General features: G+C 53.5%; 58 protein-coding genes, 5 tRNA genes and 1 other annotated feature (1 of these 64 only partly in view). Of the genes, 18 read left to right on the plus strand and 45 right to left on the minus strand.

The features are described 5' to 3' along the window. Positions 1-164: 164 nt before the first annotated feature. The 3 genes from clpB to rluD form a co-directional block, all read right to left on the minus strand. Positions 165-2738 (minus strand): ATP-dependent chaperone ClpB, encoded by a 2574-nt coding sequence (gene clpB, locus EL29_RS13485; protein WP_022623083.1) that lies wholly within the window; start codon positions 2736-2738, stop codon positions 165-167. A gap of 125 nt (positions 2739-2863) precedes the next feature. Beyond that, positions 2864-3592 carry a purine nucleoside phosphorylase YfiH gene (gene yfiH, locus EL29_RS13490; RefSeq protein ID WP_028715714.1) on the minus strand — a complete coding sequence of 243 codons (729 nt, stop codon included), beginning with the start codon at positions 3590-3592 and terminating at the stop codon, positions 2864-2866. Next, positions 3589-4569: a 23S rRNA pseudouridine(1911/1915/1917) synthase RluD gene (gene rluD / locus EL29_RS13495; RefSeq protein WP_013026884.1), complete on the minus strand. Its 981-nt coding sequence runs from the start codon at positions 4567-4569 to the stop codon at positions 3589-3591. Before rluD ends, yfiH begins: the two co-directional genes overlap by 4 nt. Positions 4570-4698: 129 nt before the next feature. Here rluD and bamD point away from each other — a divergent pair, with 129 nt between their 5' ends. The 4 genes from bamD (at position 4699) to pheA (ending at position 7450) form a co-directional block, all read left to right on the plus strand. Then, entirely contained in the window at positions 4699-5430 is a 732-nt protein-coding gene (gene bamD, locus EL29_RS13500) for an outer membrane protein assembly factor BamD (protein ID WP_013026885.1), read from the plus strand. 277 nt (positions 5431-5707) lie between these two features. Continuing rightward, entirely contained in the window at positions 5708-6040 is a 333-nt protein-coding gene (gene raiA, locus EL29_RS13505; RefSeq protein ID WP_013026886.1) for a ribosome-associated translation inhibitor RaiA, read from the plus strand. A gap of 100 nt (positions 6041-6140) precedes the next feature. After that, positions 6141-6264 (plus strand) — a sequence feature (Phe leader region). Continuing rightward, complete coding sequence (locus EL29_RS22985) at positions 6142-6189, plus strand: hypothetical protein (RefSeq protein WP_193372328.1); 48 nt, start codon at positions 6142-6144, stop codon at positions 6187-6189. Its footprint overlaps the feature before it by 48 nt. Positions 6265-6286: 22 nt before the next feature. Further along, positions 6287-7450 (plus strand): bifunctional chorismate mutase/prephenate dehydratase, encoded by a 1164-nt coding sequence (gene pheA / locus EL29_RS13510; protein WP_014594412.1) that lies wholly within the window; start codon positions 6287-6289, stop codon positions 7448-7450. A gap of 36 nt (positions 7451-7486) precedes the next feature. On the opposite strand, the gene tyrA is transcribed toward pheA, so the two are convergent. Together tyrA and EL29_RS13520 are read right to left on the minus strand one after the other, a co-directional pair. After that, positions 7487-8608 (minus strand): bifunctional chorismate mutase/prephenate dehydrogenase, encoded by a 1122-nt coding sequence (gene tyrA / locus EL29_RS13515; protein ID WP_014594413.1) that lies wholly within the window; start codon positions 8606-8608, stop codon positions 7487-7489. Positions 8609-8614: 6 nt separating this feature from the next. Further along, on the minus strand, positions 8615-9694 hold the full coding sequence (locus EL29_RS13520) for a 3-deoxy-7-phosphoheptulonate synthase (protein ID WP_014605181.1): 1080 nt from the start codon (positions 9692-9694) through the stop codon (positions 8615-8617). A gap of 285 nt (positions 9695-9979) precedes the next feature. On the opposite strand from EL29_RS13520, the gene EL29_RS13525 reads away from it, so the two are divergent. Next, entirely contained in the window at positions 9980-10510 is a 531-nt protein-coding gene (locus EL29_RS13525; RefSeq protein WP_014594414.1) for a GNAT family N-acetyltransferase, read from the plus strand. 18 nt (positions 10511-10528) lie between these two features. On the opposite strand, the gene EL29_RS13530 is transcribed toward EL29_RS13525, so the two are convergent. The 6 genes from EL29_RS13530 to ffh form a co-directional block, all read right to left on the minus strand. Beyond that, a complete protein-coding gene (locus EL29_RS13530; RefSeq protein ID WP_019104712.1) occupies positions 10529-11083 on the minus strand; it encodes a hypothetical protein in 555 nt (184 codons plus the stop codon). 295 nt (positions 11084-11378) lie between these two features. Further along, positions 11379-11726 (minus strand): 50S ribosomal protein L19, encoded by a 348-nt coding sequence (gene rplS, locus EL29_RS13535; protein WP_013026892.1) that lies wholly within the window; start codon positions 11724-11726, stop codon positions 11379-11381. 42 nt (positions 11727-11768) lie between these two features. Beyond that, positions 11769-12530, minus strand: a complete 762-nt coding sequence (gene trmD / locus EL29_RS13540; RefSeq protein ID WP_019104713.1) for a tRNA (guanosine(37)-N1)-methyltransferase TrmD — start codon at positions 12528-12530, stop codon at positions 11769-11771. A gap of 35 nt (positions 12531-12565) precedes the next feature. After that, on the minus strand, positions 12566-13114 hold the full coding sequence (rimM, locus tag EL29_RS13545) for a ribosome maturation factor RimM (RefSeq protein WP_024471533.1): 549 nt from the start codon (positions 13112-13114) through the stop codon (positions 12566-12568). An 18-nt stretch (positions 13115-13132) separates the two neighbouring features. Further along, positions 13133-13381 carry a 30S ribosomal protein S16 gene (rpsP, locus tag EL29_RS13550; RefSeq protein WP_007893313.1) on the minus strand — a complete coding sequence of 83 codons (249 nt, stop codon included), beginning with the start codon at positions 13379-13381 and terminating at the stop codon, positions 13133-13135. A gap of 142 nt (positions 13382-13523) precedes the next feature. After that, positions 13524-14885: a signal recognition particle protein gene (ffh, locus tag EL29_RS13555; RefSeq protein ID WP_013026896.1), complete on the minus strand. Its 1362-nt coding sequence runs from the start codon at positions 14883-14885 to the stop codon at positions 13524-13526. 189 nt (positions 14886-15074) lie between these two features. Here ffh and EL29_RS13560 point away from each other — a divergent pair, with 189 nt between their 5' ends. After that, entirely contained in the window at positions 15075-15872 is a 798-nt protein-coding gene (locus EL29_RS13560; RefSeq protein WP_013026897.1) for a cytochrome C assembly family protein, read from the plus strand. Positions 15873-15889: 17 nt separating this feature from the next. Then, positions 15890-17176, plus strand: coding sequence for an HlyC/CorC family transporter (locus tag EL29_RS13565; protein ID WP_013026898.1), 1287 nt, complete (start codon positions 15890-15892; stop codon positions 17174-17176). 182 nt (positions 17177-17358) lie between these two features. Here the strand turns inward: EL29_RS13565 and luxS are convergent, their stop codons facing one another. The 17 genes from luxS to mltB all read right to left on the minus strand — a co-directional run bounded on the left by luxS (position 17359) and on the right by mltB (position 30915). Beyond that, positions 17359-17874 carry an S-ribosylhomocysteine lyase gene (gene luxS / locus EL29_RS13570; protein WP_013026899.1) on the minus strand — a complete coding sequence of 172 codons (516 nt, stop codon included), beginning with the start codon at positions 17872-17874 and terminating at the stop codon, positions 17359-17361. 151 nt (positions 17875-18025) lie between these two features. Then, on the minus strand, positions 18026-19630 hold the full coding sequence (gene gshA, locus EL29_RS13575) for a glutamate--cysteine ligase (protein ID WP_022623089.1): 1605 nt from the start codon (positions 19628-19630) through the stop codon (positions 18026-18028). Between the two features lie 31 nt (positions 19631-19661). Then, positions 19662-20090, minus strand: a complete 429-nt coding sequence (locus EL29_RS13580) for a YqaA family protein (protein WP_013026901.1) — start codon at positions 20088-20090, stop codon at positions 19662-19664. Further along, the gene (gene yqaB, locus EL29_RS13585) at positions 20087-20659 is read right to left on the minus strand and encodes a fructose-1-phosphate/6-phosphogluconate phosphatase (protein WP_028715715.1); all 573 of its coding nucleotides are present in this window, start codon (positions 20657-20659) and stop codon (positions 20087-20089) included. Before yqaB ends, EL29_RS13580 begins: the two co-directional genes overlap by 4 nt. Before the next feature lie 884 nt (positions 20660-21543). Next, a tRNA-Arg gene (locus EL29_RS13590) sits at positions 21544-21620 on the minus strand. A gap of 321 nt (positions 21621-21941) precedes the next feature. Further along, positions 21942-22018, minus strand: a tRNA-Arg gene (locus EL29_RS13595). A gap of 189 nt (positions 22019-22207) precedes the next feature. Further along, positions 22208-22284, minus strand: a tRNA-Arg gene (locus tag EL29_RS13600). 134 nt (positions 22285-22418) lie between these two features. Beyond that, a tRNA-Arg gene (locus EL29_RS13605) sits at positions 22419-22495 on the minus strand. A gap of 8 nt (positions 22496-22503) precedes the next feature. Further along, a tRNA-Ser gene (locus EL29_RS13610) sits at positions 22504-22596 on the minus strand. Between the two features lie 283 nt (positions 22597-22879). Continuing rightward, positions 22880-23065: a carbon storage regulator CsrA gene (csrA, locus tag EL29_RS13615; protein WP_006120718.1), complete on the minus strand. Its 186-nt coding sequence runs from the start codon at positions 23063-23065 to the stop codon at positions 22880-22882. A 250-nt stretch (positions 23066-23315) separates the two neighbouring features. Beyond that, positions 23316-25943: an alanine--tRNA ligase gene (gene alaS / locus EL29_RS13620; RefSeq protein ID WP_014605176.1), complete on the minus strand. Its 2628-nt coding sequence runs from the start codon at positions 25941-25943 to the stop codon at positions 23316-23318. A gap of 131 nt (positions 25944-26074) precedes the next feature. Then, on the minus strand, positions 26075-26587 hold the full coding sequence (locus EL29_RS13625; RefSeq protein ID WP_028715716.1) for a regulatory protein RecX: 513 nt from the start codon (positions 26585-26587) through the stop codon (positions 26075-26077). A 113-nt stretch (positions 26588-26700) separates the two neighbouring features. Further along, on the minus strand, positions 26701-27771 hold the full coding sequence (recA, locus tag EL29_RS13630) for a recombinase RecA (protein ID WP_014594423.1): 1071 nt from the start codon (positions 27769-27771) through the stop codon (positions 26701-26703). A 95-nt stretch (positions 27772-27866) separates the two neighbouring features. After that, positions 27867-28361 (minus strand): nicotinamide-nucleotide amidase, encoded by a 495-nt coding sequence (pncC, locus tag EL29_RS13635; RefSeq protein ID WP_013026906.1) that lies wholly within the window; start codon positions 28359-28361, stop codon positions 27867-27869. A gap of 100 nt (positions 28362-28461) precedes the next feature. Then, entirely contained in the window at positions 28462-29238 is a 777-nt protein-coding gene (gene tam, locus EL29_RS13640; RefSeq protein ID WP_014594424.1) for a trans-aconitate 2-methyltransferase, read from the minus strand. Between the two features lie 183 nt (positions 29239-29421). Beyond that, positions 29422-29757 (minus strand): zinc ribbon domain-containing protein YjdM, encoded by a 336-nt coding sequence (locus tag EL29_RS13645; protein WP_014605175.1) that lies wholly within the window; start codon positions 29755-29757, stop codon positions 29422-29424. Positions 29758-29832: 75 nt separating this feature from the next. Further along, positions 29833-30915, minus strand: a complete 1083-nt coding sequence (gene mltB, locus EL29_RS13650) for a lytic murein transglycosylase B (RefSeq protein WP_028715717.1) — start codon at positions 30913-30915, stop codon at positions 29833-29835. Between the two features lie 341 nt (positions 30916-31256). On the opposite strand from mltB, the gene mutS reads away from it, so the two are divergent. The 3 genes from mutS (at position 31257) to EL29_RS13665 (ending at position 35306) form a co-directional block, all read left to right on the plus strand. Further along, the gene (mutS, locus tag EL29_RS13655; RefSeq protein WP_028715718.1) at positions 31257-33818 is read left to right on the plus strand and encodes a DNA mismatch repair protein MutS; all 2562 of its coding nucleotides are present in this window, start codon (positions 31257-31259) and stop codon (positions 33816-33818) included. A gap of 225 nt (positions 33819-34043) precedes the next feature. Beyond that, positions 34044-34520, plus strand: coding sequence for a helix-turn-helix domain-containing protein (locus EL29_RS13660; protein WP_014594427.1), 477 nt, complete (start codon positions 34044-34046; stop codon positions 34518-34520). A 48-nt stretch (positions 34521-34568) separates the two neighbouring features. Continuing rightward, positions 34569-35306: a 2-phosphosulfolactate phosphatase gene (locus EL29_RS13665; RefSeq protein ID WP_014594428.1), complete on the plus strand. Its 738-nt coding sequence runs from the start codon at positions 34569-34571 to the stop codon at positions 35304-35306. Positions 35307-35408: 102 nt separating this feature from the next. On the opposite strand, the gene rpoS is transcribed toward EL29_RS13665, so the two are convergent. The 13 genes from rpoS to cysG all read right to left on the minus strand — a co-directional run bounded on the left by rpoS (position 35409) and on the right by cysG (position 46839). After that, positions 35409-36362 (minus strand): RNA polymerase sigma factor RpoS, encoded by a 954-nt coding sequence (rpoS, locus tag EL29_RS13670; RefSeq protein ID WP_050442554.1) that lies wholly within the window; start codon positions 36360-36362, stop codon positions 35409-35411. Positions 36363-36413: 51 nt separating this feature from the next. Further along, positions 36414-37529, minus strand: a complete 1116-nt coding sequence (gene nlpD, locus EL29_RS13675) for a murein hydrolase activator NlpD (protein ID WP_028715719.1) — start codon at positions 37527-37529, stop codon at positions 36414-36416. A gap of 165 nt (positions 37530-37694) precedes the next feature. Continuing rightward, entirely contained in the window at positions 37695-38321 is a 627-nt protein-coding gene (locus EL29_RS13680; RefSeq protein WP_014605172.1) for a protein-L-isoaspartate(D-aspartate) O-methyltransferase, read from the minus strand. After that, a complete protein-coding gene (surE, locus tag EL29_RS13685; RefSeq protein ID WP_029571462.1) occupies positions 38315-39076 on the minus strand; it encodes a 5'/3'-nucleotidase SurE in 762 nt (253 codons plus the stop codon). Before surE ends, EL29_RS13680 begins: the two co-directional genes overlap by 7 nt. A gap of 282 nt (positions 39077-39358) precedes the next feature. Then, the gene (gene truD, locus EL29_RS13690) at positions 39359-40399 is read right to left on the minus strand and encodes a tRNA pseudouridine(13) synthase TruD (RefSeq protein ID WP_013026917.1); all 1041 of its coding nucleotides are present in this window, start codon (positions 40397-40399) and stop codon (positions 39359-39361) included. Continuing rightward, entirely contained in the window at positions 40396-40878 is a 483-nt protein-coding gene (gene ispF, locus EL29_RS13695) for a 2-C-methyl-D-erythritol 2,4-cyclodiphosphate synthase (protein WP_013026918.1), read from the minus strand. Before ispF ends, truD begins: the two co-directional genes overlap by 4 nt. After that, the gene (ispD, locus tag EL29_RS13700) at positions 40878-41594 is read right to left on the minus strand and encodes a 2-C-methyl-D-erythritol 4-phosphate cytidylyltransferase (protein WP_014594431.1); all 717 of its coding nucleotides are present in this window, start codon (positions 41592-41594) and stop codon (positions 40878-40880) included. The genes ispF and ispD overlap by 1 nt, the downstream gene beginning before the upstream one ends. A gap of 3 nt (positions 41595-41597) precedes the next feature. After that, positions 41598-41915, minus strand: coding sequence for a cell division protein FtsB (gene ftsB, locus EL29_RS13705; protein ID WP_024471451.1), 318 nt, complete (start codon positions 41913-41915; stop codon positions 41598-41600). 168 nt (positions 41916-42083) lie between these two features. Further along, entirely contained in the window at positions 42084-42404 is a 321-nt protein-coding gene (locus tag EL29_RS13710; protein WP_013026921.1) for a DUF3561 family protein, read from the minus strand. Between the two features lie 55 nt (positions 42405-42459). Beyond that, positions 42460-43065 (minus strand): adenylyl-sulfate kinase, encoded by a 606-nt coding sequence (cysC, locus tag EL29_RS13715; protein WP_013026922.1) that lies wholly within the window; start codon positions 43063-43065, stop codon positions 42460-42462. Continuing rightward, the gene (gene cysN / locus EL29_RS13720; protein ID WP_028715720.1) at positions 43065-44492 is read right to left on the minus strand and encodes a sulfate adenylyltransferase subunit CysN; all 1428 of its coding nucleotides are present in this window, start codon (positions 44490-44492) and stop codon (positions 43065-43067) included. Before cysN ends, cysC begins: the two co-directional genes overlap by 1 nt. Before the next feature lie 11 nt (positions 44493-44503). Then, positions 44504-45412 carry a sulfate adenylyltransferase subunit CysD gene (gene cysD / locus EL29_RS13725; RefSeq protein WP_006120739.1) on the minus strand — a complete coding sequence of 303 codons (909 nt, stop codon included), beginning with the start codon at positions 45410-45412 and terminating at the stop codon, positions 44504-44506. 11 nt (positions 45413-45423) lie between these two features. Continuing rightward, positions 45424-46839, minus strand: a complete 1416-nt coding sequence (gene cysG / locus EL29_RS13730; protein ID WP_013026925.1) for a siroheme synthase CysG — start codon at positions 46837-46839, stop codon at positions 45424-45426. Between the two features lie 253 nt (positions 46840-47092). Here cysG and EL29_RS13735 point away from each other — a divergent pair, with 253 nt between their 5' ends. Beyond that, positions 47093-48103 carry an aminopeptidase gene (locus EL29_RS13735; protein WP_028715721.1) on the plus strand — a complete coding sequence of 337 codons (1011 nt, stop codon included), beginning with the start codon at positions 47093-47095 and terminating at the stop codon, positions 48101-48103. A gap of 9 nt (positions 48104-48112) precedes the next feature. Beyond that, entirely contained in the window at positions 48113-48397 is a 285-nt protein-coding gene (locus tag EL29_RS13740) for a YciI family protein (RefSeq protein WP_013026927.1), read from the plus strand. Between the two features lie 67 nt (positions 48398-48464). Here the strand turns inward: EL29_RS13740 and EL29_RS13745 are convergent, their stop codons facing one another. Continuing rightward, positions 48465-49217, minus strand: coding sequence for an IclR family transcriptional regulator (locus EL29_RS13745; RefSeq protein ID WP_013026928.1), 753 nt, complete (start codon positions 49215-49217; stop codon positions 48465-48467). Positions 49218-49579: 362 nt separating this feature from the next. On the opposite strand from EL29_RS13745, the gene EL29_RS13750 reads away from it, so the two are divergent. The 6 genes from EL29_RS13750 to EL29_RS13775 all read left to right on the plus strand — a co-directional run bounded on the left by EL29_RS13750 (position 49580) and on the right by EL29_RS13775 (position 54380). Continuing rightward, entirely contained in the window at positions 49580-49972 is a 393-nt protein-coding gene (locus EL29_RS13750; protein ID WP_028715722.1) for a RidA family protein, read from the plus strand. Between the two features lie 124 nt (positions 49973-50096). Beyond that, complete coding sequence (locus tag EL29_RS13755) at positions 50097-50939, plus strand: ABC transporter substrate-binding protein (RefSeq protein ID WP_014594438.1); 843 nt, start codon at positions 50097-50099, stop codon at positions 50937-50939. Positions 50940-50986: 47 nt separating this feature from the next. Beyond that, positions 50987-51724 (plus strand): amino acid ABC transporter permease, encoded by a 738-nt coding sequence (locus EL29_RS13760; protein WP_013026931.1) that lies wholly within the window; start codon positions 50987-50989, stop codon positions 51722-51724. Then, positions 51721-52365, plus strand: a complete 645-nt coding sequence (locus tag EL29_RS13765; protein WP_028715723.1) for an amino acid ABC transporter permease — start codon at positions 51721-51723, stop codon at positions 52363-52365. The genes EL29_RS13760 and EL29_RS13765 overlap by 4 nt, the downstream gene beginning before the upstream one ends. Beyond that, entirely contained in the window at positions 52362-53099 is a 738-nt protein-coding gene (locus tag EL29_RS13770) for an amino acid ABC transporter ATP-binding protein (RefSeq protein ID WP_013026933.1), read from the plus strand. Before EL29_RS13765 ends, EL29_RS13770 begins: the two co-directional genes overlap by 4 nt. 9 nt (positions 53100-53108) lie before the next feature. Beyond that, the gene (locus tag EL29_RS13775; protein ID WP_028715724.1) at positions 53109-54380 is read left to right on the plus strand and encodes an alanine racemase; all 1272 of its coding nucleotides are present in this window, start codon (positions 53109-53111) and stop codon (positions 54378-54380) included. A gap of 95 nt (positions 54381-54475) precedes the next feature. Here EL29_RS13775 and EL29_RS13780 read toward each other — a convergent pair whose 3' ends face one another. The 3 genes in view from EL29_RS13780 to cysJ are tightly spaced (each overlapping or abutting the next) and all read right to left on the minus strand, a layout consistent with a single transcriptional unit that may run on beyond the window. Next, positions 54476-55207, minus strand: a complete 732-nt coding sequence (locus EL29_RS13780; RefSeq protein WP_014594441.1) for a phosphoadenylyl-sulfate reductase — start codon at positions 55205-55207, stop codon at positions 54476-54478. After that, a complete protein-coding gene (gene cysI / locus EL29_RS13785; protein ID WP_022623099.1) occupies positions 55204-56925 on the minus strand; it encodes an assimilatory sulfite reductase (NADPH) hemoprotein subunit in 1722 nt (573 codons plus the stop codon). Before cysI ends, EL29_RS13780 begins: the two co-directional genes overlap by 4 nt. After that, positions 56925-57147 carry the final stretch of an NADPH-dependent assimilatory sulfite reductase flavoprotein subunit gene (cysJ, locus tag EL29_RS13790; RefSeq protein ID WP_028715725.1) on the minus strand. The gene runs 1580 nt beyond the window's last position, so 223 of the gene's 1803 nt are visible here — the last part of the coding sequence; its start codon lies beyond the right edge, outside the window; it ends in the stop codon at positions 56925-56927. Before cysJ ends, cysI begins: the two co-directional genes overlap by 1 nt.

Raw genomic sequence — 57147 nt, forward strand, 5'->3', positions numbered from 1 at the left:
GTCAGTGGAGGCGCATTATAGGCAAATATTTTAGACTGACAAGCGCTAATTCAAATAAATCTTTCGAGTGATTACTTTCCAGGCAATACGCTTTAAAAAAAGCCAAAACCACAGATTACGCGTACAAAAAACGGGCGTAACGCCCGTTTTTAATAAATATGCCTTTACTGGTGGGCAGTAATGACATCGTCTTTTACGTCCATCTCTATCACTTTGCCCGGGACCAGCTCACCAGAAAGAATCTGCTGTGCCAGTGGGTTTTCTATCTGCTGCTGGATAGCGCGTTTCAGTGGACGCGCACCGTAAACCGGGTCATAACCGTTTTCGCCCAACAGTTTGATCGCCGCATCAGAGATATGCAGCTGATAGCCTCGGTCTTCCAGACGTTTGTACAGCCGCTGCAGTTGAATCTGTGCAATAGACGCAATGTGTTTCTCACCCAGCGGATGGAACACCACTACCTCGTCAATACGGTTCACGAACTCTGGACGGAAATGTTGACCCACTACGCCCATCACCAGATTTTTCATCTCGGGATAATTCAGATTGCCGAAACGTTCCTGAATTAAATCTGAGCCCAGGTTAGAGGTCATGATCACGACCGTATTGCGGAAATCAACGGTGCGCCCTTGTCCGTCCGTCAACCGGCCATCATCCAGAACCTGCAGCAAAATATTGAAGACATCGGGATGCGCCTTCTCGATTTCATCTAACAGGATCACAGAATAAGGACGACGGCGAACCGCTTCAGTCAGATAGCCGCCCTCTTCATAGCCGACATAACCCGGAGGTGCGCCCACCAGCCGCGACACAGAATGTTTTTCCATAAATTCTGACATGTCGATACGAACCATCGCATCGTCACTGTCGAACAGGAAGTTAGCCAGTGATTTACACAGTTCCGTTTTACCCACACCTGTTGGGCCCAGGAACAGGAACGATCCGACAGGACGATTAGGATCGGCCAGACCTGCGCGGCTACGGCGAATGGCATTGGAAACCGCTTCAACCGCTTCATCCTGTCCGATGACTCGTGAATGCAGTTCCTGCTCCATACGCAGAAGTTTGTCGCGCTCCCCTTCCATCATGCGGGCGACCGGAATACCGGTCCAGCGCGCCAGAACATCGGCAATCTCAACGTCCGTTACGCGGTTACGCAGCAGCTTCATCGTCTTGCCTTCAGACTGTGTAGCGGAAGCCAGCTGTTTCTCCAGCGCCGGGATCTTGCCGTACTGCAGTTCAGACATCTGTGCCAGATCGCCTGAGCGACGTGCCTGCTCAAGGGTAAGGCGCGCCTGCTCCAGCTCCGCTTTGATATTCTGCGTGCCGGTCAACGAGGCCTTTTCCGCTTTCCACTCTTCTTCCAGCTCGGCATATTCACGCTCTTTCTGGTTTAGCTCGGCTTCCAGCATATCCAGACGTTTGACGCTGGCATCATCAGATTCTTTCTTTAACGCCTGCTGTTCCAGCTTCAGCTGAATAATACGGCGCTCCAGACGATCCAGCGCTTCCGGCTTGGAGTCAATCTGCATACGGATACTGGATGCCGCCTCATCAATCAGGTCAATCGCCTTATCTGGCAACTGGCGATCGGCTATGTAGCGATGAGAAAGCGTTGCTGCCGCGACGATAGCCGGGTCAGTAATCTGCACATGGTGGTGCAACTCATAACGCTCTTTCAAACCCCGCAAAATCGCGATGGTATCTTCAACGCTGGGCTCTGCCACAAACACTTTCTGGAAACGGCGCTCCAGCGCTGCGTCTTTCTCGATATACTGGCGATATTCGTCCAGCGTGGTAGCGCCGACACAGTGTAACTCGCCGCGCGCCAGCGCAGGCTTCAGCATATTGCCGGCGTCCATTGCCCCATCTGCTTTACCCGCGCCCACCATAGTATGCAGCTCATCAATAAACAGAATGACGTTGCCTTCCTGCTTAGACAGGTCGCTGAGCACGCCTTTCAGACGCTCTTCGAATTCACCACGGTATTTAGCCCCTGCCACCAGCGCGCCCATATCCAGTGCCAGCACACGGCGGCCTTTCAGCCCTTCCGGCACTTCACCATTGATAATGCGCTGCGCAAGCCCTTCGACGATGGCGGTTTTACCTACGCCGGGCTCACCAATCAACACGGGGTTGTTTTTAGTACGACGTTGCAGTACCTGGATGGTACGGCGAATCTCTTCATCACGCCCAATCACCGGATCGAGCTTGCCTTTCTCGGCGCGCTCGGTGAGATCGATCGTATATTTCTTTAAAGCCTGACGCTGATCTTCAGCACCCTGATCGTTCACGTTGTCGCCTCCACGAAGTTGTTCAATCGCTTTGGTGAGCTTTTCGTTGGTGACGCCTGCGGATTTCAATATGTCCGCCAGCGAGCCACGTGAATCCAGGGCTGCCAAAACAAATAATTCTGATGAGATAAAGTTGTCGTTGCGCTTCTGTGCCAGCTTATCGCACAGGTTAAGCACTCGGATCAGGTCGGATGATGGCTGCACATCTCCGCCGCTGCCTTCTACCTGCGGCAAACGGTCAATAGCCTGATCAATTTGCGTACGTAACGATGCTACGTCAGTACCGGCTGAGGACAACAGGGGCGCAACGGAACTCCCTTCCTGCTTGAGCAACGCGCTCATCAGGTGCAAGGGTTCAATAAACTGGTTATCGTGTCCTAAAGCCAAAGACTGCGCGTCGGACAGAGCGAGTTGAAATTTATTAGTAAGACGATCCAGACGCATAATTCCTCCCATTACAGGTCAAATGCTACTGGAGATTAAAATGAGGTCATTCCTCAAATATTCAAGGTTAATGACCTGAAAAAGGACTAAAAAACGCGCTGTCTGGATCGTCTTACGGGCTAAGACTATAACAGCCAAATTAAAGTTGCCATACGGCCGGTGATGCCATCCCGACGATAGGAGAAAAAATCGTCCTGCTCGCTAAAGGTACAACGTGAATCCGCACTCACTGATTTCACGCCTGCAGCATGGAGCCGCTGACGGGCCAGTAGCCAGATATCCGCGTAGAATTTTTCCCCCGCCGGACGAAAAGCGGCAGCTGCCTCAGGATCGTGATTCATAAACGCGCGACGCACTTCTGCACCGACTTCGAACGCATCAGGACCAATGGCCGGCCCGAGCCAGGCGTGAATATTGCCGGGCGCAGCCTGAAACTGTGCCAGGGTATTTTCCAGTACGCCGCCACACAGCCCGCGCCATCCTGCATGAGCCGCAGCAACTTCACGGCCGTCATCCGAACAAAACAGCACAGGCAGGCAGTCAGCCGTCATGATTGCACATACCACGCCCGTTTCCCGCGTAATACAAGCATCTGCCTGTCGCGGCGCGGTTCCCCCTGCGCTCAGGCAGGCAACGTCGGTTGAATGAACCTGCTCCAGCCACTGCGGCATCGCGGGCAACGCCGCAAGCGCTATCAGCCGCTCACGGTTGGCTGCCACATGATGCAGCTTGTCACCGACATGGCTGCCGAGATTAAGCGAACGCCAGTTCCCCTCGCTCACGCCGCCCTGCCGTAACGTTGAGACGGCACGCACCCGATCGGGTGCCGGCCATTGTGGAATAATCAGGCTCATAGCCAGTCCAGCTGATCCTTGAACATCTCTGTATCCGCTTTCAGCGCATCAATCAGATCAATCATGTCCTGAGGTATCGCGGCATGGAATTCCATCTCAATCCCAGAGATAGGATGGTAAAGCCGGAGCATCGTCGCATGCAGCGCCTGGCGATCAAATCCGCGCAGCGTGGTAATAAAGTCTTCCGATGCGCCTTTTGGCGGACGCGGACGGCCACCGTAAAGCGGGTCGCCCACCAGAGGGTGATTAATATGCGACATATGCACACGGATCTGGTGCGTACGGCCGGTTTCCAGGCGCAGACGCAACCGCGTATGAGCACGGAAATGCTCCATGATGCGATAGTGAGTGACAGCCGGTTTCCCCATGGGATGCACGGACATATGCGTACGTTTAGTCGAGTGACGGCTAATCGGTTCATCGACCGTGCCGCCAGCAGTCATCGTACCGATGGCGACCGCTTCATATTCACGTGTAATTTCACGGCGCTGAAGGGCGTCGACAAGGTGCGTTTGTGCCGGGACGGTTTTCGCCACGACCATCAGCCCGGTTGTATCTTTGTCCAGGCGATGAACGATGCCCGCGCGCGGCACATCGGCAATGGCGGGATAGTGATGCAGCAGCGCATTGAGTACGGTGCCATCAGGATTGCCCGCGCCCGGATGCACCACAAAGTCACGTGGTTTATTGATGACAATGATATCTTCATCTTCGTAGACGATATCCAGCGGGATATTTTGGGGTTCCCAGCGCTGCTCTTCTTCGATCTCAGCATCGATGGTCACGCGCTCGCCGCCGAGCACTTTTTCTTTCGGCTTATCAGTCACAGTGCCGTTGACACTGACGCGCTGGTTAAGGATCCACTCTTTTATGCGGGAACGTGAATAATCAGGGAACAATTCCGCCAAAGTTTGATCTAAACGTTGTCCGAGTTGTGATTCGGATACCGTTGCGGTGAGTTGAACTTGTTGTGCCATATACAGCTTCTTCGTTAACGTTGGGTTTTACGGCGATGCCGTTTAATATAATGTGCTATCGTACCTGGTCATTACCGGGAGCTATACGGACAGCTTCCGCCATAACATTTTGAGGATAATCACTTCGTCATGACGCGTATGAAATATCTGGTGGCTGCAGCCACACTGAGCCTGGCACTTGTTGGTTGTTCCGGCTCAAATGACGCGGTACCGGACAACCCGCCTTCTGAAATCTATGCTACAGCGCAACAAAAGCTGCAGGACGGTAACTTTAAAGCGGCGATTAAGCAACTGGAAGCGCTGGATAATCGTTACCCATTCGGTCCCTATTCGCAGCAGGTTCAGTTGGATTTGATCTACGCGTACTATAAAAATGCCGATCTGCCGATGGCGCAGGCTGCCATCAGCCGCTTTATGCGTTTAAATCCTACGCATCCTAATATCGATTACGTCATCTATATGAAAGGGCTGACGGATATGGCGCTGGATGATTCGGCATTGCAGGGCTTTTTCGGCATCGACCGTTCCGATCGCGATCCTACCCATGCTCGTGATGCATTCCGCGACTTTGCACAGCTGCTGCGCAGCTATCCAAACAGCCAATATGCAGCCGATGCCTATAAACGTCAGGTCTATCTGAAAGACCGTTTGTCAAAATATGAGCTTTCAGTGGCGCAATTCTATACCAAGCGTGGGGCCTATGTCGCGGTTGTTAACCGTGTTGAAGGGATGATGCGCGATTATCCGGACACGCAGGCGACGCACGATGCGTTACCGCTGATGGAAAACGCCTATCGCCAGTTGCAACTGAACGCCGAGGCGGATAAAGTCGCAAAAATTATCGCAGCAAACAACGACTGAGACGCTCGCGCGTTGAGCCACAAAAAAAGCAGCCCTGGAGGCTGCTTTTTTATGTGCATAAAACAGGCAAAATGTTGATTTACCTGTTGAGCTAACTTATCAAGAATGCCTTGATAAGGCGTTAGCTTCAAGGCTTTTCGGCCACATTCTCGCCCTTTCTCACAATTTGCTGTAGTTGACAAAAAGTGACATTTTTTTGTGATCAAAATCACACATCTACAGAGATATCGCGCTATGCTGGATCCATTCAGACGGCAATCACAGAGAGGTAAGCATAATGATCGTGAATATTACCAGTAAGCAAATGGAAATTACTCCAGCCATCCGTGAACACGTCGAAGACCGTCTCGCCAAGCTAGAAAAGTGGCAAACCGACCTGATTAACCCGCATATCGTTCTGTCGAAAGAATCCAAAGAGTTTGTGGCAGACGCCACGATTAATACGCCAAACGGTACACTGGTCGCCAGTGCCAAACATGACGATATGTACACTGCTATCAACGACCTGATAGGAAAACTCGAGCGCCAACTTAATAAAGTGCAGCACAAATCTGAAGCGCGCCGCGCGGCCACCAGCGTTAAAGACTTTACCCCCGCCGCCGAAGAGTAAGTTTTGTCCTCACCTTCCTGACGCGCCTACGGGCGCGTTTTTTGTTGACAGCTTTTCATCTGTGCGGTTACTCTCAGAACAGCTTATTTTTGGAACCTGTCATGAAAACACTGTCGTTTTTCTTCGCTTTCTTTTTTACCTTCCCCTGACTGGGAGGCCATTCGTCGTGTAAAAAGAAAGCGAAGACGAACAACAAAGCCTCCCAACCGGGAGGCTTTTTTATTGGATAGCTTACAGGTGAGCCTTATGACCCCGGACAATCCGCTTCTGGCACTGCGTGATAAAATCAGCGCCGTTGATGAAAAACTACTGACGTTACTCGCTGAACGGCGTTTGCTGGCCGTGGAGGTTGCAAAGGCGAAGCTGGCAACGCACCGCCCTGTCCGCGACGTCGAACGTGAACGCGCACTGATTGAGCACCTCATCGTACTGGGTAAAAAACATCAGTTGGATGCGCACTACATTACCCGCCTGTTTCAGTTAGTGATTGAAGATTCGGTTCTGACTCAGCAGGCCTTGCTGCAAAAAAACCTCAACCATACGCATGCTCATGCGGCCCGCATCGCCTTCTTGGGCCCGAAAGGCTCTTACTCTCATCTGGCTGCCCGTCAGTATGCCGCGCGTCATTTCAGTAACATGGTTGAATGCGGTTGCCTGAAATTTCATGACATTATCAAACAGGTGGAGAATAACGCGGCGGATTACGCCGTCTTACCGATCGAGAATACCAGCTCCGGTTCAATCAACGATGTGTACGACCTGCTGCAACAGACCAACCTCTCTATCGTAGGGGAACTGACGCTTCCGATTGAGCACTGCATGTTGGTCAGTAGCCAGAGCGACCTGGAACAGATTGAAACGGTCTACAGCCATCCGCAGCCTTTTCAGCAGACCAGCCACTTCATTAACCGCTTCCCGCACTGGAAGATTGTCTACACCGAAAGCACCGCCGCTGCCATGGAAAAAGTGGCCGCGCTCAACTCACCTAAGGTCGCGGCGATCGGTAGCGAAGCCGGTGGCGAACTGTATCAGTTACAGGTGCTGGAGCGTAATCTGGCCAACCAACAGCAGAATCACACACGCTTTATTGTCCTGGCCCGTAAGCCCATCGAAGTATCCGATCAGATTTCGGCGAAAACGACGCTGATCATGGCAACCGGCCAGCAGGCGGGTGCACTGGTTGACGCACTGTTGGTCTTGCGCCAGCACAACCTGATTATGAGCAAACTGGAATCCCGGCCTATCAACGGTAACCCGTGGGAAGAGATGTTTTATCTGGATGTGCAGGGCAATCTGCAGTCTGAAAAGATGCAGCAGGCATTAGAAGAGCTGAGGGCAATGACGCGTTCGTTAAAAGTACTTGGCTGTTACCCCAGCGAAAATATCATTCCTGTTGAACCCGACAAGTAATCAGTAAAAAGGCATCCAACTGGATGCCTTTTTAGCTTATGGCCGGCTGTCGTTCGCCGAGCGCAGCAGGCTTCGGCTCTCAACCAAAAAGCGTTTGGCGTGATCGCCAAACCACTCTTCTACCCGGTTGAAGCTGGCAATAAAGGCGTTTTTATCACCTTGTTCCAGTAGGGCAATGGCTTCACCAAAGCGCTGATAATAACGTTTGATAAGGTTCAGGTTATTTTCAGATGACATAATGATATCCGCATACAGTTGCGGATCCTGTGCAAACAGGCGCCCCACCATTGCCAGCTCAAGCCGGTAAATGGGCGAGGACAAAGCCAGGAGCTGATCAAGATTGACATTCTCTTCAGCGAGGTGAAGGCCATAAGCAAAAGTCGCGAAATGGCGCAGCGCCTGGATAAATGCCATGTTCTGGTCGTGTTCTTCTGCCCCAATGCGATGCAGGCGCGCTCCCCAGACCTGTATCTGCTCCAGAAACCACTGATAGGCTTCCGGCTGCCGCCCATCGCACCAGACCACAACCTGCTTGGCAAGACTGCCGCTGTCCGGCCCGAACATAGGATGCAGACCGAGTACCGGTCCCTGATGCGCCGCCAGCATCGCCTGTAGGGGGCGATTCTTGACGGACGCCAGATCCACCAGAATACAGTCATCCGGCAGCGCAGGGAGTTGTTGAATCACCTGCTCGGTCAGATGGATAGGCACGCTGATGATCACCATACCGGCATCGCTGAACAGCGTTTCCGCCCGATCCCAGTCATCTTTATCCAGCGTTTTTACCTGGTAGCCCGACAGCGTCAGCATTTTATTAAACAGGCGTCCCATCTGGCCATTACCGCCGACGATCACCACCGGACGTAACTCGGGACGCAGGGTTTTAAACCCTTTATCATTTTCGCTGGTATAGGATTCTCGCATGACGCGGCGCAATACGTCTTCAATCAGATCGCCAGGCACGCCCAGCGCTTCTGCCTCTTTGCGACGGGACGCCAGCATAGAAGCTTCCCGCTCCGGAACATAGATTGGCAAACCATGGCGGCTTTTAACTTCGCCGACTTCCGCTACCAGTTCCAGACGTTTTGCCAGTAGATCCAGCAGTGCTTTATCTACCGTATCAATTTGTTCGCGTAATGCCGTTAATTCAGCCACCATTGCCCACTACACCTCGTGTGAAAGACGCGCCGACAGAACCTCGTTTAGCTCATCATGCATTTCGCGCAGTAACGCCTCGGTGACGTTCCAGTTGATGCAGGCATCGGTAACAGAGACGCCGTATTTCATCTCACTGCGCGGCTGCTCGGAAGACTGATTGCCTTCACTAATGTGGCTTTCCAGCATCAGGCCAATAATCGAACGGTTGCCTTTCTTGATCTGATCGATGGCCGACTGCGCGACGCCAGGCTGACGGCGGTAGTCTTTATCAGAGTTACCGTGGCTGCAATCTATCATTAAGGCCGGGCGGAGTCCCGCTTTAAGCATGGCCGTTTCACATTGTGCCACGTCTTCCGGACTGTAGTTTGGTGCTTTGCCGCCGCGTAAAATAACGTGCCCGTCAGGATTTCCCTGTGTTTGCAACAGGCAAACCTGGCCTGACTGATTGATACCCACAAACCGATGAGGCATTGCCGCCGCGCGCATGGCATTTATCGCCGTCCCCAGGCTGCCGTCGGTACCGTTTTTAAAGCCCACCGGCATTGACAGGCCTGAAGCCATTTCACGGTGGGTTTGTGATTCCGTCGTGCGTGCGCCAATCGCCGACCAGCTAAAAAGATCGCCCAAATATTGCGGGCTGTTTGGATCCAGCGCTTCCGTCGCTAACGGCAAGCCCATATCGACAAGATTCACCAGCAACTCACGGGCAATGTGCAAACCCGCTTCCATATCAAATGAGTTATCCATGTAAGGATCGTTAATTAACCCCTTCCAGCCAACGGTCGTGCGGGGTTTCTCAAAGTAGACGCGCATAACAAGGTACAGTCGATCTTTCACCTGCTCAGAGAGGCTTTGCAGACGACGCGCATAATCCAGAGCCGCTTCTGTATCGTGAATTGAGCATGGGCCACAAACCACTAACAGGCGGGAATCACGGCCTGCAATGATATCCGCAATCGTCTGGCGCGAGGCGGCGATTTGCGCCTGCTGCGCATTGCTCAACGGGAATTTCGTTTTAAGCTCTTCGGGAGTAATCAACACCTGCTCATTGGCGATATGAACATTGTTTAACGCGTCTTTTTGCATCGTCCTGTCCTTTACACTCATTTATGCGGTCACGGGATCCTCATGGAGGAGAGATGAAACTGTATCATAATGAGTACACTCGACAATCCCTTATGTACACTTTATTTACCATCAAAAATAAATCACCTGAAAATACCAATAAAATATATTTAATATCAATGAATTAAAAAAATAAAAACACAATCAGTCAGGCTGTCATTGTGTAAACATAAATATACATAGCATCTGTTCCACCACCGAAATCCCCCTGTTAATATTGATACGTTAACTGACAAGGACGAAAACATGACCCAGACCACCGCAGCCATTCGCCTGCGTCCTTTTGATCTAAGCGATATTGAGGCCTTCACCGTAGCCGTTAATGACTCTTTGGATACGTTATTGCCCTGGATGAGTTGGGCGCATCCGGATTATCAGCCGGATGAAGCCGAAAGCTGGATTCGCTTTACACACTTACAACGCGCACTTAAAGAAGCAGAAGAATTTGCCATCGTGGATGCCCAGAACCGCCTGTTAGGTGGTGCAGGCTTTCGCTTTGCTAAAAAACCGGGAGAGTTTTGCGCTTTGGGGTACTGGGTTCGCAGTGACGCGCAATGTCAGGGTGTTGCCACGCAAGCGGTAAAGCTGTTACTGGAATTTGGCTTTGCGCGCCCGGATGTACAGACAATAGAACTGCTGGCGGTTGAGAATAACTTCGCCAGCAGACGTGTAGCGGAAAAGAGTGGCGGGCGCTTTATCGATTACCGTTATGGTTTAATTGTACTAGACAGCGGGCCGGTCAACGCGGCGATCTATCATTTCCAGCGCCCCTCATGAAAAGGCATGAGATCGTACTCAGCGGTCGTAGGCCTCAACATAAGCGACAAGCCAGCTGTTAACGTCTATGGTTTTCCCGGTATTACGCAGAATGATAATGCCGGATTCGATCCGTACCAGTTCGAATGCGCGCATCTCTCTGTGGAAATGACAATAGCCTTTGATAAACATCCCATCGCAGGACTCCACATCCACGCGCCGGTAAGCCACCTTACCCTCGTAGTCAAAATAGCTGAACCCGATCTCTTTTAGACTCAGCCAGGGCATATCAACCTCGACCAGGGGCACATGCGCCGTCACCGCCGTGGACGTTTTGTTCTTACGTGCCAGTTCCTTTTTGTGTTCGCGGCCTGCCCAAACAAGGATCACGTTAGCCGCCACAAAGATAAGGGCCGGACCATACAACCCCAGCGCAAGAAAAAGGGGAAACAACACGAATCCCATGCTTACCCAGACTGCGGTCAGGCAGCGGCAAAGCCACTTATGCTTGTTGCCTTCCAGTGCATATCGGGCTGAATAGAATGAGGCGAGCGAAAATATAAAGCCGGAAACTAAAAAAACGACGTCTTTCAAAACCTGTCCTTAGGGCAATGAGATTGAATAAGAGAATAATCGGTTGTGTCCGATGACGAGCAGATTGCGTTACGCAGCATCCCGGTGGTTGGCATGCTCAGCATCGCAAAGATACCTGTTCTGTTCCGACAGGTTTTCCTTTATGTGAGACAGCGCTTTGGTCTGGCACACTTTGCCTGCAGATGACGGCAAACATTCGGCGTAGGCATTTTGTAGGCACTGGCATAAAAAAGGGGCTGGCACATTGCCAACCCCTTGTTTGCTATTAACTTTTAGATGTCGCGTTAGCGATACCTTAGTTAAGACGCTCTTTGATACGAGCAGACTTACCAGTACGCTCACGCAGGTAGTACAGTTTGGCTTTACGCACAGCGCCACGACGTTTAACAGCGATGCTGTCAATTACCGGAGAGTGAGTCTGGAAGACACGCTCAACGCCTTCGCCGTTAGAAATTTTGCGAACAGTGAATGCAGAGTGCAGACCGCGGTTACGAATAGCGATAACCACGCCCTCGAATGCCTGCAGACGTTTTTTAGAACCTTCAACGACCCATACTTTCACTTCCACGGTATCACCCGGACGGAAGGAAGGTACGTCCTGTTTCATCTGCTCTTGTTCAATTTGCTTAATAATGTTGCTCATAATTAAATCTCTTATCCTGGGTAAACTGATAGTCAGGGAAGATCACTCTTCCGCATCATCGTTTTGTTGCTGGTGTTCCTGTTGGAACGCCTTAAGCAACCTTGCTTGCTCTTCAGTCAGAGCCAGGTTTTCCAGAAGTTCAGGTCTTCTTAGCCAGGTACGGCCTAGCGACTGTTTCAGGCGCCACTGGCGAATATCGGCATGGTTGCCCGACAGCAAAACTGGCGGAACGTCCATCCCTTCTAACACTTCAGGTCGGGTATAGTGCGGACAATCCAGCAACCCGTCAGAGAACGAATCCTCATCGGCTGACGCCTGTTTGCCGAGTACTCCCGGAATGAACCGGGCAACCGCGTCAATCATCGTCATTGCTGGCAGTTCCCCGCCGCTGAGAACGTAATCACCGATTGACCATTCTTCATCAATTTCGGTCTGGATTACGCGCTCATCAATCCCTTCATAGCGACCACAGACAAGGATGAGCTTGTCTCGTGATGCCAGTTCGCAAACGCCCTGTTGGTCAAGTTTGCGGCCCTGAGGTGAAAGATATATCACCCTGGCACCCTCTCCCGCCGCTGCTTTCGCTGCGGAGATGGCATCCCGTAAAGGTTGTACCATCATCAGCATTCCCGGTCCGCCACCATAAGGACGATCGTCCACAGTACGGTGCCGGTCGTGCGTGAAGTCACGTGGACTCCAGCTTTGAACACTGAGCAGGCCATTTTTTACTGCCCGGCCAGTTACCCCGTAATCGGTAATAGCGCGAAACATTTCTGGAAACAGGCTAATTACACCAATCCACATTGTCTTCGCCGTTACGTTACCGTTTGATTCGGAGATCAAAAACCAGGATCCCAATCTACTTCAATAAGGCCAGTAGAGAGATCGACTTTCTTGATAACCTGTTCATCAAGAAACGGAATTAACCGCTCCTGTACACCAAACGCATCTTTCAGGTTTGCCTTCACGACGAGAACGTCGTTCGAACCGGTTTCCATCATATCGACGACTTTACCCAGTTCGTAGCCTTCAACGTTGACTACCTTGCAACCCATCAGGTCTTTCCAGTAGTACTCACCGTTATCCAGCGCAGGCAGCTGCGTCGAGTCGACCTGAATTTCGCAATTGGTCAACTGTGCCGCCGCATCCCGATCGTCAATGCCTTTGACTTTGATGATCAGGTCCTGATTGTGGTGCTTCCAACCATCCAGTTCCACCTGCTGCCATTTACCGGCGCGCTGGATAAACCAGGGTTGGTAGTCAAAGATGCTTTCAGCGTCTTCAGTGGAGGAAAACACTTTGAGCCAGCCGCGAATGCCGTATGCCGCACCCATTTTCCCCAAAACAATCGGGTTAACAGGTGCCTGTGCGGCAAGTTCTCTGCTCATGCTCACCACCGTGACAGATTAAGCTGCTTTCTTTGCTTCTTTGATCAGCGCGTTAACGCGATCAGAAAGCGTTGCGCCCTGGCCAACCCAGTGCTCGATACGATCCAGATCCAGACGCAGACCTTCTGCCTGACCAGATGCGATCGGGTTGAAGAAACCTACGCGCTCGATGAAGCGACCGTTGCGTGCATTGCGGCTGTCAGTGACGACGACCTGATAGAACGGACGCTTTTTAGCGCCGTGACGTGCCAAACGAATTGTTACCATAACATCCTCTTCAGTTAATAAAACACCCGGCCCCCATCGAGGAACGGGGTCCGGGTGCTGTATAAAAAGCCCGAAAATTTTACTCATTTTGGCGCAAAAAGCAACCTAAACCGAGTAATCCCAGGCTTTTTTGTGGAACCCATTAGCGTCCTGGGAAACCTGGCGGCATCATACCTTTCATGCCGCGCATCATTTTCGCCATTCCGCCCTTCTTCATTTTCTTCATCATCCGCTGCATGTCGTCGAACTGCTTTAATAAGCGGTTAACGTCCTGCACCTGCATGCCCGAGCCGGTAGCGATGCGGCGCTTGCGCGAACCTTTGATAATTTCTGGTTTTTCACGCTCTTTGCGTGTCATCGAATTGATGATGGCTTCCATGCGCACCAGCACTTTGTCATCCATCTGCGATTTCACGTTGTCTGGCAGTTGCCCCATGCCCGGCAGCTTGCCCATCAGGCTCGCCATGCCGCCCATGTTGCGCATCTGCTTTAACTGCTCAAGGAAGTCATTGAGATCAAAACCGTCGCCGGTTTTCAGTTTCTTCGCCAGTTTTTCCGCTTGCGCGCGGTCAACTTTACTCTCGATATCTTCAATAAGCGACAGCACGTCGCCCATGCCAAGAATACGCGAGGCAATGCGGTCAGGATAAAAGGCTTCCAGCGCATCGGTCTTCTCGCCCATCCCCATAAATTTGATCGGCTTGCCGGTGATATGGCGAATAGACAGGGCAGCACCACCACGTGCATCGCCATCCACCTTCGTCAGAATAACCCCTGTCAGCGGCAGCGCTTCATTAAAGGCTTTGGCGGTATTCGCCGCATCCTGACCGGTCATGGCATCCACGACAAACAGGGTTTCTACCGGATTAATTGCGGCGTGAACCTGTTTAATCTCGTCCATCATCGCTTCGTCTACGTGCAGACGACCCGCGGTATCGACCAGCAATACGTCATAAAACTTGAGTTTGGCTTCACGCAGCGCGTTGTTGACGATATCAACGGGCTTCTGGCTCAGATCCGAGGGGCAAAAATCCACACCGACCTGCTGTGCCAGCGTTTCGAGCTGTTTAATCGCCGCCGGGCGATAAACGTCAGCAGATACCACCAGCACTTTTTTCTTGTGCTTTTCACGCAGAAATTTACCCAGCTTACCGACACTGGTGGTTTTACCCGCACCCTGCAGACCGGCCATCAGTACGACAGCCGGCGGCTGTGCGGCAAGATCCAGCGCGTTGTTTTCTGCGCCCATCGCCGTAACCAGTTCGTTACGGACAATTTTGATAAATTCCTGGCCCGGCGTCAGGCTTTTGTTGACGTCGTGGCCTACCGCGCTCTCTTTGACGCGATTAATGAAGTCACGCACCACCGGCAGCGCAACGTCAGCTTCCAGCAGCGCCATGCGCACTTCGCGCAGCGTATCTTTAATGTTGTCTTCAGTCAGCCTTCCGCGGCCGCTGATATTGCGCAGAGTTTGCGACAAACGATCGGTTAAATTGTCAAACATTGTCTCTCACTTAAAAAAAATCGCGAGGCACCATACCGGCAGAATGCGGCGGATTATAACACGAAGCCGAGGCGATCTCTTCACTTCCACCTCAGTTCCTCATCAATTCCACCTTAGATCGTTTGGAGCCTGCTGCGGCTGGCGCTATACTGCCCTTTTCCTTTATCTGACTGATGCCTGAAAGGAACTATGTCCGTTTTCGCGATTGTGGCGCTGTTCGCCTACTCCCTGAGCCTTGCACTCATCATCCCCAGCCTGTTGAAGCGTCAAAGCGGCTGGCGCAGGTTAGCTGTGCTGTCGGCCTGTGTGGCGTTAGTCACGCACGCTGTCGCCCTGCAGCAGCGTATCTTTGCCGTTGATGGCGGGCAAAATCTCAGCCTGTTGAATATCGGCTCTCTGGTCAGCCTGCTGATTTGTGCAATCATGACCATTGTTGCCTCCCGAAATCGTGGCTGGCTACTGCTGCCAATTGTTTACAGCTTTGCATTAATTAACCTGGCCTTTGCCACTTTTGTCCCGAATGCGTTTATTACGCACCTTGAAACCACGCCCGGCATTATGATTCATATCGGGCTGTCGCTGTTTGCCTATGCAACGCTCATCATCGCGGCGTTGTACGCGTTGCAGCTTGCGTGGATTGATTACCAGCTTAAGAACAAAAAACTGGCTTTCACTCAGGACATGCCACCGCTGCTGACCATTGAACGTAAAATGTTTCACATCACCCAGGTTGGCGTTGTGTTACTGACGCTGGTGCTGTGTACCGGCCTGTTTTATATGCATGACCTGTTCAGCGCCGAAAACGTAGATAAGGCCGTGCTGTCGATTATTGCCTGGTTTGTCTACATCGTTCTGCTCTGGGGCCACTATCATGAAGGCTGGCGTGGTCGCCGCGTAGTGTGGTTTAACTGCGGCGGCGCAGCGCTGCTCACGATGGCGTACTTTGGCAGTCGCGTACTGCAACACCTGCTCATTCACAGTTCTTAATAAAAGGAAGTTTTGCGGTGGAACATGTTTCGACCACGACGTTGATTGTCACACTCATCATTATGGTGTTGGTTTCAGCCTATTTTTCAGGCTCTGAAACCGGCATGATGACGCTCAATCGTTATAAACTGCGCCATCAGGCTAAACATGGCCATCGCGCAGCCCGCCGCGTCGAAAAATTGTTAAAGCGCCCGGATCGCCTCATCAGCCTGGTCCTTATCGGTAATAACCTGGTCAATATTCTGGCGTCCGCCATTGGTACTATCGTAGGGATGCGTTTGTATGGCGATGCCGGTGTCGCGATCGCGACCGGTATCCTGACATTTGTTGTACTGGTGTTTGCAGAAGTGCTGCCCAAAACGGTTGCTGCACTTTATCCAGAAAAAGTCGCTTACCCCAGTAGCTTTCTGCTCGGTCCGCTGCAATACATCATGCTGCCCCTGGTGTGGTTGCTTAACACCATTACCCGACTGCTGATGCGACTGGTGGGCATCCGGGCGGATGGTGCGATCAGTTCAGCACTCAGTAAAGAAGAGTTGCGTACCATCGTTTACGAATCGCGTACGCACATGTCGCGCCGCAATCAGGATATGTTGTTATCTGTACTGGACCTTGAAAAGGTCAGTGTGGACGACATTATGGTGCCGCGTAACGAGATTGTTGGTATTAACATCAACGATGACTGGAAATCAGTCATCCGTCAGTTAAGCCATTCACCGCACGGTCGCATTGTCCTGTTCCGTGATTCGCTGGATGATTGTGTAGGGATGCTGCGGGTGCGCGAAGCCTGGCGCATGATGACCGAGAAAAAAGAGTTTACGAAAGAGATGCTGCTGCGTGCCGCCGATGAGATCTACTACATTCCCGAAGGCACGCCGCTCAACGTTCAGTTGGTGAAATTTCAGCGCAACAAGAAAAAGACCGGTCTGGTCGTGGATGAGTACGGCGATATCAAAGGCCTGATTTCGATAGAGGACATTCTGGAGGAGATTGTGGGTGATTTCACGACCTCAATGTCTCCGTCGCTGGCTGAAGAAGTGATGCCGCAAAATGATGGCTCCGTGCTGATTGAAGGTAGCGCGAATATTCGTGAGATCAATAAAGCCTTCAACTGGCAACTGCCTGAGCAGGAAGCGCGTACCATCAACGGTATGTTACTGGAAGCACTGGAAGAGATTCCAACAGTGAACACGCGCGTTCAGGTGAATCACTATGATGTTGATATTCTGGATGTGCAGGACAATATGATTAAGCAGGTTCGCATCACACCACAGACACCGCTCAAGCAATCCGTAGGATCCTGATGCTCATAAAAAACTGCACCTTACTCAGTTGGGTGTCCAACTTTTTGGGTGCAGTTCATTGCAAGGCAGTTTCTATCGCCAGACCCGCAGGTATTTGAAAAGCCCGCCGTCGTCATGCAGGCGCTGTTATAAAAAAACGCCGCTCATGTGCGGCGTTTTACTGTCCGGACTAACCTAACTGACTAGATGTGCAGCTCTTTCAGTTTTTCGGCAGGCAGTTTCAGATCGTCATTGTGGTTAACACCGATCTCCTGCGCCAGCACGTTGCGGGCAATTTGCTGAGCTTCATCCAGAGAATGCAGTTTATAGCTGCCACACTGATATTCGTTCAGCTCTGGAATCTGGTTCTGATCTTTCACCTTCAGCACGTCTTCCATCGCGCCTTTCCAGGCTTGTGCCACACGTTGCTCGTCTGGTGTACCAATCAGGCTCATGTAGAAGCCTGTGCGGCAACCCATAGGTGAAATATCAACAATCTCTACGCCGTTACCGTTGAGATGGTTACGCATAAAGCCCGCAAACAAATGCTCAAGCGTGTGGATCCCACGTTCAGTCAGAATGTCGATATTGGGGCGACAAAAACGCAGGTCAAAAACAGTAATCGTATCGCCATGGGGAGTCTTCATGGTTTTTGCTACACGCACTGCGGGCGCGGCCATGATGGTGTGATCAACAGTAAAACTATCCAGTAATGGCATACGTCACCTCTTGGTCTGAAAAATTTTTTGAGAACGATGAAACTTTTCCGATCGCCCAGCGTCTGAATATATGAAAGACGCGCATTTGTTATCATCCATCCCTGACAACAGAGATGTTAATTTGGCCACATTGATGTGGCCTTTTTCTTTTCTACCCTTCCCGGCCAGCCAGATAGGTTTCAAAATCTAACGTATCATTCGCTTCAAGCTGCTGCTGCGCGGCAACGGACGCCTGTGCCTGACGCGCAAAGTCTTCCGGCTTGAGCACTTCCAGTGGCTCGTTAACCAGCAACTGCTGATACTGCTCTGCCAGAGCGATGCCCGTTCCCGTCACGCCGCTTTCTTTCATGGCTTTAAGAATACGCGCCGAATAGGTTAGCTCAGGATCGTCGAAGGATGCTACCAGTTCGTCACAGACTTGCTGATATTCTGTTGTGCCTTGATTGCTGTCCAGCGCTTCCGCAACGCGGCGCAAATCAGCAAACAGTGTCTTGCCGACCTCGACCAGTGAATACTCTGCTTCACCGCAGCCGACTGCAATTTTCAGATCGGGTTTGCGCCCTTCCAGCACCACGCGATTCCAGTTCTGCCGACTGCACTGCAATTCATCAGAACTCATCTCTGGCGCATCTGCCAGCGTGCACCAAATCAGGAACAGATCCAGGAACCGCACCTGGTTTTCATCCACCCCGATGGGCGAGAAAGGGTTAATGTCCATTGAGCGCACTTCGATGTACTCGATGCCGCCACGTTGCAGGGCATCGGAAGGCGCTTCACCGGATCGGGTAACGCGCTTGGGACGAATCGGCGCATAGAGCTCATTCTCAATCTGCAGGACGTTAGTGTTCAGCTGCAACCAGTTTCCGTCTGCATCCCGCGTGCCCATCTTCACGAAGTCTTCAGAAGGCGTTTTAATCGCTTTTTTCAGGGCGCTGACATAACCCTCAAGAGAGTTAAAGGTAATACCCAGCGAGCTCTGCGACTTATTGGTATAGCCCAGGTCACTCAGACGCAGCGAAGTGGCATAGGGGAGCCAGAGCGTACCTTTATTATCGGTATCAAACGGCAGCGCGCTTTCTCTGCCCTGCAGGAAACTGGAACAAATTGCGGGCGATGCGCCAAACAGATAAGGGATGATCCAGCCAAAACGATAGTAGTTGCGGATCAGCCGCAGATAACCGGCAGATATGGTTTCTTTACCGCTTTCATAATCTTTTACGTCCGCCCAGGCCTGCCAGAAGGACAACGGCAGCGAGAAGTTGTAATGGATACCGGAGATGGTTTGCATCAACGCACCATAGCGGTTCTTTAATCCCTGACGGTAAAGGGTTTTCATACGACCGATATTGGATTTGCCGTATTGTGCCAGCGTAATTTTATCCGCATCTTCAATCAGGCAAGGCATGCTGAAAGGCCACATGCGCTCTTCACCGAGTTCGCGGGCAACATGACGATGAACGTCACGCAAAAACGCCAGCATGTGATCGATGCTGTGATCAACCGGGGTAATAAACTCCAGCAGCGTTTCAGCAAAGTCGGTGGTGATCCAGTCATGCTTAAGCGCCGACCCCAGTGACTCTGGATGCGCGGTCGTCGCAAGATGACCATCTGGCTGCACACGCAGCGTTTCACGTTCAATGCCACGGCCAATGCCTTTAAGTGCATCAGGATGCGCTTCCAGCCAGGATAACGCTTTTGATACGTCGGGGATCACATTAACCTCCCGCTGTGTGAATAATTTATTTTTGTTCAGCATAGTGTTAACCCTAGCCCCGAATCAGTACGAATCAATGCCACCATTCCATGCCCTGTAATGTGGCGGTCGCAATAACGATATAACGCAGCGTTTTACCGATAGCCAGAAACAGTATCGAGGGCAACCAGCCAAAGCGTAACCAACCTGCAAGAACGCAGAGCAGATCGCCTACAACCGGTAGCCAACTTAACAACAGTGCTGCCGGCCCCAGCCGTTGCAACCACGTCATCGCTGTCTCATGCCATCGCCCCTGACGTTTTAACGGCAATAAGCGACCCAAAATTATGTTGGTCAAGCCACCCAGGGTATTCCCTAACGATGCGACTAAAATCAACCCATAAACTGATGCGCTTTTCGCGATCAGTAGTGCAACTAACAGCGCCTCTGAGCTACCCGGAAGTAACGTCGCACTGAGAAAGCTGCTACTCAATAAAGACACATAAGCCAGTGTTTCGCTCACAGCAGGCGAACATCAACCACGGCCATCCCTGCGGCCTTCGCTGCCTGCACGCCAAAATCAGCGTCTTCGAACACCACACAGCGCTCTGGCGCGATGCCCATCAGCGCAGCACAGCGTAGAAGTAGAAAGGTATCGGGCTCAGGCTTGTGACGCTTCACGTCGTCGGCCCCCACCACAGCAGAAAAGAGATCTCTGACACCCAACTGGCTGAGCAGCGCATCAGCCATAGCGTGCTCACTGCCTGTACCCACAGCCAAAGGGCGGCGACCATAGTACGCCTTGACGACCTCCATGAGCGGAAGCGGCTGCACGTTATCCAGCAGCATCGCTTTTACCGCTGCCGTTTTTTCAGCGGCGAGCAAATAAGGATCGCGATCTGAATTATTGGTTTCAATAATGAACTTCGCCAGTTGCCATGAGGGCGCACCGTTGAACGCCGTTACGCGCGCTTCATCGAACGCCAGGCCATAGCGTGACAGCACCTTACGCCACGCTTTTCGATGTGTCGGTTCAGTATCAAGAATAGTACCGTCCATATCGAAAATCAGGGCGTCGTATTGATCGTAGATTGTCACTGAGGACCTCCAACAAATGAGCCATTACTTTAGCTGAATGTGCGTAGGTTGTCGCCAGGCGGGATGAACAGCAAATGCTTTGAAAGCATTAGCTATTTTAGTTTTCAGATAAAGGTGATCGGGTTGGAAAGCCTGTAAGGTCGCGAATTCCCTGTGATTTTAGCAGCGATGCAGAAGGTAAGCGCTATGCCAGGAATGTTATCAAGGATTAACAATGTTCAGCAGAAAATGTATCACCACAATCAATGTGATTCTGGCACAAGATCGCGACTACGCTCACGCCTTAAAGCCCGGACGCGTTCAGGCCGCATAAACCGAAGCTTGCGCGACACAGGTGTGGTTTGAGAGCATTCAGGTGAGGCGTTCTCAGGTCGTCTGAGTAAACAGAGAGAACGAACAGTGTTGTCCTGCGCCTGATAACACGATGGCTTCACAGGTCATATGCTGGGGATTTCGGCCAGAAGATTCGCAAGACAGTCCCTGCGTAAGGATGACTCGGCTGACGCCTCGCCCTTCGGGCCGTTGCTTAAGCAACGCTATCCTTCCTGGCTCTGCCTGAAAAATCGACTATGTCTTACAGACCAGGAATACACGTCCATACCGAAAAATATGGTGCATCCGGGAGGATGACTCGGCTGACGCCTCGCCCTTCGGGCCGTTGCTGAAGCAACGTTATCCTCCCTGGTGTTCGCTGTGATGACACCTGATTATGACAGAGAGGCTTCGCTTGAGCACTGCAGAATATGGTGCATCCGGGAGGATGACTCGGCTGACGCCTCGCCCTTCGGGCCGTTGCTGAAGCAACGTTATCCTCCCTGGTGTTCGCTGTGATGACACCGGACCATGACAGAGAGGTTTCGCTTTAGCACTACAGAATATGGTGCATCCGGGAGGATTCGAACCTCCGACCGCTCGGTTCGTAGCCGAGTACTCTATCCAGCTGAGCTACGGATGCACAGGAAAGCTTTTATGGACTGGCAAAAATCAACCTGGGGGTAATACGAAGAATAGTGCATCCGGGAGGATGACTTGGCTGACGCCTCGCCCTTCGGGTCGTTGCTGAAGCAACGTTATCCTCCCTGGTGTTCGCTGTGATGACACCTGATTATGACAGAGAGGCTTCGCTTGAGCACTGCAGAATATGGTGCATCCGGGAGGATGACTCGGCTGACGCCTCGCCCTTCGGGCCGTTGCTGAAGCAACGTTATCCTCCCTGGTGTTCGCTGTGATGACACCGGACCATGACAGAGAGGTTTCGCTTTAGCACTACAGAATATGGTGCATCCGGGAGGATTCGAACCTCCGACCGCTCGGTTCGTAGCCGAGTACTCTATCCAGCTGAGCTACGGATGCATAGATAATCTTTTATGGACTGGCAGAAATCAACCTGGGGATAATACGAAGAATGGTGCATCCGGGAGGATTATTCGGCTGACGCCTCGCCCTTCGGGCCGTTGCTGAAGCAACGTTATCCTCCCTGGCTCTGCCTGACAAATCGACTATGTCTTACAGACCAGGAATACACGTCCATACCGAAAAGTATGGTGCATCCGGGAGGATTCGAACCTCCGACCGCTCGGTTCGTAGCCGAGTACTCTATCCAGCTGAGCTACGGATGCATTATGAAATTCTTGTACAACGCAGGGTGCTAACGACTCACCATGAAGGAATTGCTAATTCACTTTACAACTCTGTTCCGACAATGTTTTCTGCGGCGCTTCGCCTGACATCAACATATCCATATTCAACGATATGGTGCATCCGGGAGGATTCGAACCTCCGACCGCTCGGTTCGTAGCCGAGTACTCTATCCAGCTGAGCTACGGATGCATCGGAAATGGCGGTGAGGGAGGGATTCGAACCCTCGATACAGCTTTTGACCGTATACTCCCTTAGCAGGGGAGCGCCTTCAGCCTCTCGGCCACCTCACCTTACGCGTTCTTCCGAACTGCGCTTCTGAACTTGTTTCTGCTCATCGGCACTGCGTGGCGCACATATTACTTTCCCGCACTTATAAGTCAAACAATTTTTCGGAAGGTTTTTTCCGTTTGCACAAATGACAGGCAATTGGGACAAAATGACCGCAAAAAGAGTGAATAATCAACAATCAAAGATGATGAAGTTAACAAAAAGGGTAGATAACGAGGAAAAAGAAAAGGCGAGAAGGTGGGAACAAAGGGTAGCGTCTCGCACAGGTGCGAGACGCTGAATCTGTCAAACGTTGGTTTGTTGCGTTTTTTCGGCCTGGATGCGCTGATAAATCTCTTCGCGATGCACAGACACTTCTTTTGGTGCGTTAACACCAATGCGGACCTGGTTACCTTTGACGCCCAGTACCGTTACAGTCACCTCATCACCGATCATGAGGGTTTCACCAACTCGACGAGTTAGAATAAGCATTCTTTGCTCCTTGAAAGATTAAAAGAGTCGGGCTTGATAAAGCTTCCCGGCGTTATCCATCACTTAACGCTGTACACAGGCTATGAGAAATACACCATTGCACATCAACGCGCCAATACATTCTGCTGATAAATAGTTTAGCCGAAATACGCTACATCAACCCGACTTTGTCACTAGCAAATTTAACATCGTATTAAAAAGCGCCGGAACATCAGTTCTGGCGCTTGCTACGATGAATTATTTTATTTCATTACAGACGGCTCGAAACCCATCCTTCAACACCTGCCAGCGCACCTTTCAGTGCAGTAGCATCACTGCCACCTGCCTGCGCCATGTCCGGTCTGCCACCGCCCTTACCACCCACTTTAGGCGCAAGTTCGGCGATGAGTTCCCCAGCCTTAACACGGTCGGTTAAATCTTTCGTTACGCCAGCAATCAGTGACACTTTGCCATCTGCTACCGTAGCCAGCACGATAATCGCCGAGCCCAGCTGGTTTTTCAGATCATCCACCATGGTCCTCAGCATTTTCGGATCGGTGTTGCTGAGCTCAGTCACCAGCAGCTTAACGCCTTTGACGTCGACCGCATGATTACCCAGCTGCGCACTTTCCTGCGCCGCCTGCTGATCGCGTAACTGCTGTAACTCTTTCTCCAGCGAACGCAGATGATCAACCAGCCCGCGCACTTTTTCATTCAGGTTACTGCTGTTGGCTTTCACCAGTTGGGCAATATCCTGTAGCTGGCTACTCTGCGCATAAACCTGTGCCAGAGCCGCCTCGCCTGTGATCGCCTCAATACGGCGAATCCCTGCGGCAGTACCGGACTCGGCCTGAATGCGGAACAGGCCGATATCACCGGTTCGCGCAGCGTGCGTTCCGCCACACAGCTCAACCGAGAAATCCCCCATGGTCAGAACGCGAACCTGCTGATCGTATTTTTCACCGAACAGGGCCATCGCGCCTTTGGCTTTCGCCGCCTCAAGATCCATGACACGGGTTTCAACAGGCAAATTGCGACGGATCTGTGCGTTAACAATATCTTCGACCTGACGAATCTCCTGAGGTTTCATGGCCTCAAAATGTGAGAAGTCAAAACGCAAATATTTGTCGTTAACCAACGAGCCCTTCTGAGCAACATGTTCACCTAAAACCTGACGCAATGCAGCATGCAACAGATGCGTTGCGGAGTGATTCAGACGAATACGAGCCCTGCGCGCCTCATCAACCACCGCCTCAAGACGATCGCCAACGCGTAATTGTCCGCTGCTGAGTTTGCCAATATGACCAATCGCCTGACCATATTTTTGCGTATCCTGTACGCTAAACAGCGCGTTATTGCCTTTCAGCTCGCCAGTGTCACCTACCTGACCGCCAGACTCGCCATAAAATGGCGTTTCATCCAGCACAATCACCGCGTCCTGACCGGCAGACAGGGCGTCAACGGCTTCACCGTTCACGAACAGCGCCTTGACGGTCGCCGTCAGATCCAACTGCTCATAGCCTTTAAACGACGAAGCCGCGTCGATACGAATCACATTGCTGTAGTCTGCGCCGAAGCCGCTGGCTTCACGTGCGCGCTGACGCTGCTGTTCCATCGCCTTTTCAAAACCGGCTTCATCGATTTTGAGGTTACGTTCACGGCAAACGTCAGCCGTTAAATCGGCAGGGAATCCGAAGGTATCGTATAAGCGGAAGACGGTTTCGCCATCCAGTGTATCACCCTGCAGTTTTGCCAGTTCCTCGTCCAGAAGTGCCAGGCCACGTTCAAGCGTTTTAGCAAACTGCTCTTCTTCACTTTTCAGAACGTTCTCAACCTGTGCCTGCTGACGCTGTAACTCTTCGCCTGCCGCGCCCATGACCTGAATCAGTGGTGCAACCAGCTTGTAGAAGAATGCGTCTTTAGCACCCAGCATATTGCCGTGACGTACGGCGCGGCGAATGATACGACGCAGGACATAGCCACGGTTTTCATTCGACGGAATGACGCCATCGGCAATCAGGAAGGCGCAGGAACGAATGTGATCGGCAATAACGCGCAGGGATTTATTATTCAGATCGGTCGCGCCGGTGACCTTCGCAACCGCTTCAATCAACGTCTGGAACAGGTCGATTTCATAGTTTGAATTAACATGCTGCAGAACCGCAGTAATACGTTCCAGCCCCATCCCGGTATCCACAGAGGGCTTAGGTAATGGCAACATCGTGCCATCCGCCTGACGGTTAAACTGCATAAAGACGATGTTCCAGATCTCGATATAGCGATCGCCATCCTCTTCAGGGCTGCCCGGTGGTCCGCCCCAGATATGGTCGCCGTGATCGTAGAAAATTTCGCTGCAGGGACCGCAAGGCCCGGTATCACCCATCTGCCAGAAGTTATCTGACGCGTAGGCGCTGCCCTTGTTATCACCGATACGGATAATACGCTCACGGGGAACGCCAATATCGTTGGCCCAGATATCGTAAGCTTCGTCATCGGTTTCATACACGGTGACCCACAGGCGCTCTTTGGGCAGCTTAAACCACTGCTCGCCGGTCAGCAGTTCCCAGGCAAACGCAATAGCTTCTTTTTTGAAGTAGTCGCCAAAGCTGAAATTGCCCAGCATTTCAAAAAAGGTGTGGTGACGTGCGGTATAACCGACGTTTTCAAGATCGTTGTGTTTCCCGCCGGCACGTACGCAGCGTTGTGACGTCGTTGCTCGCGTGTAGTCACGCTTTTCCTGACCCAGAAACACATCTTTGAACTGGTTCATTCCGGCGTTGGTAAACAGCAACGTCGGATCGTTGTTTGGTACCAGGGAGCTGCTTGCTACAACCTGATGTCCCTTACTATTGAAAAAGTCGAGAAACGCTTGACGGATCTCAGCAGTGCTCTTGCTCATATATATCCTGGAATCACGCTAACGAAAGGTCCTTCTTTATCAGGCGTACCGCATCGTTACGGCAGCAAGCATAAGGAACCAAAAGGGGTAAGATAAATATTCTTCGGAGGGAAGTAAAATCACATCGACTTTTAGTCATCAAAATTTCTGAAAACCTGCTGAATATCCTCGCTCAGAAAGCCTTTGGCATGCAAAAAGCGCTGCACTTTGGCTTTTTCTTTCCATTCTGTCGGCAATGGGTGACCAAATTTTTTCTCGGCGAGTTCAGCCGCACAGGCCGACCAATCAATATCGGTTTCTTCCATGGCGAGATCGATCGCATCACGGCTGATGCCCTTTTGTGCCAGCTCCAGCCTGATACGCTGTGAACCAAATCCCTTGCGGCTTCGGCTCTGAATAAATCGTGCGGTAAAGCGCTCGTCATTTAACCAGCCGTTTTCACCACACCAGTTCAGCACCTTTTCCATTAGCTCGGGCGTAATGATTTCAGGATCTTTTTGTTTCATCCACGCGCTACACTGAGCGGACAGCTGGAGCTTTTGTTTAAGCTCTTCGCGGCTGTGGTCACGCTGGCCCAGCAGGCGCATCGCACGATCCAGCAGGCGTGAAAATGAGATGACTTGTGGCTGAGATTGTTCAGACATACTGCGCACCTTTTACGAACGGAGGGAGAGTATGGCGGGAGACAGGAACAGAGGAAAGGCACGTGAGGCGTTAATGTAAAACAGGAGCGGAAAATCCGCTCCTGCTTCAGGCTTTAATAATCTTCGTTGGCTTCGCTCGCCGCCTTCTCAACGTCGTTGCCTGCAACGTCCGCCGCGATGTTTTGATCGCCACCGTTAAGCAGCATTTCACGCAGTTTGATATCAAGCTCGTCGGCCACCGCGGCATTTTCTTTGAGGAAGTTGCCCGCGTTTGCCTTGCCCTGACCGATCTTATCGCCTTTATAGCTGTACCATGCACCGGCTTTTTCAATCAGCTTGTGCTTCACGCCAAGATCCACCAGCTCACCGAAGGTGTTAATGCCTTCGCCGTACATGATCTGGAACTCAGCCTGTTTAAATGGTGCTGCAATTTTGTTCTTAACGACTTTAACGCGCGTTTCACTACCCACCACGTTGTCACCCTCTTTAATCGCACCGATACGGCGAATATCAAGGCGAACAGAAGCGTAGAACTTCAGCGCGTTACCACCGGTAGTGGTTTCCGGGTTACCGAACATCACACCAATCTTCATACGAATCTGGTTGATGAAGATCAGCAGCGTATTTGACTGCTTCAGGTTACCCGCCAGCTTACGCATTGCCTGGCTCATCATACGTGCCGCCAGGCCCATGTGTGAGTCACCGATTTCACCTTCGATTTCGGCTTTTGGCGTCAGTGCAGCTACGGAGTCAACGATAATGACGTCAACGGCACCAGAGCGGGCCAGCGCATCACAAATTTCCAGGGCCTGCTCACCGGTATCCGGCTGTGAACACAGCAGATTGTCGATATCTACGCCCAGTTTCTTAGCATAGATGGGATCCAGTGCGTGCTCGGCATCGATAAAGGCACAGGTTTTGCCCTTACGCTGCGCGGCGGCAATAACCTGAAGTGTCAGTGTCGTTTTACCTGAGGCCTCTGGGCCGTAGATCTCAACGATACGCCCCATCGGTAAACCACCCGCACCTAATGCGATATCCAGTGACAGAGAACCCGTTGAAATGGTTTCCACATCCATTGAGCGGTCTTCACCCAAGCGCATGATGGAGCCTTTACCAAATTGCTTCTCAATCTGGCCGAGCGCGGCAGCTAAAGCCTTCTGTTTGTTTTCATCAATTGCCATTTCTACTCCTAATCATGCCGGGTAAACACGCACGCATGGTGCCTGTGCACTTTCTGTTGCGGGTAATTATACTGTATAGTCATACAGTATCAAGTTTAATTTTGTAGAAATTGACGGGATAACGTCTGGAGTGCCCAGCCAACTGACTGACGGCGCACGGCATCGCGATCGCCATCAAACTGCTGACGAAAAGCCATGACCACGCCACCCGGCGCCGCAAAGCCAAACCAGACGGTGCCTACCGGTTTGTCTTCACTGCCACCATCCGGGCCGGCAATACCGCTAACGGAAATAGCGTAATCGGCGCGCGCCCGCTGCTGTGCCCCAAGGGCCATTTCACGCACTACCGCCTCGCTGACGGCGCCGTATTGCGCCAGTGACGCCGCGCTGACACCGACCAGTTCTTGTTTGGCATCGTTACTGTAGGTGACAAAGCCCCGTTCGAACCAGGCAGAGCTTCCGCTCACGTCAGTAAACACTTTTGCTATCCAGCCGCCCGTGCAGGATTCTGCACAAGTTACGGTAGCGTTACGCTGTTTAAGCGCCTCACCTGTCTGCGCACTCAGTGCGTGCAACTGCTGGTCATTCATTTTTCGCTCCCTGTCGCCGTTGAGTGAACATGGTGCATGCTCTGCGCTTTTTCAAGCACTCAGGGGCGCTTAGTCAACAAATTGCGCGTTACGCTCCAGTTTAGCCGTTGCGTGTCGCCACCATGAAAAGCCGGGGGAAAGCTAAGAGTACCTTGCCATCCTGACGGGCGGGATAGCCGGTAATAAGACACTGATGATAAGCAGCCAGAAACTGTTCCTGCTCAGAGACGTCCAGCGGCGCAAGGAAAGGACGCAGCCCGGTGGCCTTTAACCAGTGGATGATAGCCTGCGCATCGTCCATAACGTGATAGTACGTGGTTCGCCAGATATCAACCGCGCAGCCTGCCTTTGTCAGCACGTCATAATAGTGTTCAGTTGAGGGTAATTTTTTGCGTTCCGCCGCCTGCGCGCTGATCTTGTCGCGCCAGGGGCCGGATGCCGCGACCTCACGCATTAACTGATGCGAAGGTTCTTCCAGGTTATCGGGCATTTGAACCGCCAGCGCACCGGCAGGCGCCAGTTGACTGACTAGACGTGGTAACAGGGTGGGATGATCGCCAAGCCATTGCAGCGACGCGTTGGCATAAATCACCTGCTGCGGGATGTCGGTTGTCCAGTTGCCGATATCCGCCTGAATAAACTGGCACTGAGGCAAACGTTCCCGCGCCTGCGCGAGCATGGCGGCAGAACTGTCAAGCCCGATCACCTGCGCTTGCGGCCAGGCATCGTAAAGCAGTTCGGTGCTGTTCCCGGGGCCACAGCCCAGATCGGTAACGAACCGGACATCTTCAACCTCAATTCGTGCCAGTAATTCATGCGCAGGCCGCGTTCTTTCTGCCTCAAATTTACGATACAGCGCGGGATCCCAGTCTTGCATATTGCGTCTCCTCTCAGGGGTTAAAGATTCACAGAAGATGAGACGTATAAATAAACATAAAGTGCCCGACCAACAGCAAAATATGTCAGCGGCACGCAAACGGGCAGGAGGTCTTTATAAGGGAAAAGCCCTGTCGGGCTGACAGGAATAAGATCGGGCGCAGCGAGCAGGCGCCCGGCAGAATCAGTTCTTTTTCACAAACTCAGATTTGAGCTTCATCGGACCAAATCCGTCGATCTTGCAATCAATATTGTGATCGCCTTCAACCAGCCGGATGCTCTTAACCCGGGTGCCTATTTTCAGCACAGACGAACTGCCTTTGACCTTCAGATCTTTAACGACCGTGACGCTATCGCCATCGGCGAGTAAATTGCCGTTTGCATCACGAACGATCAAATCCTGACCGCTGTCATCCCCTTCAGCCTGAGTCCAGATATGACCACAGGACGGACAGTTAAGATTTTCAGCATCTTGCCAGGTGTAATCGGCATGGCAAACAGGGCAAGCAGGTAAAGACATAACGGCTCCAGAAAATGAGGACGGCACAGAATAAAGGGCCGTCATCATATATCCTTACAGTTGCTAAGGGTAGTTTTAAAACAGCGATCCCTGACGCGCCTTGCTGACCGCCTCTCCCAGTTGCCACACGGTCATCGCGTAATGCGTGCTGTTGTTGTTGCGGGTAATGGCATAGAAGTTAGGCAAGCCGTACCAGTACTGGTAGCTGGTGCCGAGATCCAGACGGAGCAGGCTGACCTCGTCATGGCCATCCAGCGAACCCTGTGGAGAAAGCCCCGATGCTGCCAGCGTGCTGACGTTGTAACGGGTTTTGAAACCGTTTTCGAGCATGGGTGCCTGACCACTGGCTGGCACGGCAACATTTTCACCCGGACGCCAGCCGTTCTGCTGGAAATAGTGTGCGACACTGCCTATCGCATCGACGGGATCCCACAAATTGATATGGCCGTCACCGTTAAAATCTACCGCATAAGCTTTGTAGGACGATGGCATGAACTGACCGTAGCCCATCGCGCCCGCAAAGGAGCCTTTAAGATCGAGCGGATCGTCCTTCTCATCACGCGCCATGAGCAGGAAGGTCTCCAGCTCACCGCTAAAGTAAGCAGCACGGCGCGGGTAATCAAATGAGAGCGTTGCCAGCGCGTCCAGAATGCGGGTTTTCCCCATGATGCGGCCCCAGCGCGTTTCCACGCCGATAATGCCAACAATAATCTCAGGCGGAACGCCGTAGACCTGCTGCGCACGCTGCAGTGCATCCTGATATTGATTCCAGAACGCGACGCCATTTTGCACGTTATCCGGTGTGATAAATTTATTGCGATAGCGAATCCAGGCACCGTTAGGCCCACTCGGCGGTGTATAGGACGGTGCCTGACGATCCATTAAACGCAGGACGTAGTCCAGCCGCTTAGCCTGGCCAATAATGGCGTGCAGTTGCTCACGGTCGAAGCCGTGTTTCGCCACCATTTTGTCGATGAACTGTTCCGCAACAGGATTGCTGGCGAAGTCACCAAACATCGGCTGAACAGCATGAGACGGCTCCAGCAAAAAGCCACCTTTAGGCGCAACCAGTTCGGCGGGCGGCTGCGAAGAGTGTGGCTTACTGCTACAGGCAGCAAGCAGGGCAAAAAGCGGAAGGTAAGCAAGCTTAAAACGCATCAGATATCCATATAACAGGCCAGACCAGGGATTTTAATGTTAATCGTTCAACGCGGATACATACAAACGAGATCGTAAAAAAAACACTTTTTTTAACAATCAAACCGGCTGTTTTGTGAAATGCCTCTACTGCTTTCTCTCTCATCAAAAAAATCATTCAGTTGGCGACCCGGCTTTGCTAACTTCATTACCCGCTGCGGTAAGCCGGATGATGCAGGAGCCGTAAAATGGTACTATTTCCGCGCGGCATATGCAGCATGATGGTCGCTGCCTATCACCCTTGTTTAACCCAGCGAAAACCGTGACGGGAAAAGGAAGAGTCAACCTTGAGTAAGAATGAGATGAACAAAACAGCGCACATGGACTTGAGTACTCACACGCCAATGATGCAGCAATATTTACGCCTCAAGGCTGAGCATCCGGATATCCTGCTGTTTTATCGCATGGGCGATTTCTACGAGCTGTTTTATGACGATGCCAAACGTGCCTCTCAGCTGTTAGACATTTCCTTAACCAAACGCGGTGCCTCGGCAGGCGAGCCGATCCCCATGGCCGGTGTGCCCCATCACGCCGTCGAAAACTATTTAGCCCGGCTAGTGCAACTCGGTGAATCAGTCGCGATCTGTGAGCAAATTGGCGACCCTGCGCTGAGTAAAGGCCCGGTGGAACGCAAAGTCGTGCGTATAGTTACCCCGGGCACCATCAGCGATGAAGCCCTGTTGCAGGAACGCCAGGATAACCTGCTGGCGGCAATTGTTCAGGGGGCGCGCGGCTATGGTTATGCCACGCTGGATATCAGCTCAGGCCGTTTTCGCCTGAGTGAACCAGCCGATCAGGAAACGATGGCGGCAGAACTGCAGCGAACGAATCCTGCCGAGCTACTTTATCCGGAAGATTTTGCTGCGATGGCGCTTATCGATCAGCGTCGCGGTTTACGTCGCCGTCCGCTTTGGGAGTTTGAAATCGACACGGCGCGTCAGCAGCTCAACATGCAGTTTGGCACACGAGACTTAAACGGTTTTGGTGTTGAGCAGGCGCACCTGGGTCTGCGCGCCGCCGGCTGTCTGCTGCAGTATGTGAAAGATACCCAACGAACCAGCCTACCCCATATCCGCTCTCTTAGCATGGAGCGTCAGCAGGACAGCATCATTATGGATGCGGCCACGCGCCGTAACCTTGAAATTACGCAAAATCTTGCGGGCGGAACAGAGAACACGCTGGCCGCCGTGCTGGATAAAACCGTCACGCCAATGGGAAGCCGGATGCTAAAGCGCTGGCTGCATATGCCGCTGCGTGACAGTAGTATCATCGCGAAACGACAGGCATCAATTGCCGAGCTGCAACCGCTCAGCGATGCGCTGCAACCCGTTCTGCGCCAGGTCGGTGATTTAGAGCGTATTCTGGCCCGACTGGCGCTGCGTACGGCGCGCCCGCGTGATCTGGCGCGCATGCGCCATGCCTTTCAGCAGTTGCCGGAACTCAACGATCTGCTGGCAAACGCCGAATCCGCCCAGTTGAAAACGCTGCGTGCACAGATGGGCGAGTTTAGCGAACTGCGCACTCTGCTTGAGCAGGCCGTTGTCGAATCCCCCCCGGTATTAATCAGGGATGGTGGCGTTATTGCGCCCGGTTATAACGCCGAGCTTGATGAGTGGCGAGCGCTGGCCGATGGCGCAACAGATTATCTGGATCGACTGGAAGTTCGCGAACGCGAAAAGCTCGGTCTGGACAGCCTGAAAGTGGGCTTTAACGGCGTTCACGGCTACTACATTCAGGTCAGCCGTGGCCAGAGCCATCAGGTGCCTATCCACTATGTTCGCCGTCAGACGTTGAAGAACGCAGAGCGCTACATCATTCCAGAGCTGAAAGAGTACGAAGATAAAGTCCTTACCTCTAAGGGCAAAGCGCTGGCGCTGGAGAAAAGCCTGTATGAAGGCCTGTTTGACCAGCTGTTGCCGCATCTTGAAGCGCTGCAGCTCAGTGCGGCGGCGCTGGCCGAACTGGATGTCCTGAGTAACCTCGCGGAACGAGCCTGGACACTTAACTACTGCCGTCCCACGCTGCACGACAAGCCCGGGATTAAAATTACCGCCGGCCGCCATCCGGTAGTGGAGCAGGTCCTGAAAGAACCTTTTATCGCGAACCCGCTCTCTCTGGCCCCACAACGCCGCATGTTGATCATCACCGGTCCGAATATGGGCGGTAAAAGTACCTACATGCGCCAGGCGGCGTTAATCGCCCTGATGGCCTGGATTGGCAGCTTCGTTCCTGCCGAAGAGGTGGTCATTGGTCCACTGGATCGTATCTTCACCCGTGTGGGCGCGGCAGATGATCTGGCCTCCGGGCGTTCGACCTTTATGGTTGAAATGACCGAGACGGCCAATATTCTGCACAACGCGACAGAAAACAGCCTGGTCCTGATGGATGAAATCGGCCGCGGCACCTCGACGTATGACGGTTTATCGCTGGCCTGGGCCTGTGCGGAAAATCTGGCTAACCGTATTAAAGCGATGACCCTGTTTGCGACGCACTACTTTGAACTGACGACCCTGCCTGAAAAACTGGAAGGCGTGGTTAACGTTCACCTGGACGCAGTTGAACACGGCGATACGATTGCGTTCATGCATAGCGTGCAAGACGGGGCTGCCAGTAAAAGCTACGGACTGGCCGTAGCTGCGCTCGCGGGCGTGCCCAAAGAGGTCATTAAACGGGCGCGCAATAAGCTGAAAGAGCTCGAAACGGTTTCCAGTCAGTCCGCGACGTCAAACATTGACGGCTCGCAGTTGCCGCTGTTGGTGGAAGAAACCTCCCCTGCCATGGAAGCACTTGAGGCACTGGATCCCGATACGCTGACACCGCGACAGGCGCTGGACTGGATCTATCGACTTAAATCGCTGGTCTGATCACTGCCGCCCTTGACTGGGCGGCAACTGACTGCGCGTCAACCTTCTCTTGCGCCCGCGTTTCCCATTCTGCTGGCGCATTTTTCTGTTACTGCTTTACGCTATGACCGGCCGTTAAAGCGGTGTCATACTGCTGTCGTGTGCCTGTCGTGCTGCGATCGTGTTCCTGACGACGCTAACCGGGGATGCTGCTTACCGATTGTTTACTCTTTCGGAGACTGCACTATGCGTAACCTGAATAAAGTCAGAGAATATCGTCTTGCCCGCGCCTGGTCACAGGAGCAACTGGCCGAAATGGCCGGACTCAGCACCCGAACCGTACAACGCATTGAAAACGGTGATCCACCCAGTCTGGAAACGTTGAGTGCGCTGGCGGCCGTCTTTGCGTGTAAAATCACCGACCTGACCAGCGAGGCATCAGCGGAGAACGGCGAAGCGTTGGACAGCTACATTTCAGATGCCCGCCTGCAGCTTGCTGCCGAGAGTCGGTTTTACCGTTCTCTGTTTAGCGCCGTGGTAGTGTGCACACTGCTGTTCGTCCTCAACCACTTTACCTCGCCGAATGAGCGCTGGTCACTTTGGGTCGCTGCTATTTGGGGAGCCTTACTCGTGGTCAGAGCATTACGCCTGTTTATTTTCAAGGAAGCGATCCGCCGTTGGCAGCAAAGACGGCTGCAAAAGTTATTGCGCAGGCAGGGGTAACTTAGCGGGTTGCGCCTTCCTGTTATCCTCACACTTCAGGAACAGCTTATGCACTGGTACAGTCAGGACGCGTTTGCAATTCGTCTCGAATGGGGCATCGCCGCACTGGATCATCTTGCCGGCAATGTGGATGCCATTGTGATAGTGGATGTGATGTCCTTTTCCACCTGCGTCAGTCTTGCGGTGGAGAACGGGGCACGCGTGTATCCCTATCCCTGGAAAGATCAGACTGTCGTCCATTATGCGCAGTCCGTCGGTGCTGTCGCGGCGAACAGCGACAGGCGATTCGGTGGCGAAGGCTACAGCCTGTCGCCCCGAACGTTGCTCAGCGTTCGCCCTGGTGAAAGGTTGGTACTGCCTTCCCCTAATGGCTCCGCAACCTGCTTCCGGGCACGAGAGTGGGGCGTGCCCGTGCTGACAGGCTGTCTGAGAAACCTCACTGCCACCGCCGAGGCCTGCCGCCCCTTTAAACGTCTTTTGATTGTCCCTTGCGGCGAGCGTTGGCCGGACGGGAGCCTTCGCCCCTGTATTGAGGACTATGTGGTTGCCGGGGGGATCATTGCCGCACTTGAGCGAAACTCGCTGTCACCGGAAGCACAGACCGCTGTCGCAGCCTGGCACGCTCATCAGTTGCAGGATTTCACGGCGCTGTTTCACTGTTCGTCAGCAACAGAACTGATACAGCGCGGTTTTCCGGAGGATGTAACACTGTGCCTGACAAAAGATGCGGCCCGTCGGCCCTGTTTTTTGTCAGGCGAGTATTTTGCCCTGCGGGCAGAGGCATAACACGCAGATAAAAAAAAGCGATGGGGTTAACCATCGCTTTCTGTTGATGTGCTCTGTGACGGCTTATTCGCGGAACAGTGCTTCAATGCTGAGGCCCTGACCCTACAGGATTTCACGCAGACGGCGCAAACCTTCAACCTGAATCTGACGCACACGCTCGCGGGTTAAACCGATTTCACGGCCAACATCTTCGAGCGTTGCCGCTTCATAGCCCAACAGGCCGAAACGACGAGCCAACACTTCGCGCTGCTTAGCGTTCAGTTCGAACAACCATTTAACGATACTTTGTTTCATATCGTCATCTTGCGTAGTGTCTTCTGGGCCGTTGTCTTTTTCATCGGCCAGAATATCCAGCAGCGCTTTCTCAGAATCCCCTCCCAGTGGAGTATCAACTGAGGTAATGCGTTCGTTGAGACGCAACATACGACTAACGTCATCAACAGGTTTATCCAGTTGTTCTGCAATTTCTTCCGCACTCGGCTCATGGTCAAGCTTGTGAGAAAGTTCACGCGCAGTACGCAGATAAACGTTCAGTTCTTTAACAATATGGATTGGCAAACGAATTGTACGGGTCTGGTTCATGATTGCCCGTTCAATGGTCTGACGAATCCACCAGGTGGCATACGTTGAGAAGCGGAATCCACGTTCTGGATCAAACTTTTCAACGGCACGGATCAGGCCGAGGTTACCTTCTTCAATCAGGTCCAGCAGAGCCAGACCGCGATTGCTGTAACGTCGGGCAATCTTTACCACCAGGCGTAAGTTACTTTCGATCATGCGGCGACGAGAAGGAATATCACCTCGTAATGCGCGGCGAGCAAAAAGAACTTCTTCCTCTGCCGTCAGCAATGGAGAATAGCCAATCTCCCCAAGATAGAGTTGAGTAGCATCAAGTACACGTTGCGTCGCACCCTGCGCCAGCAACTCCTCTTCTGCTACATCATTGTCGCCAGATTCATTTTCAACGAGTGCCTTCTCATCAAAAATCTCTGCTCCATTCTCTTCGAATTCCGCGTTCTCATGTAACTCGTTTACTTTCAGCGTATTCTGGCTCATAAGTGGCTCCTACCCGTGATTCCAGGGCAGATTCCTGAGGACTCTGCCGGATTATCGCTGCGGCAAATAACGCAACGGGTTTACGGATTTCCCCTTGTAACGAATTTCAAAGTGTAATCTAACTGAACTGGTTCCGGTGCTACCCATGGTAGCGATCTTTTGCCCAGCCTTAACTTCCTGTTGTTCCCGGACCAGCATTGTATCGTTATGGGCGTAGGCACTCAGGTAATCATCATTGTGTTTAATGATGATTAAATTACCGTAACCACGAAGCGCATTGCCTGCGTAAACCACCCTTCCTGAAGCAGTGGCTACAATTGGCTGTCCGCGCGAACCTGCGATATCGATGCCTTTATTGCCACCCTCGGCGGCAGAGAAGTTATCGATGATCTTACCTTCAGTTGGCCAACGCCAGCTTCCCACAGGGGTTGAACTGTTAGTTGTACTGCTAACCGTAGGCGGTGCGGTAACGGCTGGAGCTGTTGTCGTTGCAACATTTGCTCCCTTCGAAGGCAACAATTTGCTGCCACTCGATTCACCCGAATCATCAGAATACGTAATAACAGGCTGCTGTGCAACAGGGGCCTGTTTTATTTGTGGTGCACTCACAACGCCGCTTTGCGTTGCATCTGCAGCGGTGATGGCGTTGCCACCGGTAATGGGCTGACCCGAGCCGTTGTCAACCTGTAGCGTCTGTCCTACATTCAGGCTGTAAGGGGCCTGAACATTGTTGCGCTGCGCTAAATCGCGGAAGTCATTGCCCGTAATCCAGGCGATATAGAACAAGGTATCCCCACGTTTTACGGTGTAGGTCTGGCCAGAATAGCTACCTTTAGGAATATTCTGATAACTTCTGTTGTACACAATCCGGCCATTTTCAGTTTGCACATTATTATTATTGGCACTAATGATTCCCGAATTTTTCTGCGGTAAAGGTGTACTACGGCTTAACATTCCGCCCTGCGGTGGCACAGAGGGCACGCCGCCGGTGGCTGGCGCAGTACCAGAGCCAGCCATATTACTGTTGTCATTAACGCTGTTGCTGTCGCCGATATTGCTTATCGGCGCCTGAGTATTATCGCCTGAACTACAGCCTGCCAGCCAAAAACTCACCAGTGAAAGCGCCGCCAGACGGCGTAACTGAAAAATTGTGCTTCCCGTGCTCATTAATCCCCCGTGGTGGCAACCTTTAAAAAACTGACTTACTCGTCTCACCAGCACAATACACTGTGCGGCACGTTAAACGCTGGATTTTCGTTGAATGAACTGGATAGTAGCAATATCAACTACCTGATTCCATGAAACAGTTATGAAGAAATGCTAACAAGGCAGTCAGGCCAGATCGCCCTGAACTAAGGGAACGAAACGGACCGGCTCAATGGTTTCTTCTGTAATCTCATTGCCGCGGCGGCGCAGACGCTTTAACACCTGCTGCTCCTCACCTACGGGCAGCACCATAATGCCGCCTTCCGCCAGTTGCGCTATCAGCGCAATCGGAATTTCAGGCGGTGCCGCGGTAACGATAATGGCATCAAAAGGGCCACGAGACGGCCAGCCCTGCCAGCCATCGCCGTGTCGGGTTGAAACATTGTGTAAATCAAGCTGTTTCAGGCGCCGTTTGGCCTGCCACTGCAGGCCTTTAATGCGCTCGACCGAGTAAACGTGTTCAACCAGGTGGGCGAGGATGGCGGTCTGGTAGCCGGAACCGGTGCCAATCTCCAGCACGCGCGCGTGCTCTGTCAGCGCCAGCAACGCGGTCATGCGTGCCACCATATAGGGCTGCGAGATGGTTTGACCGGACCCGATGGGCAGCGCCATGTTGTCCCAGGCTTTGTGCTCGAAGGCTTCATCAATAAAGCGTTCGCGCGGGACATCGGCAATGGCTTTTAACAGGTGCTCATCTTTAATGCCCTGTTGACGCAGCTGTGACAGCAATGTCTCAATACGCCGACTTACCATGCCAGGTGTACCTCAGCGTTGGCCAGCCAGGTGCTGAGAACAGCCTGCGCATTATGCGCAGTCAGATCGACGTGCAATGCAGTCACTGACACATAGCCCTCATCCACGGCGGCAAAGTCAGTCTCAGGGCCCGCATCCAGTTTTTCACCGGGCGGGCCAATCCAGTACAGCGGATTACCACGAGGGTCGGTTTGCGCAATCACCCGATCGGCCGGATGACGGCTGGCGCAGCGCGTGACGCGAATGCCCTTTATTTCAGCCAGAGGCAAATCGGGCACGTTGATATTTAAGATGCGTCCGGTGCGCAGCGGTTGTTGCGTCAGCGCTTTAAGAATGGCACAGGTCACTGCCGCGGCAGTGTCATAGTGCAGCTGGCCATTTAGCGATACCGCCACGGCGGGCAATCCCAGATGACGGCCCTCCATTGCGGCCGCAACCGTACCGGAATAGATCACATCATCCCCCAAATTGGGGCCGGCATTAATGCCTGACACCACGATGTCTGGCCGGGGCTGCATAAGCGCATTCACGCCCAAATAAACGCAATCGGTGGGCGTACCCATTTGCACGGCAATATCCCCATTGTCATGGGTAAAGGTGCGCAACGGGGTTTCCAGCGTCAATGAGTTAGAGGCACCACTGCGATTACGATCCGGTGCCACAACCTGCACCTCGGCAAATTGACGCAAAGCCTTTGCCAGCGTCTGAATACCAGGCGCGTGGATGCCATCATCGTTGCTGAGCAATATCCGCATTTAATTCTGACCTTTTCTGTTCAACCGGGCCGCCGTTATATGGACCTGTTTTGAGGCATGGCAACAAGTTAAGAGTGGACAGCGACTTTTGCATTCTAGCGGTGAGCGAGAGGAAGTGGTAGGCGAAAATCAAACGAACGGGCAGGAAAAGAGCAAGGTCGCTACGATGTTAAAGCATCTGGAACAGTGAAATACGCACACTGCCATGCCAACGGGCCGCCTACGCGGCTCGTTGGCAGCCTGACGACGAGGCCGGTTCTGATACACAGGCGACGTCGTGGCTTATTCGTCAGGCATATCAAGTAACTCGGTGCTGTTGAGCAACTCCCGGACAACGCTGGTGGCAAAGCTGCCTGCGGGCAGCCAGAATTGCATCTCCAGCGTGGCCTCATCCTGCCAGCGCCAGCGCAGGTCGCGCGGAACCACCAGCATCGCCCGGCGCCCGGCATCCACGCGCTCACGCTCAAGCAGACCGCGCAGCTCACCGGCATCGGCCAGGCACTGCTGTTCAAAAGCCAGCGCATCCGCCTGAGGGCCGGGCTCGCCCTGCCCCGGCAACGGTGCCGTAATGCGAAGCGCATGCTGATTAACACGCGTCTGCAGCTCGGCCAGCTCTTCCGGCTGGGCAACGAACCAGCTGCCGCGACCGGTAAGCTGCAGTGCATCCCCGTTCATAACCTGGGTTAATCCGCCCTGCTGCGCTAAACGCATGCTGGTCACCTGATTGAACAGCGCACTGCGCGCCGCCGAGAGCATCAGTCCGCGCTTGCTGCGATCGCGTATCTGAATCTCGTTCCGCGCTAACTTTGCCGCCGTCACCAGGTTATTGCCGTTGCGGCCAAAGCGTTGTTCGCCAAAATAGTTGGGCACGCCGTTATCACGGATGCTAACCAGCCGCGCCTCTGTTTCCTCACGATGGCTGACCTGCCGGATCACCAGCCGGAATGCATTTCCCGCCAGGGCACCGATGCGCAGCTTGCGCTTATGGCGCACCACCTCAAGTATGTCAACGCCGTCCAGCGCAAACCCCGCCAGAACGGGCATGGAATTGCCGGGGACGCGAAAGCAAAGCGTCTGTTCCGTAACCGCGTGGCGATCTTTCATGCCCGCATAGCTCAGGTCGCGTACGCTGACCTTCATAAACTTCGCCAGGGCTTCGGCAACAAAACGGGTATTGGCGCCGCTTTTGCGAATGCGCACCAGCACGTGCTCACCCTCGCCATCCGGCTGATAACCCAAATCTTCCACGACCACGAAATCTTCCGGTGTCGCTTTAATCACGCCTGTCGCCTTTGGCGTACCCTGCAGGTAGTGCAGCGTCATGCCGGTTCTACTTTCAACAGTAAGGCCACCGCTTCACAGGCAATACCTTCACCCCGACCGGTAAAACCGAGTTTCTCGGTGGTGGTGGCTTTAACGTTAACCTGGTCCATGTGGCAGCCCAGATCTTCGGCAATGTTAATGCGCATTTGCGGCACGTGCGGCAGCATTTTAGGTGCCTGGGCAATCAGCGTGACATCGACGTTGCCAATGCAGTAGCCTTTGGCCTCAATGCGACGCCATGCTTCACGCAACAGCCCGCGGCTGTCCGCGCCTTTGAACGCCGGATCGGTGTCCGGGAACAGCTTGCCAATATCGCCCATGGCCACCGCGCCCAACAGCGCATCGGTGAGCGCATGCAGCGCCACATCACCATCGGAATGGGCAATAAAGCCATACTCAAATGGGATTCGCACACCGCCAATCACCAGCGGACCTTCTCCACCGAAGGCGTGAACGTCAAAACCGTGACCGATACGCATTATGTGCTCTCCTTTGACTGAATCTGACTGAGATAAAAAGCCGCCAGGGCTAAGTCTTCCGGGCGGGTAACTTTGATGTTGTCGCTACGGCCTGTTACCAGCTCAGGATGATAACCGCAGTACTCCAGCGCCGAGGCTTCGTCGGTAATGGTCGCCCCTTCGTTCAAGGCTCGCATCAAGCTGGCCGTCAGTAAGGCCCGGGGGAAAAATTGCGGGGTTAAAGCGTGCCACAGGTTGTCGCGATCGACAGTGTGCGCAATCGCCGCCTGACCAGGCTCGCCGCGTTTCATGGTGTCACACACGGGCGCCGCCAGAATGCCGCCCGTTTTGCTGGTTTCCCGCAACTGCAGCAGACGATCCAGGTCGTCAGGATGCAGGCAAGGCCGTGCCGCATCGTGAACCAGCACCCAGCTGGCACCCTGAGCTGCCTGCAGGCCGGCCAGAACCGACTCCGCGCGAGTATCGCCCCCGGTGACGCAAATCACGCGCGGATCGTCTGCCAGAGGCAAAGCAGCAAAGTGCCGATCGTCTGGGCTTAACGCGACGATAACCTGCGAGACAGCTGGATGGGAAAACAGACGGGCAATGCTGTGTTCCAGAAGGGTGTGCTGACCAATCGTCAGATACTGTTTAGGGCAGGTTGCCTGCATGCGGCTGCCGATACCGGCAGCGGGCACAACGGCAATCACATCCGCAGAGTGGGACCGATTGTTCATGTTTTATCGTTGTTGGTTTTGCGCGGCTTGTTGCGCGTTGCGTTTGTTCTGGTCAGGGACCAGACGATAGAAGGTTTCACCAGGCTTAATCATGCCTAATTCGCTGCGTGCGCGTTCCTCAATCGCTTCAGAGCCGCCATTGAGATCGTCAATTTCAGCAAAGAGTTGATCGTTGCGCATTTTCAATTTGGCGTTATTCGCCTTTTGTACCGCAACGTCATCGTTGACGCGCGTAAAGTCATGGATGCCGTTCTTACCCAGCCACAATGAATATTGCAGCCAACCCAACAGCACCAACAGCAGTAACGTCAGTTTTCCCATCCCGCCCCCTAAAAACGGCCCAATCATCCCATAACTTTACCCAGGACTCCACACTGGCAGTAAAAATGGCGTGCAATGCCGTTTAGGCAGACAAAAAAGGGAGGAAAAGATCGGACGCAAAGCAGGAAAACTTTTGTAACCTGCTGCTGCGTTTGGACATCAGTGTCCTTACCAGCGGGACAGAAACAGGAACAGTAACCAGAACTGACAGGCCACCGCAGCAACGCAGATCAGAACGGTCCAGAGCAGTTGCCCACGGAGCCAGGTATTCAATACCATTCCTGTGAGAACGGAAACGGGAAACAGGGCCAGGAAAAAGGGCCACGTGTAGAGGAAGAAAAACAGCGTGCTGGAGCCGTACAACAGGAAAGGTATGGCAAGCGCGCACCAGTAACAGATAAAGCCAATGACGCCTCCAGGAAGGACGGAACGAGGCTCATCCGGTGTACGGTGGTCTTTGCGTGCCAGCATGGGAGTAATGTTCTGCATAAATATCCTGTCAACGCGAAGGCGGCAAAACGAAAGGCGCTTTGCCGCTGTCTGTTCAGGAACTGATAATATCGCGCTGACGCAGCAGATCTAACAATTGGGCCGTCAGTTTTGTAACCAATTGTTCCCCGTTAAGCCAGATTTCTGGCTGGTCCGGCGCTTCATAAACGCTGTCTATTCCGGTGAAATTCTGTAACTCGCCTGCACGGGCTTTTTTGTACAACCCTTTAGGATCGCGCGCTTCACACACTGCCAGCGGCGTGTCGACAAAAACCTCGATAAACCGGTCGCTGTCCAGCAGATCGCGCACCATCTGGCGCTCGGCACGGTGCGGTGAGATAAAGGCGGTAAGGACGACCAAACCGGCATCCACCATCAATTTGGCTACCTCGCCTACACGGCGGATATTCTCTTTACGATGTTCATCGCTAAAGCCCAGATCGCGACACAACCCGTGACGGACATTATCGCCGTCCAGCAGATAGGTGCTGACACCGATGCGGTGTAGCGCCTGCTCCAGCGCCCCCGCAACGGTGGATTTACCGGACCCCGAAAGGCCGGTAAACCACAGTACCACGCCCTGATGGCCATGTTGCTGTTCGCGTGCCTGCCGCGTAACCGGATGGTCATGCCATACTACGTTTTCATCGTGTTGGGCCATTACTGACCGCCCAGCAGATCGCGCGCATTCCAGTGCGGGAAGTGGCGACGGACCAGTGCATTAAGCTCGAGTTCGAACGCGCTGAACTCGCCGTTGTGCTGCGGCCGATCGTTCAGTGGTTCATGAATCAGCCCAGCGCCTACGGTGACGTTACTCAGACGGTCAATAATGATCATGCCGCCGGTTACGGGATTTTGCTGATAGCTGTCAAGCACCAGCGGCTCATCAAACGTAAACTCAGCAAGGCCAATCCCGTTCAGCGGCAGATTGTCCACCTGCCGTTTCTCCAGTGAATTAATCTCAACCTGGTGAATGACCTTTTCCACTCGCGCACGGGCTTTCTTACCGGCGATTTTTACATCGTAGCTCTGTCCGGCCTGAAGCGGCTGCTCAGCCATCCACACCACATCGACGGTGGCGGACTGAACGGCGCGCAGTTCGGCGCTGGCGTCCACTAACAGATCGCCACGGCTGATATCGATTTCGTCGTTTAAGACCAGCGTAATGGCCTCGCCCGCTCCCGCTTCCTGCAGATCGCCGTCAAAGGTCACAATGCGGGCAATGGTGGACTCCACGCCTGAAGGCAGGACTTTAACGCGCTGTCCTACTTTCACCACGCCAGAGGCCAGCGTACCGGCATAACCGCGGAAGTCGAGATTGGGACGATTAACATACTGCACCGGGAAACGCATCGGCTGGTGATCCACCACCGCGTTTAACTCCACGGTTTCCAGAACGTCGAGTAACGTCGGGCCGCTGTACCACGGCATGCTCTGGCTCTGTGAGGCGACGTTTTCGCCTTCCAGCGCCGACATCGGCACAAAGCGAATATCCAGATCTTCAGGCAACTGGCCGGCAAAATCGAGGTAATCCTGCTTGATCTGCTCAAACACAGACTGCTGGTAATCCACCAGATCCATTTTGTTTATCGCCACAACCAGATGCTTGATGCCCAGCAGCGTCGAAATAAAGCTGTGGCGACGCGTCTGATCCAGTACGCCTTTGCGGGCGTCGATCAGCAGGATCGCCAGGTCACAGGTTGATGCGCCCGTTGCCATATTGCGGGTGTACTGCTCATGGCCTGGCGTGTCGGCGATGATGAACTTACGCTTTTCGGTGGAGAAATAGCGATAGGCGACATCAATGGTAATTCCCTGCTCGCGCTCGGCCTGTAAACCATCGACCAGCAGCGCCAGATCCAGTTTCTCGCCCTGGGTGCCGTGACGTTTGCTGTCGCTTTGTAATGAAGACAGCTGATCTTCATAGATCTGACGCGTGTCATGCAGCAAGCGGCCAATCAGCGTACTTTTGCCGTCATCGACGCTGCCGCAGGTCAGAAAACGCAGCAGGCTTTTATGTTGTTGTGCGGTCAGCCAAGCTTCAACGCCGCCCTGTTCGGCAATCTGTTGTGCAATTACGGTATTCATCTGGCGTCTCCTTAGAAATAACCCTGACGTTTTTTCAGTTCCATCGAACCGGACTGATCGCGGTCAATCACACGGCCCTGACGCTCGCTGGTGGTGGAAACCAGCATCTCTTCAATAATCTCAGGCAAGGTTTGCGCTTCAGATTCCACCGCACCGGTCAACGGCCAGCACCCAAGGGTACGGAAACGAACCATGCGCTGTTTGATCACTTCACCTGGCTGGAGGTTAATTCGATCGTCATCGATCATCATCAACATGCCATCACGTTCCAGTACGGGACGCGGCGCGGCCAGATAAAGCGGCACGATCTCAATGTTTTCCAGGAAGATGTATTGCCAGATATCCAGCTCGGTCCAGTTAGACAGCGGGAAAACACGGATGCTCTCGCCTTTGTTAATCTGGCCGTTGTAGTTGTGCCACAGTTCCGGGCGCTGATTTTTTGGGTCCCAGCGGTGAAAACGGTCACGGAACGAGTAAATACGCTCTTTGGCACGTGACTTCTCTTCATCCCGACGGGCGCCGCCGAAGGCCGCATCAAAGCCGTACTTGTTCAGCGCCTGTTTCAGGCCTTCGGTTTTCATAATGTCGGTGTGCTTGGCACTGCCATGCACAAAGGGGTTGATCCCCATCGCCACCCCTTCGGGATTGCGATGTACCAACAGCTCCGCGCCCATCGCTTTGACGGTGCGGTCGCGGAATTCATACATCTCGCGAAATTTCCAGCCGGTGTCCACGTGCAGCAACGGAAACGGCAACGTGCCTGGATAGAAGGCCTTACGCGCCAGATGCAGCATGACAGAGGAATCCTTGCCGATGGAATACATCATGACCGGATTGCCGAATTCGGCTGCCACTTCGCGGATAATATGGATGCTCTCCGCCTCCAGTTGGCGCAGATGAGTGAGTCGTTTTTGGTCCATCGTTTTTCCTCTCAAGCCAGATTGACAACGGCGGACTCGCGAGCCCCCTGCTGTGCCGAATGCTGAAACCAGGCCAGTTGCCCGTGTAAATTAACCACTTCCCCAATCACCAGCAGGGCCGGGGAAGGCGCTGACGCTGCCAGCGTCTCCAGATGTTCGAGTGTGCCGGTCAATACCTGTTGATCCGGCCGGGTACCGCGCCCAATCACCGCAACCGGTGTTGAGGCGGCGCGCCCATGAAGAATAAGCTGCTGGCTGATGTGAGCGGCCTTGACAGCGCCCATGTAAATCGCCAGCGTCTGACGGGCACGCGCGAGGGATGGCCAGTCAATATCATCGCCATCCGGACGGCAGTGTCCGGTGATAAACAGCACGCTTTGTGCGTAATCACGGTGCGTCAGCGGAATGCCGGCATAGGCGGTAGCCCCTGCGGCGGCCGTTACGCCAGGCACGACCTGGAATGGAATGCCCGCTTGCTGCGCCGCCTGCAACTCTTCGCCGCCGCGGCCAAAAATAAAGGGATCGCCGCCTTTAAGGCGCACCACACGTTTGCCTTTCTGCGCCAGCTGCACCATCAACTGGTTAATTTCGTCCTGCGGCAGGAGATGGGCGCTGGCACGCTTGCCTACGCAGATACGATCGGCATCACGCCGGACCAGATCGAGCACCTCATCGCTGACGAGATGATCGTAGAGCACCACGTCCGCCAACTGCATCACCTGCAGTCCGCGCAGGGTTAACAGGCCGCTGTCGCCGGGTCCCGCGCCAACCAGAATAATTTCGCCCTGTCGGGGCGGCTGATCGCCCAGTTCGCTATCCAGCGTCTGTTTAGCGGCCGTAACGTCGCCCGTCGCCATCTGACTGGCAAAACGGCCATTAAATATTCTTTCCCAGTAACGACGGCGATCGGACATACGGCTGAAGCGAGCTTTGACTTTGTCACGCCACTGACCCGCCAGCTCGGCCATCTGGCCCAGATGGGATGGCAGCAGCGTTTCGAGTTTCTCGCGCAGCATGCGGGCCAGCACCGGCGCGGTGCCACTGGAGGAGATCGCCACGACCAGTGGCGATCGATCAACAATAGAGGGGAAAATAAAGCTGCATTTAGGCTGATCGTCTACCACGTTTACCAGCTTGTGGCGGGCATTCGCTTCGTCATAGACCTGCGCATTCAGCGCATTGTCATCGGTAGCGGCAATGACCAGAAAGACCTTGTCGAGCTGAGCGGGTTCAAAGGACGTGGCCAGCCATTCAAGCTGCTGTTCATCCAGCAAAGCCTGTAACTCGGGGCAGAGTTCGCGTGAGGCGATTTGAATGCGCGCCCCGGCCCGACGCAGCAGCTCAATCTTGCGCGCCGCGATATCTCCGCCGCCGACGACCAGTACGGGTCGACCTGCGAGATCGGCAAAAAGAGGCAAATAATCCACGTTAACCCTAGTGTTGTTACGAAGCGTTATCGCGACTATACGTTCACAGGTTTATTGAGATGAAATTACGAATTGGAATGAGATGTTACCGAATGGAATAACGCCCGGCAAAAGCTCAGAACAAAATGTGCTTAGCGAATGATCTTATGAGGCTTTCCGGACGATTCAAATTGTGTAATCACCGTCACAGTTTCATACTAGGCACAAAAAAAATATGGCCCTCTTTTACGGAATGATCCACAAGGAACCCGACATGTCTGCCTTTCTCCGCCTGGCCGTACTGCTTGGCGGCTGCATTATTTTCAGCGCTCAGGCCGTGACCGACCTCACCGGGCACTTTGCTGAGCAACAGGTTCGTCATATTGCCACCTATTTTCCCGGCCGCATGAGCGGAAGCCCGGCTGAACTGATGGCGGCCGACTATCTGCAGCAGCAGTTTACCCAACTCGGTTTTGAAACTAATACCCGGCAGTTTAATACCGGCTACAGCTGGCATGAAAATGACGGTACCTCGCGCTGGCATAAGCTTACTGCTACATCGGTTATTGCCGCGCGTGGAGGCAGTGCGCCCCAGGAAATCCTGGTTGTCGCCAGCCTGGATACCTGGATTCCGCTTACCCGCAGTGAAACCGCGCGCAGCGTAGGCGGATTGCGTTTGCAAGGCGTTGATGACAATGCATCCGGGCTTGGCGTGATGCTGGAACTGGCCCGGCAGATGAGTCATAAACCGCTCCATTATGGCGTGCGCTTTGTCGCGCTCAGCGCCAGCGAATCACAGTTGCACGGCATGGAAGACTATGTGGCACGCATGAGTGAGAAAGAGAAAAAAAATACGCTGCTGGTGATCGATCTCAACAGCCTGATTACGGGCGACCACCTTTATTTCAACAGCGGCATCAACACGCCGCGCGCCGTGCGTAAACAGACCAGCGAACGCGCCTTAATGCTGGCTCGCCGCTATGGCATTTCTGCCGTCAGTCGTCAGATGAAGAGCACTGATTTTCAGGGCATCAATCCTTTCGACGCGGCAGGATTCCCTTTGCTTGATGTCACTGCGCGAAACTGGAACCTGGGCAGCAAGGATGGTGAACAGCAACGCACCCGTTCCCGGCATTTCCCGGATGGCACGACCTGGCATCAGACCGATCGCGATAATCTGGATTTTTTAGATCACTGGCTACCCGGCCGGATTGGTCTTCGTACCCATGACAGCGTTAAAGTGCTGCTGCCATTGCTGAGCGAGTTAACCAACCCCAAAGTGTGAGGACAGACGATGTATGTCATTTACCTGAGTTATTTTCGACCCATCGAGGAAGTGGAAGCCCTGCTGGCACCCCATATAACGTGGCTGGATCGCTATTTTGACAACGGTGAGTTTATTGCTGCCGGCCGCAAAGATCCCCGCACGGGCGGCATGATCATGGTAAGAGACATGGATCGCGCCCGGCTGGATACGATTCTGGCGGAAGATCCCTTTGTCGCCGTGGCCCATTATGAGGTCACAAAGGTCAACGTGACGCGCACAGCCGATGCGTTTGCGGGGCTGAAAGACCTGTAGCCCCTGAGCCAACAGCGTCGGGCGCCCCGTTTCCCCACGCGGCGCTGCTTTCAACTTGCCCGTCGGCTCAGGTAAAGTCAGACAGCTTCTGACCCGCGTTAATTAAGGTTTTCAGCAGCATCTGACGCCGCGCTTCTGGTGTATCCCGGCTGACCATAAAACAGATGGCCGCCACCGCCAGATCGTTGCGGGCGCGAATAGGCGCAGCCATACAGCAGGTAAAGCTCTCTGACAGCCCTTCCGTCATAGAGTAGCCAAGATGCCCGGCCCGGTGAATGTCAGCCAGAAAGTCCTGCTTATCCAGCACCTTCCCGTTCGCCAGCTGGTAATCTTCTTCCGGGATCAGGGCCAAAATCGCCTCATCGCTCCAGTTACTCAGCAGCAAGCGGCCGGTGGCTGTCCAGGGAATCGGGATTTTAACGCCGATATCGGAGGTTATCTTGAACGGATGGGCATTGCTCTCTGACAGCACCACCGTGTATTTATTGCCTTCCAGCATACACAGCTGCACGGTTTCACCATGCTCAGCAACCATCTCGATCATTAACTGATGGGCACGACGGATCAGGGGATTGTGCGCCATATAATCTGCACCGTAATAGTGCATTTCACGGCCAAAATAGATACTGCCTTCCGAATCAATTTCGACCAGCCCCGCCTCACTCAACAGATTAACCAGTTCATACACGCTTGAGCGGGGCGCGCCCGTCGCCTCGATCAGTTCACGCATCGCCATGGGCTGGCGGGCAACGTGTAACTGACGAAAAATCGCGATCACACGGTCCACGCCACGTGCTCTGGCGGGTTTATCTTCCTGCATACCCTTATTCTCCTGCCCGGATCGTCACGTTAAGGTTGATGTAATACATCATACACAGCCCACTTTGTTTTACCTACGGTCGCGCACGCTATCCCGCCTTTTCTTTTTTTCGCGACATGCTATTTATCAGGGCACCAAAAGAGCGCACTCAATAATGATAAAAAGAGATCTTCATCACCATTTATTTAAAAAACTTATCATTAATGACAAATATTCGTGAAGCCAGTTGTAAAGCATCAAAATAATCCCTGATCAGGCTATTGCAAAAGAAATAACATTGTGCAAATCTCGACCTATCCGGTATTGCAGATTTAATTCCGGTATATCAGACAAGCTACAGGAATGATTCTAAGGGCACAAGCATGACAATCAAGCGCTATGGCACAGAGGGCGGTGTCGGTACCGGAGGACAAAAGCTGCCTTTTGCCCGTGCGGTAGAAGCCGACGGCTGGCTGTATATCTCCGGGCAGACGCCAATGAAAGACGGCGAGGTCGTTGAAGGCGGCATCATTGAGCAGACGCGCCTGGCCTTCGACAACTGTCTGACCATTATGCAGGAAGCAGGCTATCGGATTCAGGATGTGGTGCATGTGACGGCGGTCCTGACGGATGCACGTTACTTCAGCTCATTTAATAAAGTGTTTAGTGAGCTTTTTCATGATAACCCGCCCGCCCGTATTTGCAGCGTGCAGGACCTGGTTGTGGATTGCAAAGTCGAAGTCGATATGACGTGTTTTAATGCCGAACGGAAATAAAAGCTGATTCTTATCTCCCCGGCCAGAAATAAACGCATTCGGTATAAAAGTGATAATTAAAAAACGTCTCTCCACATTATTCAATAATGTTGGTGATATCCCTCTTTTATTTGAGAGCAGAAATATGAATACCACTTTCCAGCAAAATGTATTCACCCGGTTCCTGCCTGCCCTGTTCACCGTGGTGGCACTGGCCGGTTGTACGCCAACGGACAATAAAAAGGAAACCGCAGGTGCCGCACCGGCATCCACGCTGCAAACCGTGCTTCAGCGTGGCACGTTGCGGGTGGGTGACTGCCTGAGCTTTGCGCCCTTCGGTTTTTACGATAAAGCCGGTAATCCCGACGGTTACGATGTGGATCTGGCCAAAGCCCTGGCAAAAGCGATGGGGGTAAAGCTCGAAATGGTGAATACCACCAGCGCTAACCGCATTCCTAATCTGCAAACCAATAAAGTGGATGTCGTGTTCTGTAATTTCACCCGCAACCTGGAGCGCGCCAAAGAGATTGGTTTTACTCAGCCTTACGTGGTGGCCAGTGAAGCTATGCTGGTTCGCAAAGTAAGCGGAATCAAATCGGCCCACGACATGGCAGGAAAAACTATCGCGACGGTCAAAGGCTCGACCAACGGCGACGAAGTTCGCAGCATGGGGATCGATGTAAAGATCCAGGAATATGATTCCTCTCAGGCAGCGATTCTGGCCGTGAAGCAGGGTCAGGCAGATGCCATGATTGAAGATAATAACTTCCTCGCCTATCAGGCCAAACTCGACCCAACACTGGAAGTCACTAATGAAGCCCTGGTTCCACTGGAATACAACGCGTTCGGCGTCAAGCAAGGCGATCAGGTGTGGACGAACTATCTCAACGAATTCCTGTTTGAAATTAACGCATCAGGTGAGAACGCTCAGCTCTACCAAAAATGGTTTGGCAGTAAGCCTCGCTATCCGCTGAATCCGCAGTTCTGACAGAAGAGGACACAGGTCACGCCTGTGTCCTCCTGAGGAGGCTTTCTATGCGCTACCAATGGCTGACACTCTGGCAATATGCCGATACCTTTCTCGCCGCGACCTGGTTAACGCTTCAGGTGACGTTGCTGGCTTTTATGCTGGCGCTGGTACTGGGACTGCTGGCCGCGCTGGCGAAATCTGCGACTTTTGCGCCTTTGCGCTGGTTGAGCCACGGCTACGTTGAATTTATTCGTAACACGCCCGTGTTGCTGCAGATTTTTATCGTCTTTTTCGGGCTTCCCTCGCTGGGCATTACCATGAGCGCCTTTACCGCGGGCGTGCTGGCGCTGGGGATTAACGTCGGTGCCTATCTGGCTGAGGTTTTTCGCGCCGGTATTCAGTCCGTCCCCAAAGGTCAGTTGGAAGCCGCCTGGATTCTTGGCATTAGTCGTCGCCAGCGATTTTTAAACGTGGTCATGCCACAGGCCGCGCGCGCCGTCTGGCCCGCGATTATTAACAACCTGATTCAGCTACTGTTGGGCACCTCACTGCTGTCAGCCATTGCGCTACCGGAGTTGACGGGAACTGCAACGGTCATCAATGCGCGTACGCTGCTCTACATTCAGACATTCAGCGTCGTCGCGCTGGTCTATCTGTTTCTCAGTAACCTGTTTTCCTGGCTGGGCAATGTCGCGGGACGCCGACTGTTTATGCCGCCGCTGGTTGTCTCGGTCAAACGGCCCATCTGGACGCAGGCGAAAAGAATGTTTTCCCATACGATTAAACGGGAGCCAGCCCAATGAGCGAACTGATCCTCAGCAGTCTGCCGCTCCTGTGGCGCGGTCTGGTGATTACGTTATTGCTGTCGGTCGCTGCCATTGCGGGCAGCACGTTGCTGGGTTTACTGGCCGCGATTTTGCGTACCAGCCGCATCCATGTCGCCCGGCAAATTGCCGTGATCTATACCGAGCTGTTTCGCGGCACGCCCGTGCTTATCACGCTGATGTTTATTTACTTTGGCGTGGCCTATTTCGGGTATGACATCAACCTGTTTGCCGCAGGCATTTTGGGCCTGAGCATTTATCAGGGCGCTTACATTGCCGAGATTTTTCGTGGCGGGATTGAAGCCGTGCCGAAAGGACAGTGGGAAGTTTCGTGGATCCTTGGGCTCTCCAGGCGGCAAACTTTCACCAGCGTGATTCTGCCGCAAACTCGCGGCATCGTATTGCCGCCGCTGGTGGGTCAGTATCTGTCGCTGATTAAAGATACCTCTATCGTCAGCATGATAGGCATGTCGGAACTGATGCATCAGGGCCAGGCCATCGTCGATCGCATCGGACAGCCCGTAGTGGTTTATGGTCTGGTTGCCCTGCTCTATTTCGTTATCTGTTTTCCGCTTTCCCGCTGGGTCCAGCATCAGCAAACCAGGAACTCGTTATCATGAAAAATGCAGCCATTACTCTGAGCCGGATTACGAAGTCATTTGGCGCTACGCAAGTTCTGAAAGAGATCAGCCTTGATGTCTCGCCCGGAGAGGTGCTGGTGCTGATCGGCGCATCCGGTTCCGGTAAAAGTACCGTACTACGGATCATGAGTGGTCTGGAAAAGGCCGACGGCGGCGAAATTTGGGTTAACGACGTTCCGCTGCACGACCCAAAACGCAATCGTGATATTTGTGGTCAGGTGGGGATGGTGTTCCAACAGTTCAACCTGTTTCCTCATAAAACCGCCCTCGGCAATGTCACCCTGGCGCTGATAAAAGCGCAGAAACTGTCTGTGGCCGAGGCGAATTCGCGCGGGATGGCAGCGCTGGAGCGCGTTGGACTGGCTGACCGTGCCGATCACTATCCTTCTCAGCTCTCCGGGGGACAGCAACAACGTGTGGCCATTGCGCGCGCCCTGGCGGTGCAGCCAAAAATCATGTTCTTTGATGAAGCCACGTCCGCTCTCGATCCTGAATTAGTCGGTGAAGTAATGGAAGTGATGCGCGGGCTGGCGCGCGAGGGCATGACAATGGTGGTGGTAACCCACGAAATGGGGTTTGCCCGGAAAACAGCCGATCGCGTTGTTTTTATGGATCAGGGCGTGATTGCTGAGCAGGGTAAGCCGGACGACATTTTTGTTCATCCGCAGAATCCGCGCACGCAACAGTTTCTGTCACGCGTGCTTGAGCACTAAGGAGCCGTCATGTCTTTACATTTTCCGCTGATCGCAGACGCGAAGCTGGACACTGCGCAGCCGTCGCCCCGCTTTAAATCGGTTGCCGGTGAGGGCGATGCTCCCCTTAAGGTCGGCACCGCCGTGCTGAGTAGTGAAGATGTCTTTTCGCCCGTCATGGTAATGAAACAGTCCGCTCTGGAAAACAACCTGCGGCAGTTAGCAGCGTTTTGCCAGGAGAAAGGCGTCATGCTGGCAGCACATGGCAAAACCTCAATGGCACCGGCAGTCTTACGCCGGGCCGTGACCCAGGGCGGCGCGTGGGGGATTAGCGCAGCAACACCTGCTCAGGTGCGCGCCCTGCGCCATTTCGGTATCCGCAACGTGTTTCTGGCAAACGAATGTGTCGATCCTGGCGGAATTCGCTGGATTGGTGAATGGCAGCGTCGGCATCCTGACCACGGCTTTCTCTGTTACGTTGACTCCCTGGCGGGCGTTACGCTGCTGGAGCAAAACCTGGGCGACACGGCCATTGCGGTCTTGATTGAAGTGTCGATTCCCGGCGGCAGAACAGGATGCAGAACCGAAGAGGAGGTGCTGGCGATTGCTGAGCGCATCGCCCAAAGTCGCCATCTTCATCTTGTAGGTATCGCAGGCTATGAAGGCGCGCTGGGTGCCGGGCGGGATGCGGCTGGCGTGGCGTTAATTCAGCACTACTGCAACGTTATGCTGGACTGCGCCAGAATGCTGGCTGAACGCCAGCTGTTCCACAGCAAGACGATTCTGCTCAGCGCAGGCGGGGGGGCGTGGTTTGATGTGGTGACAGCCTGTTTTACCCAGGCCGTTTTGCCGCTGCCGGTTCAGCCTTTGATTCGCTCGGGTGCCTACATGGCACACGACAGCGGGCTCTATTCGCGTATAGCGCCTTTTTCTCAGCCCGGTGCTGACCACCATTTTGAAGCGGCCCTGGAAATCTGGGGGCGCGTGCTTTCCCGCCCTGAATCTGGTCTGGCGCTGCTGGATTTCGGCAGACGGGACGTGCCCTTCGATCAGGATTTGCCCGTGCCTTTGTGGATTCGCCAGCCGGATGGCACCGCGCCACGAACCGGCACGCATCTGCACATCAGTGAGGTTAACGATCAGCACGCCTATTTACGCGTGCCTGACGATGAATCGCTGATGCCGGGAGACTGGGTCGGATGCGGTATTTCTCATCCGTGCACGGCATTTGATAAATGGCGTTATCTTCCCTTAGTGGATGATGAATACCGGGTGGTGGACAGCGTCGAGACGGCGTTTTGATCGCAGCCGACATCCTTCCCCTGAGGCGATGACGGAGGCCATAGCAAAACGGGCGACCCCAGAGGATCGCCCGTTACCAGAACTAAGCGCGTCAGTTAGCCTTCGTGCAGGCCGCACTCACGTTTCAGGCCAAAGAAACGCGTTTCTTCTTCTGCCATCCCCGGCTCCCACTTGCGCGTGGTGTGCGTATCTCCGACAGACAGATAGCCTTCCTCCCACAGCGGATGGTATTTCAGGTTGTGGGTTTGCAGATACTGATGAATCTGGCGGTTATCCCAGTCAATAATCGGCAGCACTTTAAACACGCCGCGCTGCACGCCCAGTACCGGCAATGTGGCGCGGCTGCCTGACTGATCGCGTCGCAGGCCCGCAAACCAGGTTTGGGCGCCCAGGGTTTCCAGCGCCCGATTCATCGGCTCAACTTTGTTGATCTGGTTGTACTGTTCAATGCCCTCTACCCCTTGCTCCCACAGCTTGCCGTAGCGGGCTTCCTGCCACGCTGGCGAGGTTTCCGCCCGGAACACCTGCAGGTTAAGGTTAAGCTGGTCAGCCAGTTCATCAATAAAGCGGTAGGTTTCCGGAAACAGATAACCGGTATCGGTGAGGATGACCGGAATATCCGGTTGTACGCGCGTCACCAGATGCAGCGATACCGCAGCCTGAATGCCAAAGCTGGACGAGAGCACGTAAGCCCCCGGCAGATTTTCCAGTGCCCAGCTTACACGCTCTTCAGCCGTGGCTTTTTCCAGTTGGGCGTTGGTTGCCGCCAACGCCATCGCGCGCTGGACCTTCGACATCTCATTCAGTGCTGCAAGATCGATACTCATTTTGCCTCCTGCCAGAAGTCGCGCGCAGGATCCAATACCGGCGTAACAATGCCAGCCCGAATCACGAAGTCACCAAAGCCTTCTGCGGCCTCGCGCTCTTTCGCCCAGCGACCTACCAGCTCATCAAGTGTGGCGAGAATTTCACTTTCAGTAATATTTTCGCGATACATACGTGGAATGCGCGTTCCGATGCGGTTACCCCCGATATGCAGGTTGTAACGGCCCGGCGCTTTCCCCACCAGGCCCACTTCTGCCAGCATGGCACGGCCACAGCCGTTCGGACAACCGGTAACGCGTAACACTATGTGCTCTTCGCCTACGCCATGGCTGTGCATGATCTCTTCGACTTTCGTCACGAAAGACGGCAGAAAACGTTCAGCCTCCGCCATCGCCAGCGGACAGGTTGGAAACGCCACGCAGGCCATCGAGTTTTCCCGCTGGGCCGTCACGTTTTCCATCAGGCCGTGTTCGTGGGCAATCGCTTCAATCTGCGCTTTTTGGCTTTCCGGCACGCCTGCCACAATCAGGTTCTGGTTGGCGGTCAGACGGAAATCGCCCTGATGGATTTTGGCGATTTCCGCCACGCCGCTTTTCAGCGGACGTCCCGGATAATCCAGCAGACGACCGTTTTCGATGAACAGCGTCAGATGCCACTTGTTATCAATGCCCTTGATCCAGCCAATGCGATCGCCACGGGTGGTGAATTCGTAAGGACGTGTCGGTGCAAACGTGACACCGGCGCGCTTCTCGACTTCCGCCTTAAACGTCTCTACGCCTACGCGTTCCAGCGTGTATTTGGTTTTGGCGTTTTTACGATCGGTACGGTTGCCCCAGTCGCGCTGGGTCGTCACTACCGCTGCTGCCACATCCAGGATCTTATCGACCGGGAAGTAGCCAAATTCGCTGGCGGTACGCGCGTAGGTGGCTTTATTACCGTGCTCGATAGACAGACCGCCGCCCACCAGCAGGTTAAAGCCCACCAGCTTGCCGTTTTCCGCAATCGCGATAAAGTTCAGATCGTTAGCGTGCAGATCAACATCGTTATGCGGCGGAATCACCACCGTGGTTTTAAACTTACGCGGCAGGTAGGTCTGGCCCAGGATCGGCTCTTCGTCGGTGGTGGCCACTTTTTCCTGATCCCACCAGATCTCGGCATAAGCGCGGGTTTGCGGCAGCAGATGCTCCGACAGCTTTTTGGCCCACTCATAGGCTTCCTGATGCAACTCAGACTCCACTGGGTTTGAGGTGCAGAGGACGTTACGGTTAACGTCATTCGCGGTCGCCAGCGCATCCAGCCCCACTTCGTGCAGCATCTGGTGCGTCGGCTTCACGTTCTTCTTCAGAATGCCGTGAAACTGGAAAGTCTGACGGTTGGTCAAACGGATGCTGCCGTAAAGGGTTTTATCGGTAGCAAATTTATCAATCGCCAGCCACTGTGTGGGCGTAATGATCCCGCCCGGCAGACGACAGCGCAGCATCATCGCATGGCGAGGCTCAAGTTTTTGCTCCGCACGTTCAGCACGAATATCGCGGTCATCCTGCTGATACATGCCGTGAAAACGGATCAGCAGGAAGTTATCGCCGCTGAAACCACCGGTCAGGCCCTCGTCGAGGTCCTCAAGGATGGTACCGCGCAGGTAGTTGCTCTCTTTTTTTAAACGCTCAGCGTCGGTGAGTTTGCCTTCAACCACCAGCGGGCCAGGGTATTTTTCAGTCATTAGTAAACGTCTCGCTGATAACGGCGCTCAATGCGCAGCTCACTTAAAAATTCGTCAGCCGTTTCACGATCCATAGCGCCGTGTTCGACCACCACATCCAGTAATGCCTGCTCAACGTCTTTTGCCATACGATTGGCGTCGCCGCAGACGTAAAGGTGCGCGCCTTCCTGTAACCAGCTCCACACCTCCGCACCCTTAGCGCGGATTTTATCTTGTACGTAA

Origin of the sequence: Pantoea ananatis LMG 2665, assembly GCF_000710035.2 — a bacterium.
GTDB lineage: Bacteria > Pseudomonadota > Gammaproteobacteria > Enterobacterales > Enterobacteriaceae > Pantoea > Pantoea ananatis.

Coding starts and splice junctions, on each gene's coding strand:
- cysC (WP_013026922.1), bottom strand. CDS start 43,065: ATGGCCCAACACGATGAAAACGTAGTATGGCATGACCATCCGGTTACG.
- truD (WP_013026917.1), bottom strand. CDS start 40,399: ATGACGCTGCACTACCTGCAGGGTACGCCAAAGGCGACAGGCGTGATT.
- rplS (WP_013026892.1), bottom strand. CDS start 11,726: ATGAGCAACATTATTAAGCAAATTGAACAAGAGCAGATGAAACAGGAC.
- EL29_RS13735 (WP_028715721.1), top strand. CDS start 47,093: ATGTCTGCCTTTCTCCGCCTGGCCGTACTGCTTGGCGGCTGCATTATT.
- cysI (WP_022623099.1), bottom strand. CDS start 56,925: ATGACTGAAAAATACCCTGGCCCGCTGGTGGTTGAAGGCAAACTCACC.
- EL29_RS13560 (WP_013026897.1), top strand. CDS start 15,075: ATGTCCGTTTTCGCGATTGTGGCGCTGTTCGCCTACTCCCTGAGCCTT.
- EL29_RS13755 (WP_014594438.1), top strand. CDS start 50,097: ATGAATACCACTTTCCAGCAAAATGTATTCACCCGGTTCCTGCCTGCC.
- csrA (WP_006120718.1), bottom strand. CDS start 23,065: ATGCTTATTCTAACTCGTCGAGTTGGTGAAACCCTCATGATCGGTGAT.
- luxS (WP_013026899.1), bottom strand. CDS start 17,874: ATGCCATTACTGGATAGTTTTACTGTTGATCACACCATCATGGCCGCG.
- pheA (WP_014594412.1), top strand. CDS start 6,287: ATGACCCCGGACAATCCGCTTCTGGCACTGCGTGATAAAATCAGCGCC.
- EL29_RS13750 (WP_028715722.1), top strand. CDS start 49,580: ATGACAATCAAGCGCTATGGCACAGAGGGCGGTGTCGGTACCGGAGGA.
- EL29_RS13665 (WP_014594428.1), top strand. CDS start 34,569: ATGCACTGGTACAGTCAGGACGCGTTTGCAATTCGTCTCGAATGGGGC.
- nlpD (WP_028715719.1), bottom strand. CDS start 37,529: ATGAGCACGGGAAGCACAATTTTTCAGTTACGCCGTCTGGCGGCGCTT.
- EL29_RS13520 (WP_014605181.1), bottom strand. CDS start 9,694: ATGCAAAAAGACGCGTTAAACAATGTTCATATCGCCAATGAGCAGGTG.
- tam (WP_014594424.1), bottom strand. CDS start 29,238: ATGCAAGACTGGGATCCCGCGCTGTATCGTAAATTTGAGGCAGAAAGA.
- yfiH (WP_028715714.1), bottom strand. CDS start 3,592: ATGAGCCTGATTATTCCACAATGGCCGGCACCCGATCGGGTGCGTGCC.
- tyrA (WP_014594413.1), bottom strand. CDS start 8,608: ATGGTGGCTGAATTAACGGCATTACGCGAACAAATTGATACGGTAGAT.
- pncC (WP_013026906.1), bottom strand. CDS start 28,361: ATGAATGACCAGCAGTTGCACGCACTGAGTGCGCAGACAGGTGAGGCG.
- EL29_RS13780 (WP_014594441.1), bottom strand. CDS start 55,207: ATGAGTATCGATCTTGCAGCACTGAATGAGATGTCGAAGGTCCAGCGC.
- cysD (WP_006120739.1), bottom strand. CDS start 45,412: ATGGACCAAAAACGACTCACTCATCTGCGCCAACTGGAGGCGGAGAGC.
- bamD (WP_013026885.1), top strand. CDS start 4,699: ATGACGCGTATGAAATATCTGGTGGCTGCAGCCACACTGAGCCTGGCA.
- clpB (WP_022623083.1), bottom strand. CDS start 2,738: ATGCGTCTGGATCGTCTTACTAATAAATTTCAACTCGCTCTGTCCGAC.
- ispF (WP_013026918.1), bottom strand. CDS start 40,878: ATGCGTATCGGTCACGGTTTTGACGTTCACGCCTTCGGTGGAGAAGGT.
- EL29_RS13770 (WP_013026933.1), top strand. CDS start 52,362: ATGAAAAATGCAGCCATTACTCTGAGCCGGATTACGAAGTCATTTGGC.
- rimM (WP_024471533.1), bottom strand. CDS start 13,114: ATGAGCAGAGAACTTGCCGCACAGGCACCTGTTAACCCGATTGTTTTG.
- raiA (WP_013026886.1), top strand. CDS start 5,708: ATGATCGTGAATATTACCAGTAAGCAAATGGAAATTACTCCAGCCATC.
- EL29_RS13745 (WP_013026928.1), bottom strand. CDS start 49,217: ATGCAGGAAGATAAACCCGCCAGAGCACGTGGCGTGGACCGTGTGATC.
- alaS (WP_014605176.1), bottom strand. CDS start 25,943: ATGAGCAAGAGCACTGCTGAGATCCGTCAAGCGTTTCTCGACTTTTTC.
- gshA (WP_022623089.1), bottom strand. CDS start 19,630: ATGCTGAACAAAAATAAATTATTCACACAGCGGGAGGTTAATGTGATC.
- EL29_RS13680 (WP_014605172.1), bottom strand. CDS start 38,321: ATGGTAAGTCGGCGTATTGAGACATTGCTGTCACAGCTGCGTCAACAG.
- ffh (WP_013026896.1), bottom strand. CDS start 14,885: ATGTTTGACAATTTAACCGATCGTTTGTCGCAAACTCTGCGCAATATC.
- mltB (WP_028715717.1), bottom strand. CDS start 30,915: ATGCGTTTTAAGCTTGCTTACCTTCCGCTTTTTGCCCTGCTTGCTGCC.
- EL29_RS13525 (WP_014594414.1), top strand. CDS start 9,980: ATGACCCAGACCACCGCAGCCATTCGCCTGCGTCCTTTTGATCTAAGC.
- recA (WP_014594423.1), bottom strand. CDS start 27,771: ATGGCAATTGATGAAAACAAACAGAAGGCTTTAGCTGCCGCGCTCGGC.
- rpsP (WP_007893313.1), bottom strand. CDS start 13,381: ATGGTAACAATTCGTTTGGCACGTCACGGCGCTAAAAAGCGTCCGTTC.
- EL29_RS13645 (WP_014605175.1), bottom strand. CDS start 29,757: ATGTCTTTACCTGCTTGCCCTGTTTGCCATGCCGATTACACCTGGCAA.
- rpoS (WP_050442554.1), bottom strand. CDS start 36,362: ATGAGCCAGAATACGCTGAAAGTAAACGAGTTACATGAGAACGCGGAA.
- ispD (WP_014594431.1), bottom strand. CDS start 41,594: ATGAACAATCGGTCCCACTCTGCGGATGTGATTGCCGTTGTGCCCGCT.
- EL29_RS13660 (WP_014594427.1), top strand. CDS start 34,044: ATGCGTAACCTGAATAAAGTCAGAGAATATCGTCTTGCCCGCGCCTGG.
- EL29_RS13775 (WP_028715724.1), top strand. CDS start 53,109: ATGTCTTTACATTTTCCGCTGATCGCAGACGCGAAGCTGGACACTGCG.
- trmD (WP_019104713.1), bottom strand. CDS start 12,530: ATGTGGATTGGTGTAATTAGCCTGTTTCCAGAAATGTTTCGCGCTATT.
- rluD (WP_013026884.1), bottom strand. CDS start 4,569: ATGGCACAACAAGTTCAACTCACCGCAACGGTATCCGAATCACAACTC.
- EL29_RS13740 (WP_013026927.1), top strand. CDS start 48,113: ATGTATGTCATTTACCTGAGTTATTTTCGACCCATCGAGGAAGTGGAA.
- cysN (WP_028715720.1), bottom strand. CDS start 44,492: ATGAATACCGTAATTGCACAACAGATTGCCGAACAGGGCGGCGTTGAA.
- EL29_RS13760 (WP_013026931.1), top strand. CDS start 50,987: ATGCGCTACCAATGGCTGACACTCTGGCAATATGCCGATACCTTTCTC.
- ftsB (WP_024471451.1), bottom strand. CDS start 41,915: ATGGGAAAACTGACGTTACTGCTGTTGGTGCTGTTGGGTTGGCTGCAA.
- EL29_RS13710 (WP_013026921.1), bottom strand. CDS start 42,404: ATGCAGAACATTACTCCCATGCTGGCACGCAAAGACCACCGTACACCG.
- surE (WP_029571462.1), bottom strand. CDS start 39,076: ATGCGGATATTGCTCAGCAACGATGATGGCATCCACGCGCCTGGTATT.
- mutS (WP_028715718.1), top strand. CDS start 31,257: ATGAACAAAACAGCGCACATGGACTTGAGTACTCACACGCCAATGATG.
- EL29_RS13625 (WP_028715716.1), bottom strand. CDS start 26,587: ATGTCTGAACAATCTCAGCCACAAGTCATCTCATTTTCACGCCTGCTG.
- EL29_RS13765 (WP_028715723.1), top strand. CDS start 51,721: ATGAGCGAACTGATCCTCAGCAGTCTGCCGCTCCTGTGGCGCGGTCTG.